Consider the following 43366-nt stretch of genomic DNA (forward strand, 5'->3'; position numbering starts at 1 on the left):
GGCAATGAAAGATATGCAGGTTGTCGCCGAATTTGTTGAAAATGCTGAAATCCAGATGTGCCTGGAGCAGATGAATATCGGGTGGTTACAGGGATACCATATTGGCAAGCCAAAACCTTTGCTCACGTTAGAGCAATCTAGCCTCCTGCGGAGGCTATGTAATATCAAAATCATTAGCTGACATATTATGAAGCATTATTTATACATCATGCACCTGAAGTTGATTCTCTAAACGCCGATCGCGCAGGGTTGCATAAATAAAAGTAATCACAAACAGCAGGGAAAATAATACGACGATGGTGGGAGCCGGTGCGCTGTCGATGAAAAATGACAGATACACCCCCATAAATGAGGTAATGACCGACATCACCACCGCCAGCCACAAGGCGTGAGAAAATTTTCGCGTCATTAAGATCGCGATGGCGCCGGGAGCAATCAGTAAAGAAATCGACAAAATAATCCCGACAGATTTTAGCGTGGCGACAATCGTCAGGGCGATCATGCACAACAGGCCGTAGTGCAGTAAGGGGGTGTTAAGCCCACTGGCCTTTGCCTGATGCGGATCGAACGCATGCAGTAGCAGATCTTTCCACTTAAGCCCAATAATAAGCGCGATCCCCAAAGCGATCGCCATTGTTTGCATGATATCGGTCAGTGATATACCGAGCATATCGCCGAACAGAATATGATCGAGATGCACTTCCGACTGAATGGAAACATACAGCACCAGTCCCGCACCGAACATCCCGGAGAAAACAATGCCCATGATGGTGTCGCGCTTAATGCGGCTGTTATCGTCGAGGTATCCGGTTGCTATCGCGCAGAACAATCCAGCGACAAATGCGCCAATTGCCAGCGGGATACCCGCAATCCACGCCAGTACAATTCCCGGGAAAACCGCGTGGCTCATGGCATCGCCCATCAGCGCCCAGCCTTTGAGAACTAAAAATACCGACAGCAGCGCGCAGGGCACGGCGACAATGGTGGAGATAACCAGCGCATTGACCATAAAGCTAAACTGAAAGGGTTCTAATAGCGTTGTTAAGATCATACTGACTCCTTGTTCACCAGTCGGGCGCGTCGGCGATTCGCCAGCAGACCATGTTTTGGTGCGAAGACAAATGCCAGCAGGAACAGCAATGTTTGCAGAACGACGATAATTCCGCCGGTTGCGCCGTCCAGCCAGTAGCTCAGCCAGGCGCCGAAAAAGCTGGTCAGGCTGCCGATAGCTACGGCGATGGTGAGCAGGCGTGGAAAACGATCGGTCAGCAGCCAGGCCGTCGCTCCGGGCGTAACCACCAGGCAAATCACCAGAAATGCACCGACGGTTTGCAGTGCGGCGACTGTGGAAACGGAGAGCAGCGTAAAAAACAGCAGTTTTAAACGCCCCGGATTCAAACCGATAGAGCGCGCGTGGTTTTCATCAAAAAAGACCACCATCAGATCTTTCCACTTCAAAAACAGGATAGTCAGCGAGATAACCCCGATGATGGCCAGTTGCAGAATATCTTCCGGCGCAATTGCCAGGATATTACCGAGAATAATGGTCTGGATGTTCACCGACATCGGATTGAGCGACACCATAAACAGCCCGATACCGAAGAAAGACGAAAAAATCAGCCCGATAATCGCATCTTCCTTCAGGCGTGAACGTTGATTGAGAAACAGCATACTGCCCGCAGCCAGGCCGCCGGAAAGGAATGCGCCAAGCGCGAAGGGAAGCCCTAACATATAAGCGCCTGCCACGCCCGGAACAATAGAGTGCGACAGCGCATCGCCGATCAGCGACCAGCCTTTGAGCATCAAATAGCAGGAGAGAAACGCGCACAGGCCGCCGACCATCGCCGAGACCCACATGGCGTTGAGCATATACTGGTAACCAAACGGCTCTGTCAGCCAGTTCATGATTATTCCCCCTCGCTTGCCGCACGCCGCGAAATAAACGGGCGTTCATCGTCGGTAATCACGTGTTGTTCGCCGCCGCTCAGCGCAACGTGACGCAATACGCCGCTGAATGCCAGCTCGAGATTCTCGGGGGTAAAGGTGGTATCGGTTGGTCCACTTGCCAGCACCGTGCCCTTAATCATCACCGTGTAATCACAAAACTCGGTGACGGATCCCAGATTATGGGTAGAGACCAGCATGGTTCGACCTTCATCACGCAGTTCACGCAGCAGGTCGATGATCCGGGCCTCGGTTTTTACATCCACGCCGGTGAAGGGTTCATCCAGTAAAATAACCTGTCCGTCCTGTGCGATTGCCCTTGCCAGAAAAACACGCTTTTTCTGCCCACCGGACAGTTCACCTATCTGACGATGGCGATAGTCCAGCATATCAACCCGCGCCAGCGCCGCATCCACGCAGGCGTGGTCGATCTGTTTTGGTCGACGCAGCCAGCCCATATGGCCAAAGCGTCCCATCATCACCACATCTTCCACCAGTACCGGAAACGACCAGTCCACCTCTTCTGACTGAGGGACATAGGCGATCAGATTCTGTTTGAGCGCCTTATTTACCGGCTGTTGCAGAATTGAGATTTCCCCTTGCGCCAGGCGGACAAAACCCATCAGCGCTTTAAAAAGCGTTGATTTTCCCGACCCGTTGACGCCGACCAGAGCGGCAATTGAGCCGCCCGGAACCTGAAAAGTGGCGTCCCGCAATGCGGTATGACCGTTGCGATACGTCACCGTAACCTGATTTACGGTAATCGCAGAGTGACTCATGGTTGGCTCTCCAGACCCTTGTTGATGCCGTTAACAATGGTTTGCGTGGTGACGCGCAGTAAATCCAGATAGGTCGGTACCGGACCATCGGCAGCGCTGAGCGAATCGACATACAGCACGCCGCCGTAATACGCACCAGACTCACGGGCAACCTGACGCGCTGGTTTGTCGGACACGGTGCTTTCGCTAAATACCGTTGGGATATGATGCTCTCTGATCGCATCGATTACCTTGCGTACCTGCTTCGGCGTACCTTGCTGATCGGCATTGATCGGCCACAGATACAGCTCTTTCAGGCCGTTATCACGTGCCATGTAGGAGAATGCGCCTTCACTGGTGACCAGCCAGCGTTTATCAGCAGGGAGCTTTGCCAGTTCTGTATGCAGTGGCGCCAGGGTCTGCTGGATTTTCGCTTTATAATTCTGTGCATTTTTCTGGTAGGTCGCGGCATTGTCCGGATCGTATTTCATCAGCGCATCGCGAATGTTATCCACGTAGATAAGTGCGTTCTCCGCTGACATCCAGGCATGCGGGTTTGGTTTACCGTTGTACGGTCCTTCGCTGATGCCCATTGGCTGGACGCCGTTTGAGACCATCACTTCTGGTACGCCGGACAAATTTTGGTAGAAGCGGGCAAACCATAGCTCGAGGTTAAGACCGTTGGAGAGAATAAGCTGTGCGCCTTGCGCTCGTTTAATATCACCTGGGGTTGGTTGATATTCGTGAATTTCTGCGCCAGGTTTGGTGATGGAACTAACGTCCGCCGCGTCACCTGCTACATTGCTTGCCATATCGGCAATCACCGTAAAGGTGGTTACCACTTTGAATTTTTCTTTTGCCCAGGCGGGTGACAGCGTCAGCGCTGTTAACGCGCTGGCAAGGAGAAATGACTTGAGATGGGGCAGATGCGGCATAGTATCCCTCACAACAAAGTGGTTAATTTATCATCGAATATAGCCTTTGCTATGTTATATAGCACATGGCATAAATAAATGAAAATAATTCTTATTTGCGTAGGGTGCTAAGGAATAGATGACCTCCAGCAATAGTCCTGTGCTTAGTTAAGGTGTATTATTTATGCAACTTAATTATGGAGGCATCATGTCCGGCAAACGTATTGCACGTGAAAAAATGACGATCCAGAGAATGATCTCACTCTACGAGCGCCAGTGTCCGCAGGCTTCAGACGAGCCGGGGCATTACGATGCGTTGTTTGCCTATGCGCAAAAGCGCCTCGATAAGTGCGTCTTTGGTGAGGAAAAACCGGCCTGTAAGCAGTGTCCGGTGCACTGCTATCAATCTGCCAAACGCGAAGAGATGAAGCAAATTATGCGTTGGGCTGGGCCAAGAATGCTCTGGCGTCATCCGATTCTGACCGTGCGTCATCTGATTGATGACAAACGCCCTGTCCCGGAATTGCCAGAGAAATACCAGCGGAAAAAATAGCGTCTTTGTGGCCGGATGGTGGCGATGCCTTATCCGGCCTACAAGGTAAACGGAACCGTTGTGTAAATCCGATAAGCGTAGCGCCATCGGGTAATCTGGCCATGCGGTGATGAATGGCGATTACGCTTTGGTGGCAATCAGAATGGCCGAGGCTTTGATCAGCGCGATGACCCGGCTTCCCTGACTCAGTTTCATCTCTTGCTGACTTTCGTTCGTCACGACCGCGACAATGTCAAAACCGGCATCAGTTTTGATGTGTACGGTGGCGTTAACGGCGCCTTCGGTTACCTGTGAAACGCTACCGGCAAATTGGTTACGGGCAGAGAATTTCAGGCCACAGTCTTCAGTCGCCAGCGTCACCCACGGCGCTTTGATCAGCGCAATGGCTTCTTTTCCTTTCGCCAGACCCAGTGCCTGCTGACTACTATGGGTCACAATCGCGACCAGTTTTGCGCCGCCAGCCAGCGTCAGTTCAACTTCATCATTCACTGCGCCTGTAGCGACTGCGCTCACTGTACCGGTTAATTGATTACGTGCTGATACCGCCATACTGCCTCCTTTCGTTGAGATATCACCCAGTATAGCCACACTGGCTAAACCAGTGCATCCTTATCAATACCCAATCGCTTCATGCGTGAGAGTAACGTTGTACGTTTCAGCCCCAGCCGTTGTGCCGCGCCTTTGGGACCGGCAACCACACCGTTGGTTTCTTTCAATACGCGCATAATCAACTGGTATTCATCTTCGCCGTCCTGTGCGACTTCGGTTGCCACCGGAGGCGTAGACGGCATCAAAGGGGCAATATCCGGAAGGGACAGCTGCAGCACGTTGCCTCGGGTAAGCAGAACCGCGCGCTCCACCACATTTTCCAGTTCGCGCACGTTGCCCGGCCACTCCATGCTGCTCAGCGTACGCAGCGCCTCGGCGGGAATGCTGTCGATATTGCGTCCCATCCGACGAGCAATTTTAAAGGTGAAAGCTTTCACCAGCAGCGGAATATCTTCCGGGCGCTCACGCAGCGGCGGCAGATGGATCGGGAAGACGTTCAGTCGATAGTAGAGATCGTTACGAAACTCGCGATCGGCTACCATCTTTTTCAGATCGCGGTTAGTGGCGGCGATCAAGCGCACGTCGGTCTGGATCAGTTTATTGCTGCCCAGACGTTCAAACTCCTGCTCCTGCAAAACGCGCAGCAGCTTAGGCTGTAGCTCCAGTGGCATGTCGCCCACTTCGTCGAGGAACAGCGAGCTTTTATCGGCCAGTTCGAAACGACCAATCCGCTGCGTGCTGGCACCGGTAAACGCGCCACGCTCATGACCAAACAGATCGCTTTCCAGTAATCCGGCAGGCATTGCCGCGCAGTTCATCTTCACCATCCGACGGGCGTTACGTCCGCTCAGGTTGTGAATGGCCCGTGCGATCAGCTCTTTACCCGTTCCGGTCTCACCCAGAATCAGGACGGTGCTGTCGCTTTGCGCCACCATTTCGACCTGCTTGAGTACGCTGTACATCGCTTCGCTGCGGCCAATGATTTCGCCGAACTCACTCTCTACATTGTTGAGTTGTTCAGTCAGCGCCAGGTTTTCATCTACCAGACGTTCTTTCAGGCGGTGAATCTCCTGATACGCAAGCGCGTTATCCACGGCAATTGCCACACGCTCGGCAATTTGGCGCAATAGCTTGAGGTTAGCGGTAGTGAAAACTTTCTCTTCGCACTGTGCCAGCTTGAGTACGCCGAGCATAGTATTGCCGGACATCAGCGGTAACAGACACAGGGTTTGTAGCTGGTTGCCCCAGGTTTCGAACAGCATCCGTTCGTAAGGAGCGAGCGTATCGCGTTCGCTCAGATTAATCAGCAGCATCTCTTTGCTTTTGAACACGCGTTCGGAAAGCGTACCTGCTTCATCCACTTCACTTTGTTCGTGCGCTGGATGATGTTCATCCAGATAGTGGGTGGAATAAATGCTGAGCTTGTTTTTACGATCGCTGCGTAACACGATGCTGATGGCATCAATGTCGAAGTAGTGATGGATCTCTTTGGCGACTTCGCTGACCAGTTCGTCAATGTCCAGGCGGGAGAGTACCGCATTGGTGATGGCGACCAGGATGCGAAAGTTATCACGCTCGCGGCACAACAGATCGTAATCGACGTTGTTGCTGACCCTGCTTTGAATTTGTTCAGCAACGACGCCGACTATTTGGGTGAAGGTCTGTAGACGGTTATATTCTTTTTCACTCCATGGACGATCTTCATTACGGATGAACTCGCAACCGCCAAAGATACGCCCATCCGCCGCCAGCGGCAGCAGGCAGTAGTGGCCAAATTCAGAATACAGTCCACCTGAAGCCAACTGTGGCCAGGTTTCCGTAAACTCGTGATAGTTGCAGTGCAGCGCATCGGGGCGAGACAAAATACGGCGTACCGGACCATGGGCCAGTACCGTTTCTTCATAATCGATGGGTTTACCATTTTCACGCGTCGCAAAATAACGCGCACGCTGCGTTTGTGCCTGCCATAAGACAATAGCCGCACAGTCGGCCAGCGCTGAACGCTTGACCAGCTGCGAAAGCGCCTCGCTGAGAGACGGGAGATCGGGCTGCTGTAATAATGTACGAGTAATATCGAACAGGCCTTGCTGTCCGAGGTCACTCATCGGTGTATACGACATATTGCTTTTCCAGGAAAAGCACCGCAGAACGGTGCGAAAACGGTAAATGAATTATAGGTATAAGTCGTAAATTGTTGCCGGATAGCGATTTCAGCTTATCCGGCCTACACGTTGCCGCTAATGGGCTGTTAGCATATACGAGGTAAGGGTTCGGCGTGTGGTAAATCAAGGGTTCGTTTCACGCCGTAAAGTCCGGCCAGACGCACACCTTTGCGTTCTACCACTTCGCCAATCATTGCGGCATCGCGTCCTAATGGATGCGCGCGCAGCGCGGCAAGCGCCGTTTCAGCGGCCTGACGCTCAACGGCAATCACCAGCTTACCTTCGTTAGCAAAGTTGAGCGCATCCAGTCCCAGCAGTTCGCAAACTCCACGCACCGCGGGCTTCACGGGCAGGGCTGCTTCAGACAGCTCAATACCAAACCCGCATGATGCGGCAAATTCATGCGTTACCGCATTCACGCCGCCACGGGTGGCGTCACGCAGCGCCTTGACGCCGGGAATATCACGTAGCGTCTGGATAAGCGGCGTCAATACCGCGCAGTCGCTGACCAGTTCGCCATCAAGACCCAACTGTTCGCGCAGGTTAAGGATAGTTGCGCCGTGATCGCCAAGCGTACCGCTGACCAGCAGCACATCGCCCACGCTCAGGGTCTGTGCGCCCCAGTGAATGTTGGCGGGGATCGCGCCCATTCCGGCGGTGTTGATAAAAAGCTTGTCCGCCGCGCCGCGCTGTACAACCTTGGTGTCGCCGGTGACGATGGCGATACCCGCTTCGCGTGCGGTTGCCGCCATGCTGTTAACGACGGTTTTCAGCGTCTCCATTGGTAAACCTTCTTCGAGGATAAAACCGCAGGAGAGATAGCGCGGGATCGCGCCGCTGACCGCCACGTCGTTAGCCGTACCACAGATAGCCAGCTTGCCGATATTACCGCCCGGGAAGAACAATGGATCGATAACATAGCTGTCGGTTGAAAACGCCAGACGATCGCCTTCAGCGACCAGTTGCGCCAGTTCCAGACGTGCCTGATCTTCTTGTTCCGCCAGCCACGGATTCGCGAATGCCTCCATAAACAGACTGTTGATCAACTGCTGCATAGCCTGACCGCCGCTACCGTGGGCGAGTTGTACGCTGCTCATGCTTCACACTCCTGCTGACGATACTGATACCAGGCGGCACATGCGCCTTCTGAGGAGACCATCAGGGCGCCAAACGCGGTCTCCGGGTTACACGTTTTGCCAAATAATGGGCACTGATGTGGTTTACATCTGCCCGTCAGCACTTCCCCACAACGCGCGCGCGGATCGTCATACACCTGCTGCGGCGCTGGCTGGAAATGGGCTTCGGCATCAAAGCGCTGATAGTCAGGCGTCAGGTGAACGCCAGAGGATTCGATAACGCCCAGACCGCGCCATTCGCTGTCGCCATTGACGCAGAACACCTCGGCGATGGCCTGTTGCGCTAACGCGTTACCGGCGTCCGGTACCACGCGACGGTACTGGTTTTCTACCTGGCTGTGCGCGGCAATTTTCTGCTCAATTAACATCACCACGCCTTGCAGGAGATCGAGCGGTTCAAAACCGGCGACCACTAACGGACGATGGAAGTCTGAAGCAATGAAATTATAGGCATCTGTGCCAATCACCATGCTGACGTGGCCTGGTGCTAAAAAGGCGTCAATACCGTTGTCCGGCTGTTCCAGCAGGCTGCGCAGCGTAGGGATAAGCGTGATGTGCTGGCAGAAAAAGTAAAAGTTCTGCACGTCACGCTGCTTTGCCTGTTGCAGAGTGATAGCGGTCGTTGGCATTGTGGTTTCAAAACCCAGACCAAAGAACACCACCTTACGCGTTGGGTTTTCCTGTGCCAGCTTCAGCGCATCCATCGGTGAATAGACGATACGGATATCTGCACCGCGCGCCTTGGCTTGCAGCAGGGAGCCTTGCTTACCCGGGACGCGCATCGCATCGCCAAAGGTGCAGAAAATCACTTCTGGATGGCTGGCGATTTCTACACAGCTGTCGATTCTACCCATCGGCAGAACGCAAACCGGGCAACCCGGACCATGAATAAACTCCACGTTTTCCGGTAGCAACTGGTCGAGGCCGAATTTGAAGATAGCGTGGGTATGACCACCACAAACTTCCATGATGCGCAGTGGGCGTTCAGCCGTGTAGGGGAGGTGGGCGGCACGTTCAGACAGGTGCTCTATCAGTTGCATCACCTGCTCTGGTGCGCGGTATTCGTCAACAAAACGCATTTATTTTTCCTCGCCGTACAGCAACGCGCCGACATCCGGCTCAACGTCAAACATGTTTTGCAGCGCGTCGAGCGTATCGCGCGCTTCAGCTTCATTAATGATGCTCATGGCAAAACCGACGTGGACCAGTACCCACTGGCCGAGGCGCGGTTGGCCATGTTCATCACAGCTACCGACCAGCGTCAGGTCGACGTCGCGCTGAATACCGCAAACGTCGACTTTGGCCTGGTTGCCATCAATGGTGCGGATTTGACCCGGAACACCTATGCACATCGCTGCGTCTCCAGCCAGGAGAGCCATTGATCCATCCCTTCACCACTGGTGGCGGAAATCAGGATAATCTCAATTCCCGGGTTCACTTCCCGGGCGCTGGCGATGCATTTTTCAACGTCAAAATTGAGGTACGGTAGCAGATCCACTTTGTTGAGCAGCATCAGCGATGCGGCGGCAAACATATGTGGATATTTCAGCGGTTTGTCTTCACCTTCGGTGACGGAAAGCACGGCCACTTTATGGCGCTCGCCGAGGTCGAAGCTGGCCGGGCAGACCAGGTTGCCGACGTTTTCAATGAACAGAATGCCGTTATCGTCAAGCGGCAAACGCGGCGCGGCGTCAGCGATCATTTGTGCGTCAAGGTGGCAACCTTTACCGGTGTTGACCTGAATGGCGGGCGTGCCTGTGGCGCGAATACGGGCAGCATCGTTCACCGTCTGCTGGTCACCTTCAATAACGGCGCACGGCACGCTATCTTTCAGCTTCATCAGCGTTTCGGTCAGCAGCGTGGTTTTACCGGAGCCCGGGCTTGAAACAAGGTTCAGCACCAGATGCTGACGGGCCGCAAAGCGGGCACGGTTGCGTTCGGCCAGGCGGTTGTTTTTGTCCAGTACGTCAATTTCCACTTCCAGCATACGGCGTTGGCTCATACCTGGTGCGTGGGTTCCTGCCTCACCGTGACCGTAGTGCAAATCGCCTTCTTCGGTCTGGCTCGGTGTGAAATTTGAGGTCTTCACACCGGTAATATTCAGCGCTGGACGAGCCGCTGGGGCAAATGGCGCGCTGCGAAACGCCGAGTGGGGATTATGCTCATCACCCTCTATATATAGGTTGCCTTCAGCGCAACCACATGTCGTACACATCGCTCACTCCTGATCTTTTTACTTGAGATACATCTGTTGCCGGATGACTGCGTTGCCTTATCCGGCCTACAAACGAGCTCTTTCTGTAGGCTGGATAAAACGCTTAAGCGTCGCCATCCGGCGCTGGAGTCTGATCTATTTCAATACGTCGAATCTGTAAGCCGTCATCGGCCACAATTCTCAGCATATCGCTGTTGCATTGCGGACATCGGCGCACGCGTTGCGTCAGTAATGTGACGTATTGTTGACAAGATTCGCACCAACATTCGGCTTCTTGTTCTTCGAGGTGGAGTTTACAACCTTCTGCAAGGGTCCCGCGGCATACCAGATCAAAACAAAAGGAGAGAGCGCTGGTTTCTACGCAAGAAAATGCGCCAATTTTGAGCCAGACCCCAGTTACTCGCTGAGCACCGTGTTGCGTGGCCTGTTGTTCAATCAATTCCAGTGCCCGTTGGCAGAGGGTTATTTCGTGCATACCGCCTCCTGTGAAGTTGCCGTATCAAAAGCAATAAGCATGCCAGGTTGATTTTTTTCATTCGTGACAATGACGACAATGACGAAATGACATGTCGTCACCCGCCTTTAATTTTTTATCTATATGAAAATTAATAAATTTAATTTTGGCATGAAATGTGCTTAAGGCTGTTCATCTCTGCTAAACGGGTAACCTGACATGACTATTTGGGAAATAAGCGAAAAAGCCGATTACATCGCTGAACGGCATCGTCGCCTACAGGACCAGTGGCGTATTTACTGTAACTCGCTGGTTCAGGGGATCACCCTGTCGAAAGCGCGTTTGCATCATGCAATGAGCTGTGCGCCGGACAAAGATCTCTGCTTTGTCCTTTTTGAACACTTCACTATCTACGTCACGCTGGCGGATGGCTTCAATAGCCACACCATCGAGTACTACGTCGAAACAAAAGATGGTGATGATAAGCAACTGATTGCACAGGCACAGTTGACCATCGACGGTCAAGTCGATGAGCGTTTCAGCAACCGCGATCGCGAACAGGTACTGGAGCACTATCTCGAGAAAATCGCCACCGTCTACGACAGCCTGTACACCGCGGTTGAGAACAATATGCCGGTGAATTTAAGCCAACTGGTTGAGGGACATAGCCCGGCTTAAGCCTCAGGTGCTGTCCACTTTGTCATGATGCGGTTTACATACTGCGTCACGATGTTTTAGGGAATGGGCATGTCGAAAAATGTCGAAATGACATTTTGCAGACATGTTTTCGTCAAAAATGACTATCACCTGAGGAATGCCTGGTGAATCGTTTTGTAATTGCTGACTCCACTCTTTGTATTGGCTGCCACACCTGTGAAGCCGCCTGCTCAGAGACACATCGCCAGCATGGCCTGCAGTCAATGCCGCGCCTGAAAGTGATGTTAAATGAAAAAGAATCCGCGCCGCAGCTTTGCCACCAGTGTGAAGATGCGCCTTGCGCCACCGTGTGTCCGGTTAATGCCATTAACCGCGTTGATGGCGCCGTACAGCTGAATGAAAGCCTGTGCGTAAGCTGCAAACTGTGCGGGATCGCTTGTCCGTTTGGCGCGATAGAGTTTTCTGGTAGCCGTCCGCTGCATATCCCGGCAAACGCCAATACGCCAAAAGCGCCTCCGGCTCCGCCAGCGCCTGCTCGCGTGAGTTCGCTGTTGGACTGGGTTCCAGGCGTTCGTGCCATCGCGGTGAAATGCGATCTGTGCAGTTTTGACGAGCTTGGTCCGGCCTGCGTGCGCATGTGTCCGACCAAAGCTCTGCACCTGGTGAGCAACATGGATATCGCCCGCGCCAGCAAACGTAAGCGTGAGCTGACTTTCAATACCGATTTCGGCGATCTCACCTTGTTTCAGCAGGCTCAGAGTGGGGATGCAAAATGAGCGCAATTTCACTGATTAACAGCGGCGTGGCCTGGTTTACAGCGGCTGCGGTTCTGGCATTTCTGTTTTCATTTCATAAATCGCTGAGCGGCTGGATTGCTGGAGTTGGCGGTGCGGTCGGCAGCTTGTGTACGGCAGCCGCTGGTTTTACCGTTCTGACTAATGCGCTGGCGGTGAGCGGCGTGATGCCGTTTATTGGGCACAGTCTGCAAATTACTCCGCTGAATGCTATCTGGCTGATTACGCTGGGACTGTGCGGCCTGTTTGTCAGCCTGTACAACATTGACTGGCATCGTCATCCGCAGGTGAAAGCTAACGGCCTGCTGGTGAATCTGCTGATGGCCGCGGCGGTATGTGCGGTGGTTGCCAGCAACCTCGGTACGCTGGTGGTGATGGCGGAAATCATGGCGCTGTGTGCCGTGTTCCTCACCGGATGCAGTAAAGAAGGCAAACTGTGGTTTGCGCTGGGGCGTATTGGTACGCTGCTGCTGGCGGTTGCCTGCTACCTTGTGTGGCAACGTTACGGCACTTTGGAGCTGCGTTTGCTAGACCTGCGCACCCAGGAGCTGCCGCTCGGGTCTGACATCTGGCTGCTGGGCGTGGCAGGTTTTGGCCTGCTGGCCGGGATTATTCCTCTGCATGGTTGGGTGCCACAGGCACACGCCAATGCCAGCGCGCCGGCTGCGGCGCTGTTCTCTACCGTGGTCATGAAGGTGGGGCTGCTGGGTATTCTGTCGCTGTCGCTGCTGGGCGGTAACGCGCCGCTGTGGTGGGGAATTACGCTGCTGGTGTTGGGCATGATCACCGCATTTGTTGGCGGTCTGTATGCGCTGATGGAACACAATATCCAGCGCCTGCTGGCGTACCACACGCTGGAAAACATCGGCATTATTCTGTTGGGGCTAGGCGCTGGCGTGACCGGGATTTCCCTGAATCAACCGGCGCTGATTGCGCTGGGTTTGACCGGCGGTCTGTACCACCTGGTAAACCACAGCCTGTTCAAAAGCGTTCTGTTCCTGGGCGCAGGCAGCATCTGGTTCCGTACCGGTCATCGTGATATCGAAAAACTGGGCGGTATCGGCAAACGCATGCCGGTTATCTCTCTGGCGATGTTGGTTGGCCTGATGGCGATGGCCGCGCTGCCGCCGCTGAACGGTTTTGCCGGTGAGTGGGTTATCTATCAATCCTTCTTCAAGCTGGGTAACAGCGGGGCGTTTGTCGGTCGTCTGTTAGGGCCGTTGCTGGCGGTTGGGCTGGCAATTACCGGCGCGCTGGCGGTGATGTGTATGGCGAAAGTCTATGGCGTAACGTTCCTTGGTGCACCGCGCACGAAGGAAGCTGAAAACGCCTGCTGCGCGCCAATCCTGATGGGTGTGAGCGTCGTTGCGCTGGCTATCTGTTGCGTGATCGGCGGCGTGGCTGCGCCGTGGCTGCTGCCGATGATCTCCTCTGCCGTTCCGCTGCCGCTGGAAACTGCGAACACCACCGTTTCTCAGCCAATGATCACGCTGCTGCTGATCGCATGTCCGCTGCTGCCGTTCATCATCATGGCAATTTTCAAAGGCAACCGTCTGCCGTCGCGTTCACGCGGTGCGGCATGGGTGTGTGGTTACGATCACGAGCAGTCAATGGTCATTACCGCGCACGGTTTTGCCATGCCGGTGAAAGAAGCCTTTGCCCCGGTACTCAAACTGCGTAAGTGGTTGAATCCGGTATCACTGGTTCCGGGCTGGCAGAATGCGGCTGCGCCGGTGCTGTTCCGTCGCCTGGCGCTGATTGAGCTGGCGGTGCTGGTGGTGATTGTGGTTTCACGAGGAGCCTGAAAATGAGTGTTTTATATCCGTTAATTCAGGCGCTGGTGCTGTTTGCCGTTGCGCCGCTGCTGTCCGGCGTTACCCGCGTGGCGCGCGCGCGTTTGCACAATCGCCGCGGTCCGGGCGTTTTGCAGGAATACCGCGACATTATCAAACTGCTGGGCCGTCAGAGCATTGCGCCTGCGGATTCCAGTTGGGTCTTCCGCCTGACGCCGTTTGTGATGGTGGGCGTGATGCTGACTATCGCCACTGCGCTACCGGTAGTGACCGTTGGCTCACCGCTGCCGCAACTGGGCGATCTGATCACCTTAATTTACCTGTTCGCCATTGCCCGTTTTTTCTTCTCTATCGCGGGACTGGATACCGGTAGCCCGTTTACCGCCATTGGTGCCAGCCGTGAAGCGATGCTCGGCGTGCTGGTTGAACCTATCCTGTTGCTGGGGCTGTGGGTAGCGGCACAGGTTGCGGGTTCAACCCATATCAGCAATATCGCCGATACCATTTACCACTGGCCTGCTGCGCGCAGCATCCCGCTGATTCTGGCACTGTGTGCCTGTGCTTTCGCCACCTTTATCGAAATGGGCAAACTGCCATTCGATCTGGCAGAAGCAGAGCAAGAGCTGCAGGAAGGTCCATTGACTGAATACAGCGGCAGCGGTTTTGCCGTGCTGAAATGGGGCATTAGCCTCAAGCAACTGGTCGTTCTGCAAATGTTCGTTGGTGTGTTCCTGCCGTGGGGACAGATGGAAACCTTCACCGCGGGTGGGCTGCTGCTGGCGCTGGTGATTGCCGTCGTCAAGCTGGTCCTCGGCGTGCTGGCCATCGCCCTGTTCGAAAACAGCATGGCGCGTTTGCGTTTTTGCGCCACTTCACGCGTGACCTGGGCCGGTTTTGGGTTTGCGTTTTTAGCGTTCGTCTCCTTGCTGGTGGCGTGATTTAAGAGAGTTTGAGCATGTCTGAAGAAAAATTAGGTCAACAATATCTCGCTGCGCTGCATCAGGCCTTTCCGGGCGTGGTACTGGATGAAGCCTGGCAGACCAAAGATCAGCTGACGATCACCGTCAAGGTGAACTACCTGCCGGAAGTGGTGGAGTTCCTGTACTACAAACAGGGCGGCTGGTTGTCCGTGTTGTTTGGTAACGACGAACGCCAGCTGTGCGGCCATTACGCTGTTTATTATGTGATGTCGATGGAGCAGGGCACCAAATGCTGGATAACCGTCCGCGTTGAAGTCGATGCCAATAAGCTGGAGTTCCCGTCCGTCACGCCGCGCGTTCCGGCTGCGGTCTGGGGCGAGCGCGAAGTGCGCGATATGTACGGTTTGATCCCGGTTGGCTTGCCGGATGAGCGTCGTCTGGTACTGCCCGATGACTGGCCGGACGAACTCTATCCGCTGCGTAAAGACAGCATGGATTATCGTCAGCGCCCGGCGCCGACTACCGATGCTGAAACCTACGAGTTCATCAACGAACTGGGCGACAAGAAAAATAACGTGGTGCCGATTGGCCCGTTGCACGTCACCTCCGATGAACCCGGTCACTTCCGCCTGTTCGTGGATGGCGAGAACATTATCGATGCCGACTACCGTCTGTTCTATGTCCACCGCGGCATGGAGAAACTGGCGGAAACCCGTATGGGTTACAACGAAGTGACGTTCCTGTCAGATCGCGTGTGTGGCATCTGCGGCTTTGCGCATAGCACCGCCTATACCACCTCCGTTGAGAATGCGATGGGTATCGTGGTGCCGGAACGTGCGCAGATGATCCGTGCCATTCTACTGGAAGTTGAGCGTCTGCACTCGCACCTGCTGAACCTCGGCCTGGCCTGTCACTTCACCGGTTTTGACTCCGGCTTTATGCAGTTCTTCCGCGTGCGTGAAACGTCGATGAAGATGGCGGAGATCCTCACCGGGGCACGTAAAACTTACGGTCTGAACCTGATCGGCGGTATCCGTCGTGATCTGCTGAAAGAAGATATGATCCAGACCCGTCAACTGGCGCAGCAGATGCGTCGTGACGTGCAGGAACTGGTCGATATGCTGCTCAGTACGCCGAATATGGAACAGCGTACCGTTGGTATTGGTCGTCTGGATCCGGAAATTGCCCGTGACTTCAGTAACGTCGGCCCGATGGTTCGCGCCAGCGGCCACGCGCGTGACACCCGCGCCGATCACCCGTTTGTCGGCTATGGTCTGCTGCCGATGGAAGTTCATAGCGAGCAAGGCTGCGATGTTATTTCTCGTCTGAAAGTTCGTATTAATGAAGTCTACACCGCACTGAATATGATCGACTTTGGTCTGGATAACCTGCCGGGCGGCCCGCTGATGGTGGAAGGCTTTACCTACATTCCTCACCGTTTCGCACTGGGCTTTGCTGAAGCGCCGCGCGGAGATGACATTCACTGGAGCATGACCGGCGACAACCAGAAACTGTATCGCTGGCGCTGCCGTGCGGCGACCTACGCCAACTGGCCGACGCTGCGCTACATGCTGCGTGGTAATACCGTTTCCGATGCGCCGCTGATTATCGGTAGCCTCGATCCTTGCTACTCCTGTACTGACCGTATGACCGTGGTTGATGTACGTAAGAAGAAGAGCAAAGTCGTGCCGTACAAAGAACTTGAGCGCTACAGCATCGAGCGTAAAAACTCGCCGCTGAAATAAGGAATCGCCATGTTTACCTTTATCAAAAAAGTCATCAAAACCGGGGCACCGACGTCGTCGTATCCGCTGGAGCCGATCGCGGTCGATAAAAACTTCCGTGGCAAACCGGAACATAATCCGCAACAGTGCATCGGCTGTGCGGCCTGTGTGAATGCGTGCCCGTCGAACGCGCTGACGGTCGAAACCGATCTGGCCACCGATGAGCTGGCGTGGCAGTTCAACCTCGGTCGCTGCATCTTCTGCGCCCGTTGCGAAGAAGTTTGCCCGACGGCGGCGATCAAGCTGTCGCAGGAGTATGAGCTGGCGGTGTGGAAGAAAGAGGATTTCCTGCAGCAGTCCCGCTTTGCGCTGTGTAATTGCCGCGTATGTAACCGTCCGTTTGCGGTACAAAAAGAGATTGATTACGCCATTGCGCTACTTAAGCACAACGGTGATAGCCGCGCGGAAAACCACCGTGAAAGCTTTGAGACCTGCCCGGACTGTAAGCGCCAGAAATGCCTGGTGCCGTCTGACCGTATTGAACTGACTCGCCATATGAAAGAGGCCAGCTGATGAGCAATTTATTAGGCCCACGTGACGCCAACGGTATTCCGGTACCGATGACGGTGGATGAATCCATTGCCAGCATGAAAGCGTCGCTGCTAAAAAGCATCAAGCGTTCAGCGTACGTTTACCGTGTGGACTGCGGCGGCTGCAACGGTTGCGAAATCGAAATCTTCGCCACGCTTTCTCCGCTGTTTGACGCCGAACGTTTTGGCATCAAAGTGGTACCGTCCCCGCGCCATGCGGATATCCTGCTGTTTACCGGCGCGGTAACCCGTGCCATGCGCTCTCCGGCGCTACGCGCCTGGCAGTCTGCGCCAGACCCGAAAATTTGTATCTCTTACGGTGCTTGCGGTAACAGCGGCGGTATTTTCCACGACTTATACTGCGTCTGGGGCGGCACGGACAAAATCGTACCGGTGGATGTGTATATCCCTGGCTGCCCGCCAACGCCTGCAGCCACGCTGTATGGTTTTGCCATGGCGTTGGGTCTGCTGGAACAAAAAATTCACGCGCGTGCGCCGGGTGAACTGGACGAACAGCCCGCCGAAATTCTGCATCCGGATATGGTTCAGCCGCTGCGAGTGAAGGTGGATCGCGAGGCTCGCCGTCTGGCGGGATACCGCTATGGCCGCCAGATTGCTGATGACTATATGACGCAGTTAGGGCAGGGCGAGCATCAGGTGGCGCGCTGGCTGGAGGCGGAAAACGATCCGCGTCTGACCGAGATCGTCACGCATCTTAACCATGTTGTCGAAGAGGCGCGTATCCGATGAGTGAAACGGTGGTGTTCAGTCAACTGAGCCGTAAGTTTATTGATGAGAACGATGCGACGCCCGCTGAGGCGCAGCAGGTTGTCTATTACAGCCTGGCGATTGGTCACCACCTTGGGATCATCGATTGCCTGGAAGCGGCGTTAACTTGTCCATGGGACGAATATCTGGCATGGATTGCTACCCTTGCTGAGGGAAGCGAAGCCCGCCGGAAAATGGAAGGTGTGCCGAAATACGGCGAGATCGTTATCGATTCCAACCATGTGCAAATGCTGGCACGCGCGTTCGATGATGCGCGTGCCGTACAGACCCCGCAGCAGCAGGAGTGGAGCAAGCTGATGCTTAGCATGCTGCACGACATACACCAGGAAAGCGCCATCTATCTGATGGTGAGGAGACACCGTGACTGACGTTTTATTATGTGTGGGTAACAGCATGATGGGCGATGACGGCGCGGGCCCGCTGCTGGCTGAAATGTGTGCTGCAAATCCTCAAGGCAACTGGGTTGTCATCGACGGTGGTAGTGCGCCAGAAAACGATATTGTCGCCATCCGTGAACTGCGTCCGCAACGTTTGTTGATTGTTGATGCTACCGATATGGGGCTGAACCCTGGTGAAATCCGCATTATCGATCCCGATGACATTGCCGAGATGTTCATGATGACCACTCATAACATGCCGCTGAATTACCTGGTCGATCAGTTGAAAGACGACGTTGGCGAGGTGATTTTCCTCGGCATTCAACCGGACATCGTCGGTTTTTACTACCCGATGACACAGCCGATCAAAGATGCTGTTGATACCGTCTATCAGCGATTAGCCGGTTGGGAAGGACACGGTGGATTCTCCGAGCTGGAAGCGCCAGAAGAGTAAACCGTATCAGTGCCGGATGTGAACGACATCCGGCCTGTTTTCCCAGTGTATCCTCGTCATTCAATTGCCTGCTCAATAATTAATTTCCCCTGCATCACTGATACATTCACTGCCGTACCGGTCGGAAATCCAGCTTGTTCCAGCCAGTCGCCGTTCAGCGTGAGCGAGGCGTGCCGACTGATTCGTCGCGTGTAACCCGTTTTTGGATCTTCATGGCGTTTTCTGACATAGCTGACTTTCAAGCGACGTACCGGTTTGGTGATTACCTCTGCTGATTTACCCTTTTTATCAAACATGCACGCTTCCTTGTGGTGAACGGCCAGGATTAAAAACTACTGAATAAAATGCCAGTAAAAAAGGATGAGGGCAAACCTGAAACTGGAAGGACGATTCCACATCTGGAATGTAATAAATGAAATGAAAATATGTAATTCTGCCGGAAGACTGTAACCCCCTCCGGCAGATCTGTTATGCCAGATCGGCGCCGTTGCTGGCGATTACTTTTTTGTACCACCAGAATGATTTCTTGCGGGTGCGCCCCAGCGTGCCGTTGCCCGCGTCATCGCGGTCCACATACACAAAACCGTAGCGTTTGCTCATCTCACCGGTTGAGGCAGAAACCAGATCGATACAGCCCCAGGTGGTGTAACCCATCAGGGGCACGCCATCTTCAATCGCGTCTGCCATGGCGCGAATATGTTCGCGTAAATAGCTAATGCGATAGTCGTCATTGATCTCACCATTGGCATCGATTTCATCCTTCGCTCCCAGCCCGTTCTCCACCAGAAATAGCGGTTTCTGGTAGCGGTCATACATCATATTCATGGTGATGCGCAGACCAAGCGGATCGATGCCCCAGCCCCATTCGCTGGCCGCAATATACGGATTACGCAGCGACTTCACCACGTTGGCGGCGCTGGTATTGCCGGTGTTCATTTCCGCCGAGGCGCAGCGCGATGCGTAATAGCTGAACGAGACGAAATCGACGGTGTTTTTCAGGATGTCGTCATCTTCTGGGGCTTTTTCTATGACCACGCCTTTTTCGCGAAACACGCGGGCAGAATAAGCCGGGTAGGCCCCGCGCGCCTGCACATCAATAAAGAACAGGTTTTCGCGGTCTTTTTCCAGCGCGGTCCACACATCTTCTGGTTTACAGGAATAAGGATAAAAATTACCGCCAGCCAGCATACAACCGACCTGGTTTTGCGGATTAATTTCATGGGCTATTTTAGTCGCCAGGGCGCTGGCTATCAGTTCGTGGTGAGCGGACTGATATTTCACCTGATCCTGATTTTCACCTTCTTCAAATACTAGCCCGGCGCCTGAAAAGGGGCTGTGCAGCATAATGTTGATTTCGTTGAACGTCAGCCAGTACTTCACCAGACCGTCAAAGGCCTCGAAGCAGGTACGGGCGTAGCGGGTAAAGAACTCAACCATTTTGCGGTTACGCCAGGAGCCGTACTCGGTGACCAGATGCATTGGCACATCGAAGTGACATAGCGTGACTAATGGCTCAATACCGTATTTTTTACACTCGGCAAACACGCTCTGGTAAAACGCGATGCCCTCTTTATTCGGCGTCAGCTCATCGCCGTTAGGGTAGAGACGGCTCCAGGCAATGGAAGTACGAAATACCGTAAAACCCATTTCTGCCATCAGCGCGATATCTTCTTTATAGCGATGATAAAAGTCGATCGCCTGATGGCTGGGATAAAATTCGTTATCCCGCAGCGCAAAGCGCTTTTCCTGACCCAGCTTGACGGGCATCCGATGTGTGCCGTGGGGGATCATATCGACGGTAGTCAGTCCTTTGCCGCCTTCCCGGTATGCCCCTTCAGACTGGTTGGCGGCCAGTGCGCCGCCCCATAAAAATCCTTGCGGAAAAACAGACATAATTAACCTCAGTTCATACCAGTCAAATGCTGGCTCCATTGATATTGCCCGGTTGTGCGGCCTGGTTTTTTCTGGCCTGCGCGGCTGCATCTTCGACAGGGATATCTTCAAAGCCGAGAATCAGCGTTAATACAAAGGAAAGCACTACCGCCAGCGCCATCACGCCAAATACCCAAACGATAGTCATCGGATTGGCCGGATCGAAAAACTGGACGCTGGTGAACAGGCCAGGAGCTGCCATGGAGTGGCTTGCAAGTCCGGCCATTCCGGCAACGGCACCGCAGATAAAACCGCTGATAAGACTCGCAATCAGTGGTCGTTTCAGGCGGATCGCTACGCCATACAGCGCAGGTTCGGAAATCCCCGCCATGATGGCGGAGGCGGCTGCCGCTAACGCCGTCTGACGCAGTTCCGGGTTTTTGGTTTTCCATGCTACTGCCAGCGATGAACCACCTAACGACAAGTTGGCGCCGATTTCTGACGGCATCACCATGCCTTCTTTTCCGGTTTCGGCAATGGTCTGAATAATGGTTGGCGTAAAGACACGGTGCATACCGGTCATTACCAGCAGCGGCCACAGTGCGCCCATAATGGCCACCGACAGCCAGCCGAGATAGCCGTGAATGGTATAGACCAGCGCTGAAATTGCGCTACCGATCCAGATACCGATCGGGCCAATGATGACGATGGCGAGCGGCGCGGCGATCAGCACGATTAGCATTGGTTTAAGGAAGTTTTTGGTTACCGCCGGAGTGATGCGATCGACCCAACGTTCGATGTATGACAGGCACCAGGTCATCACCAGCGCCGGGATCACCGTGTAGGTGTATTTCACTGCCGTCACCGGGATCAGGGCAAACTCAACGTGCTCACCCTGCGCAGCCTTCGCCATCAGATCGATGAAGCTGGGATGCACCAGTACGCCCGCGATGGCGATTGCCAGCGACATGTTGGTTTTGAATTTGATAGCGGCCGACGCGGCGACCATCAGCGGCAGGAAGAAAAATGCGCCGTCACCGATAACGGTCAGAATGGTGAGCGTGGACGATCCTTTCTCCAGCACGCCGGTCATTTCGAGGATCATTGCCAGCAGTTTGAGCATTGATCCGCCGATAATTGCCGGGATCAACGGCGACATGGTGCCGATCAGCGCGTCGAGGATCCCCGCGCCAATCCGCTTCAGCGTCAGTCGGGGTTTGGTTTGCGGCTCAGCTGGCTGCATATTGGCAGGTAACAGGCTGACCACTTCGCGATACGCCTGCGAAACGGTGTTGCCGATGATCACCTGGCACTGGTTATCGCTACGCACCACGCCAAGTACGCCAGAAAGCGTCTTCAGCGTCGCGCTGTCGACCTGCGAGTCATCTTTGATAACGAAACGCAAACGGGTCATACAGTGGGTCACTGCTGTGATGTTGTCGACGCCTCCCAGAGCCGTCACAACGGAGCGCGCCAGCGCTGCATAATTCTTGGACATCGGATTTAATCCTGTTTTATCAGTAGGGTACGTTATGTTTTATCCGTTTACGTTGGGTCGCTTTTCTGGGTTATGAAACGCAGATAGGAAACCGGTTCCACAAAATCATGTTTAAAATATGAGTAATGAGCAAGATTTAATTTTGATCATTTTTTGTAATTGTGACTCCGATCACCAGATGTCAGCGTCTGCGATTTAGCAGCAAGGACAGCGGCGAAACGGTGCAGTACACTGCGTCACATTGAGAGAATAGGGATGAGTAATATGACCACGATGCTGGAGGTGGCGAAGCGTGCCGGGGTGTCGAAAGCGACAGTTTCCCGGGTGCTTTCCGGGAACGGCTACGTCAGCCAGGAGACCAAAGACCGCGTGTTTCAGGCCATTGAAGAGAGTGGTTACCGCCCAAACTTGCTGGCGCGCAGTCTGGCGGCGAAAACCACGCAGACGCTGGGCCTGGTGGTAACAAATACCCTTTATCACGGCGTCTATTTCAGCGAGCTGCTGTTTCATACCGCGCGGATGGCGGAAGATAAAGGACGCCAGCTGTTACTGGCTGACGGTAAGCACAGCGCTGAGGAAGAGCGCCAGGCGATCCAGTACCTGCTCGACCTGCGCTGTGACGCGATTATGATTTATCCGCGTTTTCTCAGCGTGGATGAGATAGACGATATCATCGATGCCCACAGCCAGCCGATTATGGTGCTTAATCGACGCCTGCGGAAAAACAGTAGCCACAGCGTATGGTGTGATCAAAAGCAGACCAGCTTTAACGCCGTTACTCAGCTCATTGCCGCCGGGCATAAAGAGATTGGTTTTATTACCGGCTCGATGGATTCTCCAACAGGCTTGGAGCGACTTTCAGGTTATAAAGACGCGCTGGCACATCATGGTATCGCGCTAAATAATGATCTGATTGTTAAAGGGAAATGGACGCCAGCCTGCGGCGCAGCGGGTGTGGATACTTTGCTTTCGCGCAAGGTCAATTTTACCGCGCTGGTGGCCAGTAATGACGATATGGCGATCGGCGCGATGAAGCAGTTGCACGAGCAAGGCGTGAGCGTTCCCGCACAGGTGTCGGTGATTGGCTTTGATGATATCGCCCTCGCGCCATACACTATTCCGGCGCTTTCCAGCGTTAAAATTCCGGTAACAGAAATGATTCAGGAAACGATTGGGCGTCTGATCTTTATGTTGGGTGACGGGGCGTTTAGGCCGCCAAAGACCTTCACCGGTGAACTCATCCAGCGCGACTCAGTTGCGCCGCCCGCTTCGCGCTGACGGCTGTCATTTGTCATCGTCACTAGTGACGATGACACGCTCTTCTTGCGTTCTTCAAAATAAAATCCCTTTAATAACAGTAAATTAAATTCTGGCACGATTTGTGAATGCTTCGGCAGATATTCTGTCATTGCTGGAGAAATTGATGAACCGTTTCATCATTGCAGACGCCAATAAATGCATTGGTTGCCGTACCTGTGAAGTGGCCTGCGTGGTATCCCATCAGGATAACCAGGACTGCGCATCGCTGACCCCTGAAACTTTTTTACCCCGCATTCACGTCATCAAAGGCGTTAATGTCTCCACGGCGACGCTGTGCCGCCAGTGTGAAGACGCGCCGTGCGCTAACGTCTGCCCGAACGGTGCGATCAGCCGTGATAAAGGTTTTGTTCACGTAATGCAGGAACGCTGCATTGGCTGTAAAACTTGCGTTGTGGCTTGTCCTTACGGCGCAATGGAAGTAGTCGTGCGTCCGGTTGTGCGTAACAGCGGCGCGGGTCTGAACGTCCGTGCAGAAAAAGCTGAAGCCAATAAGTGCGACCTGTGCCACCATCGCGAGGCCGGTCCTGCCTGTATGGAAGTGTGCCCGACTCACGCGCTGATTTATGTCGATCGCAATAAGCTTGAGCAACTTAGTGCGGAAAAACGCCGTCGCGCGGCGCTGGATTCCACCGCATCTTTGCTGTTCTGATATCTGAAAATCCGCGTAAAATACGGTAGTACTTATGCCGGATGGCGGCTTCGCCTTATCCGGCCTACTGTTCGCATCCCCGTAGGCCTGATAAGCATCGCGCCATCAGGCTAACCGGGATTGATGACTGCGGGAATAATCTAATGACAATAAACACCCTCTCCGGCGTACAGTTGCGTATTCGCGGCAAAGTACAGGGCGTCGGATTTCGCCCCTACGTCTGGCAACTGGCGCAGCGGTTACAACTGCATGGCGATGTGTGTAACGACGGTGATGGTGTGGTTGTGCGTTTACAGGAAGATCCGGCGGAATTTATTGCGCAGTTACATCAACACTGCCCACCGCTGGCGCGCATTGACAGCGTTGAGAGCGAAGCAATCGCCTGGACGCAGCAGCCTGCCGATTTCTCGATTCGTCAAAGTGCTGGCGGTACGATGAATACGCAAATCGTTCCGGATGCCGCGACCTGTCCCGAATGCCTTGTTGAAATGAACACCCCCGGCGAACGTCGCTACCGATACCCCTTTATCAACTGCACCCACTGTGGTCCACGCTTTACGATTATCCGCGCCATGCCCTATGACCGCCCGTTCACCGTGATGGCGTCGTTCCCACTCTGTGCGCAATGCGACAAAGAGTATCGTGACCCGTATGATCGTCGCTTCCATGCCCAGCCCGTTGCCTGTCCGGTGTGCGGCCCTCATCTTGAGTGGTTCAGCACGGATGAGCGGGCGGAGAAAGAAGAGGCGCTGCAGGCGGCGGTATCGCGGCTGAAAGCAGGCGGTATTGTGGCGGTTAAAGGCATTGGTGGGTTTCATCTGGTGTGCGATGCGCGCAATAATGACGCCGTCGCGCTGCTCAGGCTGCGTAAACACCGTCCGGCGAAACCGCTGGCGGTAATGCTGCCAGGTGATGACGGACTGCCCGAACCTGCTCGTCGTTTGCTGACTACACCTGCTGCGCCGATCGTGCTGGTGCAGAAACGCTATGTCGCTGCATTGAGCGAGGGCATTGCGCCAGGGTTAACGGAAGTGGGCGTCATGCTGCCCGCGAATCCGTTGCAGCATTTGCTCTTACAAGAGATGAATTGTCCACTGGTGATGACCTCCGGCAACCTCAGCGGCAGGCCTCCGGCCATTACCAACGCCCAGGCGCTGGAAGATTTAAGTGCGATTGCTGATGGTTTCCTGCTGCATAACCGCGAAATTGTGCAGCGGATGGATGACTCCGTGGTGCGTGACAGTGGGGAAATGCTGCGTCGTTCCCGGGGTTACGTGCCGGATGCGGTCGCGCTGCCGCCAGGATTTCGCGACGTGCCGCCGATGCTGTGCTTAGGCGCGGATCTGAAAAATACCTTCTGCCTGGTGCGTGGCGAACAGGCGGTTATCAGCCAGCATTTAGGCGATCTCAGCGATGACGGCATTCAGCAGCAGTGGCGTGATGCGCTACGCCTGATCCAGAATATTTATGATTTTACGCCACTGCGTATCGTGCATGATGCCCACCCTGGCTATGTTTCCAGCCAGTGGGCCAGCGAAATGAATCTGCCAACCGAAACGGTACTGCATCACCATGCGCATGCCGCTGCATGTCTTGCCGAGCACGGCTGGCCGCTCGATGGCGGCGATGTGATTGCTCTGACGCTGGACGGCATTGGTATGGGGGAAAATGGCGAGCTGTGGGGCGGCGAATGTCTGCGGGTCAACTATCGTGAATGCGAACACCTTGGCGGCTTACCGGCGGTAGCGCTGGCGGGTGGCGATCTGGCGGCAAAACAGCCATGGCGCAATCTGCTCGCGCAGTGCCTGCGTTTTGTTCCTGACTGGCAGCGTTACCCGGAAACATCGGGGCTACAGCATCAAAACTGGAACGTACTGGCGCGCGCCATCGAGCGGGGAATCAATGCCCCGCTGGCATCGTCGTGCGGACGACTGTTTGATGCGGTTGCCGCCGCGTTGCATTGTGCGCCGGAATCGTTGAGTTATGAAGGTGAGGCGGCCTGTGCGCTGGAGGCGCTGGCATCGCAGTGTGCAGGTGTTGATCACCCTGTTACGGTGCCGCTTAATGGCAATCAACTGGACTTAGCAATTTTTTGGCAGCAATGGCTGACCTGGCAGACCGCCCCTGCAGAAAGAGCGTGGGCGTTTCACGACGCGCTGGCGTGTGGTTTTGCCACGCTGATGCGTGAGCAGGCCGAAGCGCGCGGAATTAAAACGTTAGTATTCAGCGGTGGCGTGATGCATAACCGCTTATTGTCGGCCCGTCTGGCGTTTTATCTGCGTGATTTTACCTTACTGTTCCCGCAGCGTTTACCGGCGGGCGACGGCGGGTTGTCATTGGGGCAGGGCGTGATTGCCGCGGCGCGGGTGTTGACGCAAAAATAAAAAAAGCCCCGGGACTGGCGGGGCAAGAAAAACATGTCGGGGCATACCGACAAGTGGCAACGCACATCCATGTGCGTGAGGTTAATAAATCAGTAGCAGCGTTGACGGGCAAAGTCGTAGGCCGGATAAGACGCGAAGCGGCGCCATCCGGCATCACAGACTTACACGGGCAACGTTTTCAGCAGCGCAAAGGCCTCTTTCATGCGGTCTTCACTGACGACAAATGCACACAGCTGGCCTTCGTCGTTCATCCCTCTTGCGACCATCCCCTGTGCTTCGGCGGCGATGCGCCAGTTCAGATCGCGGCGCTGGGTTTCCCCGGCCAAATGTAAAGGCAGTTCTGGCGTTTTGACTTTTACCAGCATGGCTGGCAGTTTCAATGGCGCATTGCCGCCGAGCAGGTTTTTCGCCAGATACATGGCGCTCAGCTGAATCGGCTGCAGGAACGGGAGCACCTGACCGTTAATCTCCGCACAGTCGCCGAGAGCATAAATGTCCGGGTGGCTGGTTTGCAGGTAGCTGTCGACGCAGACGCCACGATTGATGTTCAATCCGGCGCGACGCGCCAATGCGGTTTCCGGGCGCAGGCCGGTGGCGGCAATCACCGCATCGACTTCTACGTTGCGGCTACGATCGAGCGTGGCGCGAATACCGGTGCTGGTTTTCTCCAGACTCTGGAGCTGTGATTTCAGCAGCAGGTGTACGCCCATATCGGTCAGACGATGCTGTAAGCGACTGCTGACTTCCGGCGGCATCAGCGAAGCCAGAATGCTGGCGGCGTTGTCGATAAGCGTTACCGCTTTACCGGCACGACAAAAATCCATCGCCAGTTCACTACCAATCAAGCCGCCGCCGACAATCAGCGCCCGCTGGGCGTCACGCAGTTGCGTTTCACAAGCGCGATACTCTTGTTGGCTGTTTAACGTGAGCATTAACTCACGTCCGGTAACCGGCGGTACAAAGGCTGAAGCGCCCGTCGCCAGCACCAGCTTGTCATACTGCCACTGCTTGTCCTGACTTTTCACTACGTGGGCATCGGCGTCGATGTCGGTTACCCAGGTATGTGGAAACAGGCGCAAATTAAACTGTTCGGCAAACTCCCCCGCCGACTGGCGGGTGAGGTCGTCTGCACGCTGTGACTGACTGATAACATGGCTGAGATCGGGCTTGTTGTACTCATCCATGCTGTCCGCGGCAATCAAGGTCAGCGGAACATTCGCATCCTGCTTACGGATATTTTTGACTAACTGGCGGGCGGCGAAGCCCGAACCAATGATGACAATGCCGTGACTCATTTTGCCTCCGTTGCCAGTACGTCGAAGACGTCTTTACCTAGTGAGCATTCCGGGCACAGGAAGTTGTCCGGAACTTCGCTCCATGGCGTACCCGGTGCAACGTCCTGCAACGGTTCGCCTTTCGCCGGATCGTAAATCCACTGGCACACGCTGCACTGCATGCTTGGACCAAGATCGGCCGCAGCCGCAGCGGCACACGCACAGGCTTCTTCCTGGGCGATGGCTTTCACGGTTGTTTCCGGCAATGGAGCCAGCGCCCACTGACGCGCGATTTCACGGCCGTGCTGGCGGCACAGTTCCAGTGCATCCAGGTCCGGACGCCATTTCGCTTTCAGGCTCAGTGACATCTCGAAACCTGCATCCTGCAAACGCGTGGACAAACGGTCTACTGCACCGCCGCTCCAGCCGTGCGAGCCAAAGGCGCTGGCACGCTTGTTACGAAAACGCAGGCCGGTCATCTCTTCCACCAGACCGGCGATTTTCGGCATCATCACGTTGTTCATTGTGGAAGTCCCGACCAGCACGCCTTTAGAGCGGAAGACGTTGGTCAAAACTTCGTTTTTGTCGCTGCGGGCGACGTTAAAGATTTTTACCGCCACGTTCGGGTCGACTTCGTTGATGCCCTGGGCAATCGCGTCCGCCATCATGCGGGTGTTGTTGGACATGGTGTCGTAGAAAATGGTGATGCGGTCTTCCTGATAATCCGCCGCCCATTTCAGGTACAGCTCAACGATTTGCGTCGGGTTGTCGCGCCATACCACGCCATGGGAAGTAGCAATCATATCGACAGGCAGGTTGAAGCCGAGGATCTCAGTAATTTTCGGTGTAACCAGACGGCTGAATGGCGTCAGGATGTTGGCGTAGTAACGCTGGCACTGTTCGAACAGTTCAGTCTGGTCAACTTCGTCGTTAAACAGACGTTCGTCGCAGTAGTGCTGACCGAAGGCGTCGTTACTGAACAGCACCGCATCGCCGGTCATGTAGGTCATCATACTGTCCGGCCAGTGCAGCATCGGCGTTTCAACGAAGATCAGCTGCTTGCCGTTACCAATGTCCAGCGAATCACCGGTTTTCACTACGTTAAAGTTCCATTCCGGGTGATGGTGGTGCCCGTTGATAGAGTCAATGGCGTTGGCGGTGCAGTAAATCGGCGTGTCCGGGATGCAGGACATCAGCTCGGTCAGCGCCCCGGCATGGTCTTCTTCAGCGTGGTTAATGATGATGTAGTCGATATCCGCGAGGTCAATTTCACTGCGCAGGTTCTGCACGAATTCACGACTAAACTTGTGGTCTACTGTATCGATCAGGACATTTTTTTCTTCACGGATGAGATAGCTGTTGTAGCTGCTGCCGCGCAGCGTTTTGTATTCAGTTCCGTGGAAATCACGCACTTCCCAGTCACGTTGGCCAACCCAATGAATGTTATTTTTAACCAGAATAGACATAACAACCTCAATTAATTCAGCGTTTTTCAAAAAAGATGTTTTGCTAATTGCAGGTTGCGTGCCAACTTTTTATTTGTTTGATTTTAAAGGATTAGTTGTTTTACCACCTATAAGGTGGTAGTCAAAATGACTATATGTTTTATTGTCAATATGACAATATGAATTGTCAAAATGACAATGAGGTAGACATGAGCTTTTCCGTAGACGTGCTGGCGGGCATCGCCATTGAATTACAAAGCGGTATTGGGCATCAGGACCGTTTTCAACGACTGATAACCACCTTGCGTCAGGTGCTGGAGTGCGACGCGTCGGCACTGCTGCGCTACGAGTCGCGACAGTTTATTCCGCTGGCTATCGATGGGCTGGCGCAGGATGTTCTCGGCAGACGCTTTACTCTGGAAGGGCATCCGCGTCTGGAGGCGATTGCCCGCGCCGGAGACGTAGTTCGTTTCCCTGCCGACAGCGATTTGCCAGACCCGTATGATGGTCTGATTCCGGGGCAGGAGAGTCTGAAGGTGCATGCCTGTATTGGACTGCCATTGTTCGCCGGTCAAAATTTGATTGGTGCGTTAACCCTGGATGGCATGGAGCCCGATCAGTTCGATGTTTTCAGCGATGAGGAGCTTAGGCTGATTGCCGCGCTGGCGGCTGGCGCATTGAGCAATGCGTTGCTGATTGAACAGCTGGAAAGCCAGAATATGCTGCCAGGTTCGTCAACCAACTTTGAGCAGGTGACGGAAACCCAGATGATTGGCCTGTCGCCCAATATGATGCAGTTGAAAAAAGAGATTGAGATTGTGGCGGGGTCCGATCTCAACGTGCTGATTAGCGGCGAAACAGGGACCGGGAAGGAGCTGGTGGCTAAAGCTATCCATGAAGGTTCGCCGCGCGCGGTGAATCCACTGGTGTATCTGAACTGCGCGGCGTTGCCAGAAAGCGTTGCCGAAAGCGAACTGTTTGGTCACGTAAAAGGCGCGTTTACCGGGGCTATCAGCAATCGTAGCGGTAAGTTTGAAATGGCCGACAATGGGACGCTATTTCTCGACGAGATAGGCGAACTCTCGCTGGCGCTACAGGCTAAGCTGCTGCGCGTATTGCAGTACGGTGATATTCAGCGCGTAGGTGACGATCGCAGCTTGCGCGTGGATGTGCGAGTGCTGGCGGCGACAAACCGTGATTTACGCGAAGAGGTGTTGGCCGGGAATTTCCGTGCGGATTTGTTCCACCGGCTGAGCGTCTTTCCCCTTTCGGTACCGCCTCTGCGTGAGCGCGGTGAAGATGTGGTTTTGCTGGCGGGTTATTTTTGCGAACAGTGTCGGCTGCGGCTGGGACTTTCCCGCGTGGTGTTAAGTCCTGGCGCGCGTAGTCATCTGTTGAGCTACGCCTGGCCCGGGAATGTGCGCGAGCTGGAACATGCCATTCACCGCGCGGTGGTTCTGGCAAGGGCGACCAGGGCAGGGGATGAAGTGGTGCTGGAGGCGCAGCATTTTGCCCTGCAGGATGAAGCGCCAGTAACACCGGCGGCGGAAGTTGTTGCGGAGATCCCACAGCATCACAACCTGCGTGAAGCAACAGAGTCGTTCCAGCGGGAGATGATCCGCCGGGCGCTGGCACAAAATAACCATAGTTGGGCGGCAAGTGCGCGGGCGCTGGAAACAGACGTCGCCAACCTGCACCGGCTGGCGAAGCGTCTGGGGTTGAAGGATTAGATAATACCGGCCTGATAGAAATCCTGTAGGTTGATAGCACCGGTGAGTTTACCGTTTTCATCGACCACCGGGGCGGCAGTGATTTTGCGCTTCATCAGGATCTCTTTGGCGTCAATCGCGCGGCTCTGCGCCTGCAGCGTAATGCCATTCTGGGTCATTGCTTCGCTAACCTGAGTGGTGAGCGCTCCGCCGCCAACCAGCCAGCGGCGCAGGTCGCCGTCGGTAAAGACCCCTTTCACCAGTGACTGGTCGTCGCAGACCGCGACCAGGCCAAGACCCGTGCGGCTTAGCTCCAGCATCGCGTCCATGACGCTGGTGGTAAGTGTCACCTGCGGGATGGCATCGTCACGGCGCATCAGATGATGCACTTTATTTAACAGACGAGCGCCCAGCGCACCTGCCGGATGCGAGCGGGCAAAATCTTCCTCGTTAAAGCCGCGCGCCTGCATTACGGCGATTGCCAGCGCATCGCCCATCATCAACGTATTTACGGTACTGGACGTCGGTGCCAGGCGCATCGGACAGGCTTCGCGCTCAACGGAAATATCCAGCACGGCTTTGGCGGCCAGGCCTAACGGTGAGGTCGGTTTTCCGGTCATTGCCAGCAGGGCGACGGATTTGTCTTCCAGGCGCGGAATGATGAGATCCAGCTCTTTCGCACCGCCGGAGTAGGAGATAAACAGCATGACATCACGGCTTTCGATCATCCCTAAGTCACCGTGCAGCGCTTCCGCCGGATGCACAAAAAAGGCAGGCGTGCCGGTACTGGCGAGGGTCGCCGCAATTTTTTTGCCAATATGACCTGATTTACCAATACCGGAGACAATGACTTTGCCTTCACAGTGGATGATAGTATTGGCGGCGCGGACAAAATCATCGCCCAGTCGCTCAGGCAAACGGCTGGCTTCCTGTAGTTCCAGCATTAACGTCTGACGGCCCGCATTCAGTAGTGCATCACTCATTGGTTTCTCCGGTTATGATCACTTCAATCCCTTTTGCTTCCAGCGCCTGACGAAATGCAGGGTCGATACCCGCATCTGTAATCAGCTTGTCGACGCTTTCCAGACTGCATACAACATTAGGGCTTTTGCGCCCAAATTTTGACGAGTCAGCCATCAGAATCACTTCGCGAGCGGCATTACACATCGCTTTACTGACGCTAAACACCTCATTAAAAGTGGTCACGCCGGCATTGAGGTCAATGCCGTCGGTGCCCATGAAGAGTTTATCAAAGCTGAACTGCTCAAAGGCGTTTTCTGCCAGCTGACCGTGAAATGACGCAGATTTTTTGCGAAAGGTCCCGCCCGGCATCAGGATGGTTTGCTCGTTGTCCAGCTCCGAAAGGGCGTTAACAATGTGCAGACTGTTGGTCATGACGGTGATGTTGCTAAAGCGTGTGAGCATCGGCACCATCTGCAGTACGGTGCTACCCGCATCCAGAATAATAGAGTCGCCATCGTGTATAAAACGGACGGCAGCTTCGGCAATCTGCTCTTTTTTATGCGTATTAATTAGCGTTTTGTGATCGATTGGCGGATCTGATTCGTCTTTATTTAATACCACGCCGCCATAGGTACGAATGACGGTTCCGGCGTTCTCCAGAATGACCAGGTCTTTGCGAATGGTCGTGCCAGTCGTGTCAAAGTAGTGGGCCAGTTCTTCAACCGAGCATTTTCCCTGCTTTTGCAGGTGCTCCAATATGGCAGCCTGACGCTGACGAGGTTTCATAGGCGTGATTACCCTGACTTATGTATATACCCGTCATACTTAGGGTATAGGTTGCAAAATGATAATTTCGCAAGCTATTAGCATTCACAACGAAATTACCCATGTTTCAGTTTAAGCGCCAATGATAGTGCATTCTGCGCTAACGGATCATGGGGAAAGATCACATCAGGCTGTAAATCATCAATATGTTTGCCGGTTATCGTGGCAATTTTGCCGGGTCTGGCGAATACTGTAAGACCTTTCATAAATAACGTGTCGGTCACCCGCTGCTGCTCATTCAGCGCGATGGCCACTACCACGCGCGGTTTAAAACGCCCACCGGAGCGACCAACACCAACCCGACCCTGTTGGCAAAGCCTATCAAACGCCCGGTTAAAGCGGGATATTTGCCAGCCACCAAGCGCCAGTTGCAGGCACCAGGCGATAGCGGCGACGGTAATCAGTGCGGAAACCATTACGTACTCCTTTGATTTTGCCGGATAAGCGCAGACGCCATCCGGCAATTCAACATTAAAACATCACCTGACCGCCGGTGACGTTGATGGACTGCCCGGTACAGTAAGAGGCTTTCGGACTGGCGTAAAACAGCAGCATGTTTAGCACGTCCTGATAATCGCAGCCGCGCTTAAGCGGAACCTTATCAATGTAGTACTGCTCAACTTCATCTGGCTTAAGGCCAAGTTTGGTTGCATATTGCGGTAATAACGACTGGAACATCGGTGATTTCAACAGATTGCCGAGCATCAGTGAATGCACGGTAATGCCGTATTCCGCCAGATCCAGCGCCAGTGACTGGGTTAAGCCCACGCCGCCAAATTTTGCCGCGCTGTAGCCTGAATTGTGTTTGCTGCCCACTTTCCCTGATTTGGAGTTGATCTGGATAATGCGTCCCTGCACGCCATCGCGGATCATCAGGCGTGAGAATTCACGTGCACAGAGGAAGTAGCCAACCAGATTGACCTGCAGCGAGCGGTCGAAATCCCCAAGCTGAAAGTCGCTGATAAACGCGGCTTTAGCGATACCCGCGCTGTAAACCAGCAGATCAACACGACCGAATATTTCATCCACTCCGCGCGACAGTGCCAGCACGCTCTGTTCGCTGGTGGCATCTGCGCCAAAACCGTAGGCGGTGCCTTCGCCAAACTCGGCGTTAATTTCTTGCGCCACGTTGGCGGCTTTATCGCTTTGAATATCCACCACCGCGACGCGGTATCCTTCTGTCGCAAGCCCACGGCAAAGGAATGCCCCAAGGGTCTGGCCTCCACCAATGACAACGGCAACCTGATTCATCTTTATCTCCTTCAATCTTAAGCAACAAACTTCAAAATACAGCCCGGCGCGATACCGTCCGGTACGGGACCTGCAACGTGTACGGTACCGGGGAATTCCGCTTCACTCAGTCCGTCAAAGCGCAGAGTGATATGCCCGAGTTCACGTAAGTTTTGTTCCGCCACGCTGCCAACGGCGGTGACCGGGTAGTGATGCTGGCCTAGTTCAAACTGGATCCCAGCTTGCAACGAACCGTTCAGCTCGCCGTGGCAATGGATGAAGCAAAACTCCTCGATATCCGCGGGCGCGCCTTCACGAAAGGTAATCAGCATCTGGTCGCACAATGCATCCGGGGCGCTCTGGCCGATACGGGTGATGGTGGTTTGATAAATCACGGTCATTTTTGAGTGCCTCTTATTGGTAAATAAAGCCGGAAACAAACCAGGCGATGAGAACGGTTGGCGCGCCGGTCAGAAAGCGGCTCACCAGAACGGATGGCACGCCGACGCGGACCGTGTCCTGACGCGCTTCGGCCAGCGACAACCCGACAGGAATAAAGTCACATGCGGCCTGGGCGTTAATGGCGAACAGGGCAGGTAGCGCCAGATGTGGGGGAATATTCCCCAAACCAATCTGTACACCGATCAGCACTCCGATAACCTGGGCGATGACCGCACCGGGGCCGAGGAAAGGCGAAAGCAGTGGGAAAGAGCAGATCAGTGCCAGCGTGACCAGTCCCAGCGGATGGCTGGCCAGTGGTGCGAGTCCATGGGCGATCCAGTCTCCCAGACCCGAAGCCATAATGATGCCGATCAGTGCTGAGACGAACGCCATAAATGGCAAAATAGTTTTCAGGACGGTATCAATAGTGTCGCGCCCGGCCTGGAACAGAACCGCAACGGCTGAACCCATGCCCATTCCGACTTTTGCCAACAGACCATCACTTTGCTCGGTAATTTTCTTGCTGGTGTCGTAATCGCGTCCCATGCTGCTGCTTGCGGGCGTTGGCGTGGCGGACGCTTCGCCGACAACGGTAATGTTTTCTTCTTTTACGCCAGAGACATAGATATCTTCGACAATATACTGAGCCAGTGGGCCGGATTTACCCGTAGCGTGAATATTCACCGTCGGTATACGGCGTTTAGGGTAGATCCCACAGCGCAGCGTGCCGCCGCAGTCGATGATCGCCACACCAATTTCGCTCTCCGGCGGCTCGCCCTCTTTGAAGCCATCAACGGCCTGCCAGCCGGTCAGGTTTGCTATCCTGTCGACGATCGCGGGGCGAGTTCCTGCGGTGATATAGACAATTTTCTTGCCCGGAACGGCATCCAGTTCAAGCGGGCCACCCCAGCCGCCGGTGCCTTTTTCAATACGAATACGTGTCATGATGTTGCTCCCGCCAGATGTACCTTCTGCTCAAGTTGAATGCCCATTTTTTTCTCGAAGATAGTGGTGGTGAAATCGGTCACCCAGCCACGGAAGAAGTTGGTCACCAGACCGACCAGCAAATAGCTCACCGCCAGTGGGCCAAGCGGAAGCCCCAGCGTGGTCAGTCCGCTGGCGATCCCCAGATAGACAAACAGTTCGCCGGGGTTGATGTGCGGGAATAAGCCGTTCATGGAATGGCAACTGTAAGACGCGGCGGCGTAGTAACTGGGCTTGTATTTTTCTGGCATAAAGCGACCCAGACTCAGCGTCATTGGGTTACAAAATACAAATGTGCCGATGCACGGCAGTAGCAAATAGCGGGATAGCGGGTTTCCGGCGCAACGCTGGGCAAAACGTTCAATACGCTGCTGACCGATAAAGTTAATCAGCGCATTCATGATGACCAGCAGACTGATCAGCAGTGGCAGAATACCGGTCACCATGCCGGTAAACACTTCTCCGCCTTTCTGGAACAGCCCGATAAACCACTCAGCACCGAGTGTGATGGTGTCGATCATTATTCTCTCCTGTAGGGATTTTTAGTTATCTTGCCAAACGGTGGCTGATTTTAATCAGATTGAAAGATATAAAAGTGTTATTTTGATCTCAAAATAAAAGATAAATATTTTAATTTGAAAGTTTTTGCGTGAAAGCTCGCAAATGTGATGGTCAGAGATGAAAGGAGATGTAAATTCTGTGAAGGAGAGCGACTACCGCTTCCTTGTATGGCGGAGGATGCTTTACCATACTTCTCCCAGGCTGAATTTGTTTAATGGATGTCTCATGTTCAAGCGTCGTTATGTAGCGTTACTCCCCCTTTTCGTACTGCTCGCTGCCTGTAGCAGCAAACCTAAACCTTCAGAGACTCAAACGACTACGGGTGCGCCATCCGGCGGCTTCCTGCTTGAGCCACAGCACAACGTTATGCAAACGGGCGGCGATTTTGCCAATAATCCGAACGCGCAGCAGTTCATCGAGAAAATGGTGAACAAGCACGGCTTTGACCGCCAGCAGCTGCAGGAGATCCTGTCGCAGGCCAAGCGTCTGGACTCGGTATTGCGTTTGATGGACCGCCAGGCACCGACGACTCAACCGCCAGCCGGACCTAACGGCGCATGGCTGCGCTATCGCAAACAGTTCATCACACCTGACAACGTGCAAAACGGCGTGGCTTTCTGGAATCAATATGAAGATGCGCTGAACCGTGCGTGGCAGGTCTACGGAGTTCCGCCGGAAATTATTGTCGGTATTATTGGTGTAGAGACTCGCTGGGGCCGCGTGATGGGTAAAACGCGGATTCTGGATGCGCTGGCGACGTTGTCGTTTAACTATCCTCGTCGTGCGGAATACTTCTCTGGTGAACTGGAAACCTTCCTGCTGATGGCGCGAGATGAAAGCGACGATCCGCTCGATTTGAAAGGTTCTTTCGCGGGGGCAATGGGATACGGCCAGTTTATGCCGTCTTCCTATAAACAATATGCCGTTGATTTCAATGGCGATGGACACATTAACCTGTGGGATCCGGTTGATGCCATCGGTAGTGTGGCGAACTACTTCAAGGGCCACGGCTGGGTGAAAGGCGATACGGTCGCGGTTCCGGCAAATGGTCAGGCACCTGGGCTTGCGAACGGCTTTAAAACCCAGTACAGCATTTCTCAGCTTGCTGCCGCGGGCCTGACGCCGCAGCAGTCGTTGGGGAATCATCAGCAGGCCAGCCTGCTGCGCCTGGATATTGGCACGGGTTATCAGTACTGGTACGGACTGCCGAACTTCTACACGATTACCCGCTATAACCACAGCACGCATTACGCGATGGCAGTCTGGCAGTTAGGTCAGGCGGTGGCGCTGGCGCGCGTACAGTAATCGCTCCACCGGCCTACCGGAAGATATCTCTGGTAGGCCGGATAAGATGTCCTGGCATCGCCATCCGGCAGGTCTTATTTGTGCAACGGAGCAATTTTTGGAATCCCCCTCGTAAAACGTTCTCCCCATCCCCACATTGGTCATGAAAGTGCTATCTTGTCCGGCATATTTTTTTAACTGACAGAGGCTGAAATGACCGACAGTGAACTGATGCAGTTAAGCGAGCAGGTTGGCCTGGCGCTGAAAGCGCGCGGGGCAACCGTGACGACGGCGGAATCCTGCACCGGCGGCTGGGTAGCCAAAGCGATTACGGATATTGCCGGAAGCTCCGCCTGGTTTGAACGCGGGTTTGTGACCTACAGCAATGAAGCCAAAGCGCAGATGATTGGCGTGCGCGAAGAGACGCTGGCCCAACATGGCGCGGTGAGTGAGCCTGTGGTGGTGGAGATGGCGATAGGCGCGTTAAAAGCCGCCCGTGCGCATTTTGCTGTTTCGATAAGCGGTATTGCGGGGCCGGATGGCGGTAGCGAAGAAAAACCTGTGGGAACGGTATGGTTTGCCTTTGCCAGCGCGAGCGGCGAGGGGATTACCCGCCGGGAATGCTTTAGCGGCGATCGCGATGCGGTCCGTCGACAGGCGACCGCCTACGCGTTACAAACCCTGTGGCAACAATTTCTACAAAATACTTGATACTGTATGAGCATACAGTATAATTGCCTCAACAGAACATTATCTATCACGTTTCGCGGTTTAACCCGAAAGCGGCATGACAGGAGTAATTAATGGCTATCGACGAAAACAAACAGAAAGCGTTGGCGGCAGCGCTGGGTCAGATCGAAAAGCAATTCGGTAAAGGCTCCATCATGCGCCTGGGTGAAGACCGTTCCATGGATGTGGAAACTATCTCCACCGGTTCGCTTTCTCTGGATATCGCATTGGGCGCGGGCGGTTTGCCAATGGGCCGTATCGTCGAAATCTACGGGCCTGAATCCTCCGGTAAAACAACGCTGACCCTGCAGGTTATTGCCGCTGCGCAGCGTGAAGGTAAAACCTGTGCATTTATCGATGCAGAGCACGCACTGGACCCGGTCTATGCCCGTAAGCTTGGCGTTGATATCGATAACCTGCTGTGTTCTCAGCCGGATACCGGTGAACAAGCGCTGGAAATCTGTGATGCACTGGCGCGCTCCGGTGCGGTTGACGTTATCGTTGTCGACTCCGTTGCCGCATTGACGCCGAAGGCAGAAATCGAAGGCGAGATTGGCGACTCTCACATGGGCCTTGCGGCGCGTATGATGAGCCAGGCGATGCGTAAGCTGGCCGGTAACCTGAAGCAGTCCAACACGCTGCTGATTTTCATCAACCAGATCCGTATGAAGATTGGCGTTATGTTCGGTAACCCGGAAACCACCACCGGTGGTAACGCCCTGAAATTCTATGCGTCTGTTCGTTTGGATATCCGTCGTATTGGTGCGGTGAAAGAAGGTGACAACGTGGTTGGCAGCGAAACCCGCGTTAAGGTTGTGAAAAATAAAATTGCAGCGCCGTTCAAACAGGCTGAATTCCAGATCCTTTACGGTGAAGGCATCAACTTCTACGGCGAACTGGTTGACCTGGGCGTGAAAGAGAAGCTGATTGAAAAAGCTGGTGCATGGTACAGCTACAACGGTGAGAAAATCGGTCAGGGTAAAGCGAATGCGACCAACTGGCTGAAAGAAAACCCGGCAACTGCGAAAGAAATTGAGAAGAAATTACGTGAGCTACTGCTCAATAACCAGGATTCAACGCCTGATTTCTCCGTTGATGACAGCGGCGAAGACGTAAAAGAAACGAACGAAGATTTCTGATAATCTGTTTTGAATCGCATGTTTTGAATCGCATATAGTAAAGGGCTGCATATCATGCAGCCCTTTTTCATTTCTGAAGGCTTACTATGACAGAAGCAACTTCCCGCCGTTCCGCTTATTCCCGACTGCTTGACCGCGCCGTACGTATTCTGGCGATGCGCGATCACAGCGAGCAGGAACTGCGGCGCAAGCTGGCCGCTCCGGTGATGGGGAAAAATGGACCAGAAGAAATTGATGCCACGCCGGAGGATTACGACAAGGTCATCGCCTGGTGTATTGAAAGTCGTTATCTGGATGATGATCGCTTCGTGCAGCAGTTTATCGCCAGCCGTAGCCGCAAAGGTTATGGACCTGCCCGGGTGCGCCAGGAATTAAACCAAAAAGGGATCACGCGTGAAGCTATCGAGCGGGCCATGCGTGAGTGCGAAATTGACTGGGCAGTGCTTGCGCGTGAGCAGGCCATTCGGAAGTACGGTGAACCTTTACCTGTCGATTTTTCAGATAAGGTAAAGGTCCAGCGTTTTTTGCTCTATCGCGGCTATCTGATGGAAGATATTCAGGCAATATGGCGAAATTTTGACGATTGACCGCATACGGGATTTTACTTCCCAGTAAAGAAAACTTATCTTATTCCCACTTTTCGATTGCCAGAGGCGCAGTTTGCTTGCCGATGCTGGTAATGACATTTCGTTAGCTTGATTTTTTCAGGATAATTATGAGCAAGAGCACCGCTGAGATCCGTCAGGCGTTTCTCGATTTTTTCCATAGTAAAGGACACCAGGTAGTTGCCAGCAGCTCCCTGGTACCGAACAATGACCCTACTTTGTTGTTTACCAACGCCGGGATGAACCAGTTCAAGGATGTTTTCCTTGGCCTCGACAAGCGTAATTATTCCCGCGCAACCACCTCGCAGCGTTGTGTACGTGCGGGTGGTAAGCACAATGACCTGGAAAACGTCGGTTACACTGCACGTCACCACACTTTCTTCGAAATGCTGGGCAACTTCAGCTTCGGCGATTACTTCAAACACGATGCTATTCAATATGCATGGGAACTGCTGACCGGTGAAAACTGGTTTGCCCTGCCAAAAGAGCGTCTGTGGGTCACCGTCTATGAAACTGACGATGAAGCCTATGAAATCTGGGAAAAAGAAGTCGGTATTCCGCGCGAACGTATCATCCGCATCGGTGATAACAAAGGTGCGGCTTATGCTTCCGACAACTTCTGGCAGATGGGTGATACCGGTCCTTGCGGTCCATGCACCGAAATTTTCTACGACCACGGCGACCATATCTGGGGCGGGCCTCCGGGAAGCGCAGAAGAAGATGGCGATCGCTACATTGAGATTTGGAACATCGTCTTCATGCAGTTCAACCGTCAGGCTGACGGCACCATGGAACCGCTGCCGAAACCGTCCGTGGATACCGGTATGGGTCTGGAGCGTATTGCGGCCGTGCTGCAACACGTTAACTCCAACTATGAAATCGACCTGTTCCGTTCACTGATTGAGTCCGTGGCGAAAGTCACCGGCGCGACCGATCTGAGCAACAAGTCGCTGCGCGTTATCGCCGACCATATCCGTTCCTGTGCGTTCCTGATTGCTGATGGCGTTGTGCCGTCGAATGAAAACCGTGGCTATGTGTTGCGCCGTATCATTCGTCGCGCGGTACGTCATGGCAACATGCTGGGCGCGAAGGATACCTTCTTCTACAAGCTGGTTGGTCCGTTGGTGGACGTCATGGGCTCTGCAGGTGAAGAACTGAAGCGTCAGCAGGCTATGGTTGAGCAGGTTCTGAAAACCGAAGAAGAGCAGTTTGCACGTACTCTGGAGCGTGGTCTGGCGCTGCTGGATGAAGAACTGGCAAAACTGTCTGGCGATACGCTGGACGGCGAAACCGCATTCCGTCTGTATGACACTTACGGTTTCCCGGTTGACCTGACGGCAGACGTTTGCCGCGAGCGTAACATTAAGGTTGATGAAGCTGGCTTTGAAGCTGCAATGGAAGAACAGCGCCGTCGTGCGCGTGAAGCCAGCGGTTTTGGCGCAGACTACAATGCAATGATTCGTGTTGATGGTGCCTCTGAATTTAAAGGCTACGAGCACCTGGAACTGAACGGCAAAGTCACCGCGCTGTTTGTTGATGGTAAAGCGGTAGACGCAATTAACGCAGGTCAGGACGCTGTTGTCGTACTGGATCAGACGCCGTTCTATGCGGAATCTGGTGGTCAGGTTGGCGATAAAGGCGAACTGAAAGGCACAGGTTTTGCGTTTGCCGTTAGCGACACACAGAAATATGGCCAGGCCATTGGTCACATTGGCAAGCTGTCTGCGGGTTCTCTGAAAATTGGTGATGCAGTGCAGGCTGATGTGGATGAAGCGCGTCGTGCGCGTATTCGCCTGAACCACTCCGCAACGCATCTGATGCACGCGGCGCTGCGCCAGGTTCTGGGCACACATGTGGCACAGAAAGGCTCGCTGGTTAACGATAAACTGCTGCGCTTCGACTTCTCTCATACCGAAGCGATGAAGCCTGCTGAAATCCGTGCTGTTGAAGATCTGGTGAATGCGCAAATCCGTCGCAACTTGCCGATTGAAACGAACATCATGGATCTCGAAGCGGCAAAAGCCAAAGGCGCAATGGCGCTGTTTGGCGAGAAATATGACGACCATGTGCGCGTTCTGAGCATGGGTGATTTCTCTACCGAACTGTGTGGCGGTACTCACGCCAGCCGTACGGGTGATATCGGTCTGTTCCGCATAGTGTCCGAGTCAGGTACTGCGGCAGGCGTTCGTCGTATCGAAGCGGTAACCGGTGAAGGCGCTATCCAAACCGTGCATGCTGAGAGCGATCGCTTAAGCGATGTTGCGCAGCTGCTGAAAGGCGATAGCCAGAATATCGCTGACAAAGTTCGTTCCGTGCTGGAGCGTACACGTCAACTGGAAAAAGAATTGCAGCAATTGAAGGAACAGGCTGCGGCGCAGGAGAGTGCAAATCTTTCCAGCAAAGCGGTTGATATCAACGGTGTGAAGCTGCTGGTCAGTGAACTCGCGGACGTTGAGCCGAAAATGTTGCGTACCATGGTTGATGATCTGAAAAATCAACTGGGGTCTACCGTTATCGTTCTGGCAACGGTAGTGGAAGGTAAGGTTTCTCTGATTGCGGGTGTGTCTAAGGACGTGACAGATCGCGTGAAAGCAGGGGAACTGGTTGGAATGGTCGCTCAGCAGGTCGGCGGTAAGGGTGGCGGTCGTCCGGACATGGCGCAAGCCGGTGGTACGGATGCAGCGGCTCTGCCTGCAGCGTTAGCCAGTGTGAAAGGCTGGGTCAGCGCAAAACTGTAATAACTATAAGCGTCAGCGCATGCCGAAACCCTAAGTTACGGCATGCGAATCAACGCTATCGACAATGATAAAGTCAGGTTGAAGTTGTGTATATCGGCTAAACTTAGGTTTAACAGAATGTGATGCCGTGACTGCTTACACTTAGGTGTTTGTCATCGCTTACTTTTTGGCGTTATATGATGGATAATGCCGGGATACAGAGAGACCCGACTCTTTTAATCTTTCAAGGAGCAAAGAATGCTGATTCTGACTCGTCGAGTTGGTGAGACCCTCATGATAGGCGATGAGGTCACCGTGACAGTTTTAGGGGTGAAGGGCAACCAGGTGCGCATTGGCGTAAACGCCCCGAAAGAAGTTTCTGTCCATCGTGAAGAGATCTACCAGCGTATCCAGGCTGAAAAATCCCAGCAGTCCAGTTACTAAGGTTTTCGCGTCTCACCTTTCTGGTGAGGCGCAACCTGATTGAGTTACCCTTTTTCTTCTCTTTTCTTCTTCGTCCTCCCCATTTTTTCGATTCCACTGGGCGTAATGCCTTTCCCGACGAAGTTTCCGTTTGTTCACTGCTTCAGGAAATTGCCAATTTATCTGTTGATAAAACACTCTTTTTGCCGTTTTTGCAGACTAATTGCGCGTGAAATGTGCAAACGATAAAAGCTCTGGAAAAATTGTTTGACTTATAAGTCCCAGAAAGTAATATGTGCGCCACGCAGCGACGATGAGCAGAAACAAGTTCTTCGAAGCACTCGCAAGAGGCGTGTTGGTGAGGTGGCCGAGAGGCTGAAGGCGCTCCCCTGCTAAGGGAGTATGCGGTCAAAAGCTGCATCCGGGGTTCGAATCCCCGCCTCACCGCCATTTGCATCCGTAGCTCAGCTGGATAGAGTACTCGGCTACGAACCGAGCGGTCGGAGGTTCGAATCCTCCCGGATGCACCAT

Annotated in this window: 43 protein-coding genes, 2 tRNA genes and 1 pseudogene (1 of these 46 running past the window's edge); 23 read left to right on the forward strand and 23 right to left on the reverse strand. The window is 54.1% G+C overall.

The window, feature by feature from the left end; all coding sequences use genetic code 11:
* Positions 1–181: pseudogene (locus OGV57_RS11220) on the forward strand (EAL domain-containing protein) (its annotated part extends 176 nt beyond the left edge of the window); the annotation flags it as partial.
* A gap of 18 nt (positions 182–199) precedes the next feature.
* On the opposite strand, the gene sitD reads toward OGV57_RS11220, so the two are convergent.
* Genes sitD through OGV57_RS11240 form a run of 4 tightly spaced genes read right to left on the reverse strand, consistent with a single transcriptional unit; the run spans position 200 to position 3637 of the window.
* Entirely contained in the window at positions 200–1051 is an 852-nt protein-coding gene (gene sitD / locus OGV57_RS11225; RefSeq protein ID WP_054528730.1) for an iron/manganese ABC transporter permease subunit SitD, read from the reverse strand.
* Positions 1048–1905 (reverse strand): iron/manganese ABC transporter permease subunit SitC, encoded by an 858-nt coding sequence (gene sitC / locus OGV57_RS11230; protein WP_016150894.1) that lies wholly within the window; start codon positions 1903–1905, stop codon positions 1048–1050. Before sitC ends, sitD begins: the two co-directional genes overlap by 4 nt.
* Before the next feature lie 2 nt (positions 1906–1907).
* Complete coding sequence (sitB, locus tag OGV57_RS11235) at positions 1908–2723, reverse strand: iron/manganese ABC transporter ATP-binding protein SitB (protein ID WP_003840297.1); 816 nt, start codon at positions 2721–2723, stop codon at positions 1908–1910.
* Positions 2720–3637, reverse strand: a complete 918-nt coding sequence (locus OGV57_RS11240) for a metal ABC transporter substrate-binding protein (protein ID WP_054528729.1) — start codon at positions 3635–3637, stop codon at positions 2720–2722. Before OGV57_RS11240 ends, sitB begins: the two co-directional genes overlap by 4 nt.
* Before the next feature lie 187 nt (positions 3638–3824).
* Between OGV57_RS11240 and OGV57_RS11245 the strand changes: the two genes are divergently transcribed.
* Positions 3825–4169, forward strand: a complete 345-nt coding sequence (locus OGV57_RS11245; protein WP_003037424.1) for a nitrous oxide-stimulated promoter family protein — start codon at positions 3825–3827, stop codon at positions 4167–4169.
* A gap of 120 nt (positions 4170–4289) precedes the next feature.
* Here OGV57_RS11245 and OGV57_RS11250 read toward each other — a convergent pair whose 3' ends face one another.
* The 7 genes from OGV57_RS11250 to hypA form a co-directional block, all read right to left on the reverse strand.
* Positions 4290–4718, reverse strand: coding sequence for a TOBE domain-containing protein (locus tag OGV57_RS11250; RefSeq protein ID WP_003037421.1), 429 nt, complete (start codon positions 4716–4718; stop codon positions 4290–4292).
* A 44-nt stretch (positions 4719–4762) separates the two neighbouring features.
* Positions 4763–6838: a formate hydrogenlyase transcriptional activator FlhA gene (flhA, locus tag OGV57_RS11255; RefSeq protein ID WP_286531116.1), complete on the reverse strand. Its 2076-nt coding sequence runs from the start codon at positions 6836–6838 to the stop codon at positions 4763–4765.
* Positions 6839–6966: 128 nt separating this feature from the next.
* The gene (gene hypE / locus OGV57_RS11260; protein ID WP_003037416.1) at positions 6967–7977 is read right to left on the reverse strand and encodes a hydrogenase expression/formation protein HypE; all 1011 of its coding nucleotides are present in this window, start codon (positions 7975–7977) and stop codon (positions 6967–6969) included.
* Complete coding sequence (hypD, locus tag OGV57_RS11265) at positions 7974–9095, reverse strand: hydrogenase formation protein HypD (RefSeq protein WP_003037413.1); 1122 nt, start codon at positions 9093–9095, stop codon at positions 7974–7976. The genes hypE and hypD overlap by 4 nt, the downstream gene beginning before the upstream one ends.
* Entirely contained in the window at positions 9096–9368 is a 273-nt protein-coding gene (gene hypC / locus OGV57_RS11270) for a hydrogenase 3 maturation protein HypC (RefSeq protein WP_003037411.1), read from the reverse strand.
* Complete coding sequence (gene hypB, locus OGV57_RS11275) at positions 9359–10231, reverse strand: hydrogenase nickel incorporation protein HypB (protein ID WP_003037409.1); 873 nt, start codon at positions 10229–10231, stop codon at positions 9359–9361. Before hypB ends, hypC begins: the two co-directional genes overlap by 10 nt.
* Before the next feature lie 103 nt (positions 10232–10334).
* On the reverse strand, positions 10335–10706 hold the full coding sequence (hypA, locus tag OGV57_RS11280) for a hydrogenase maturation nickel metallochaperone HypA (RefSeq protein WP_003037406.1): 372 nt from the start codon (positions 10704–10706) through the stop codon (positions 10335–10337).
* A 198-nt stretch (positions 10707–10904) separates the two neighbouring features.
* Here hypA and hycA point away from each other — a divergent pair, with 198 nt between their 5' ends.
* The 9 genes from hycA to hycI all read left to right on the forward strand — a co-directional run bounded on the left by hycA (position 10905) and on the right by hycI (position 18783).
* Positions 10905–11363 carry a formate hydrogenlyase regulator HycA gene (hycA, locus tag OGV57_RS11285; protein ID WP_003840271.1) on the forward strand — a complete coding sequence of 153 codons (459 nt, stop codon included), beginning with the start codon at positions 10905–10907 and terminating at the stop codon, positions 11361–11363.
* 143 nt (positions 11364–11506) lie between these two features.
* Positions 11507–12118, forward strand: a complete 612-nt coding sequence (gene hycB, locus OGV57_RS11290) for a formate hydrogenlyase subunit HycB (RefSeq protein WP_003037401.1) — start codon at positions 11507–11509, stop codon at positions 12116–12118.
* A complete protein-coding gene (hycC, locus tag OGV57_RS11295; protein ID WP_003846592.1) occupies positions 12115–13941 on the forward strand; it encodes a formate hydrogenlyase subunit 3 in 1827 nt (608 codons plus the stop codon). Before hycB ends, hycC begins: the two co-directional genes overlap by 4 nt.
* A gap of 2 nt (positions 13942–13943) precedes the next feature.
* On the forward strand, positions 13944–14867 hold the full coding sequence (locus OGV57_RS11300) for a respiratory chain complex I subunit 1 family protein (protein ID WP_044699702.1): 924 nt from the start codon (positions 13944–13946) through the stop codon (positions 14865–14867).
* 17 nt (positions 14868–14884) lie between these two features.
* Entirely contained in the window at positions 14885–16594 is a 1710-nt protein-coding gene (hycE, locus tag OGV57_RS11305; RefSeq protein ID WP_003037393.1) for a formate hydrogenlyase subunit HycE, read from the forward strand.
* 9 nt (positions 16595–16603) lie between these two features.
* Positions 16604–17146 (forward strand): formate hydrogenlyase subunit HycF, encoded by a 543-nt coding sequence (hycF, locus tag OGV57_RS11310; protein ID WP_054528728.1) that lies wholly within the window; start codon positions 16604–16606, stop codon positions 17144–17146.
* The gene (gene hycG / locus OGV57_RS11315; protein WP_003037388.1) at positions 17146–17913 is read left to right on the forward strand and encodes a formate hydrogenlyase subunit HycG; all 768 of its coding nucleotides are present in this window, start codon (positions 17146–17148) and stop codon (positions 17911–17913) included. Before hycF ends, hycG begins: the two co-directional genes overlap by 1 nt.
* Complete coding sequence (locus OGV57_RS11320) at positions 17910–18320, forward strand: formate hydrogenlyase maturation HycH family protein (protein ID WP_016150885.1); 411 nt, start codon at positions 17910–17912, stop codon at positions 18318–18320. The genes hycG and OGV57_RS11320 overlap by 4 nt, the downstream gene beginning before the upstream one ends.
* A complete protein-coding gene (hycI, locus tag OGV57_RS11325; protein WP_003037382.1) occupies positions 18313–18783 on the forward strand; it encodes a hydrogenase maturation peptidase HycI in 471 nt (156 codons plus the stop codon). Before OGV57_RS11320 ends, hycI begins: the two co-directional genes overlap by 8 nt.
* 56 nt (positions 18784–18839) lie before the next feature.
* Here hycI and OGV57_RS11330 read toward each other — a convergent pair whose 3' ends face one another.
* From OGV57_RS11330 to ascF, 3 genes are all read right to left on the reverse strand, one after another.
* The gene (locus OGV57_RS11330) at positions 18840–19079 is read right to left on the reverse strand and encodes a SymE family type I addiction module toxin (RefSeq protein WP_003037379.1); all 240 of its coding nucleotides are present in this window, start codon (positions 19077–19079) and stop codon (positions 18840–18842) included.
* Positions 19080–19251: 172 nt separating this feature from the next.
* The gene (locus OGV57_RS11335) at positions 19252–20676 is read right to left on the reverse strand and encodes a 6-phospho-beta-glucosidase (RefSeq protein WP_054528923.1); all 1425 of its coding nucleotides are present in this window, start codon (positions 20674–20676) and stop codon (positions 19252–19254) included.
* Positions 20677–20698: 22 nt separating this feature from the next.
* Positions 20699–22153 carry a PTS cellobiose/arbutin/salicin transporter subunit IIBC gene (ascF, locus tag OGV57_RS11340; protein WP_003037374.1) on the reverse strand — a complete coding sequence of 485 codons (1455 nt, stop codon included), beginning with the start codon at positions 22151–22153 and terminating at the stop codon, positions 20699–20701.
* A 264-nt stretch (positions 22154–22417) separates the two neighbouring features.
* Here ascF and OGV57_RS11345 point away from each other — a divergent pair, with 264 nt between their 5' ends.
* From OGV57_RS11345 to hypF, 3 genes are all read left to right on the forward strand, one after another.
* Positions 22418–23431: a LacI family DNA-binding transcriptional regulator gene (locus tag OGV57_RS11345; protein WP_054528922.1), complete on the forward strand. Its 1014-nt coding sequence runs from the start codon at positions 22418–22420 to the stop codon at positions 23429–23431.
* 145 nt (positions 23432–23576) lie between these two features.
* Positions 23577–24122: an electron transport protein HydN gene (gene hydN / locus OGV57_RS11350; protein ID WP_003037366.1), complete on the forward strand. Its 546-nt coding sequence runs from the start codon at positions 23577–23579 to the stop codon at positions 24120–24122.
* A 143-nt stretch (positions 24123–24265) separates the two neighbouring features.
* The gene (hypF, locus tag OGV57_RS11355; protein ID WP_054528727.1) at positions 24266–26506 is read left to right on the forward strand and encodes a carbamoyltransferase HypF; all 2241 of its coding nucleotides are present in this window, start codon (positions 24266–24268) and stop codon (positions 26504–26506) included.
* 161 nt (positions 26507–26667) lie between these two features.
* On the opposite strand, the gene norW is transcribed toward hypF, so the two are convergent.
* Positions 26668–27801: an NADH:flavorubredoxin reductase NorW gene (gene norW / locus OGV57_RS11360; RefSeq protein ID WP_054528726.1), complete on the reverse strand. Its 1134-nt coding sequence runs from the start codon at positions 27799–27801 to the stop codon at positions 26668–26670.
* On the reverse strand, positions 27798–29246 hold the full coding sequence (norV, locus tag OGV57_RS11365) for an anaerobic nitric oxide reductase flavorubredoxin (protein ID WP_049002946.1): 1449 nt from the start codon (positions 29244–29246) through the stop codon (positions 27798–27800). The genes norW and norV overlap by 4 nt, the downstream gene beginning before the upstream one ends.
* A 188-nt stretch (positions 29247–29434) precedes the next feature.
* Between norV and norR the strand changes: the two genes are divergently transcribed.
* A complete protein-coding gene (gene norR, locus OGV57_RS11370; protein ID WP_044713357.1) occupies positions 29435–30955 on the forward strand; it encodes a nitric oxide reductase transcriptional regulator NorR in 1521 nt (506 codons plus the stop codon).
* On the opposite strand, the gene gutQ is transcribed toward norR, so the two are convergent.
* From gutQ to srlA, 7 genes are all read right to left on the reverse strand, one after another.
* Positions 30952–31917, reverse strand: coding sequence for an arabinose-5-phosphate isomerase GutQ (gene gutQ, locus OGV57_RS11375; RefSeq protein ID WP_003037353.1), 966 nt, complete (start codon positions 31915–31917; stop codon positions 30952–30954). The genes norR and gutQ overlap by 4 nt on opposite strands.
* A complete protein-coding gene (gene srlR / locus OGV57_RS11380) occupies positions 31910–32683 on the reverse strand; it encodes a glucitol operon DNA-binding transcriptional repressor SrlR (RefSeq protein WP_003037350.1) in 774 nt (257 codons plus the stop codon). The genes gutQ and srlR overlap by 8 nt, the downstream gene beginning before the upstream one ends.
* 95 nt (positions 32684–32778) lie before the next feature.
* On the reverse strand, positions 32779–33138 hold the full coding sequence (gene gutM, locus OGV57_RS11385; RefSeq protein WP_032949895.1) for a transcriptional regulator GutM: 360 nt from the start codon (positions 33136–33138) through the stop codon (positions 32779–32781).
* A 55-nt stretch (positions 33139–33193) separates the two neighbouring features.
* A complete protein-coding gene (srlD, locus tag OGV57_RS11390) occupies positions 33194–33973 on the reverse strand; it encodes a sorbitol-6-phosphate dehydrogenase (protein ID WP_003037345.1) in 780 nt (259 codons plus the stop codon).
* Between the two features lie 17 nt (positions 33974–33990).
* Positions 33991–34353 (reverse strand): PTS glucitol/sorbitol transporter subunit IIA, encoded by a 363-nt coding sequence (gene srlB, locus OGV57_RS11395; RefSeq protein ID WP_003846051.1) that lies wholly within the window; start codon positions 34351–34353, stop codon positions 33991–33993.
* Between the two features lie 13 nt (positions 34354–34366).
* Positions 34367–35338, reverse strand: coding sequence for a PTS glucitol/sorbitol transporter subunit IIB (srlE, locus tag OGV57_RS11400; RefSeq protein WP_048217212.1), 972 nt, complete (start codon positions 35336–35338; stop codon positions 34367–34369).
* Positions 35335–35898, reverse strand: coding sequence for a PTS glucitol/sorbitol transporter subunit IIC (gene srlA / locus OGV57_RS11405; protein ID WP_003037339.1), 564 nt, complete (start codon positions 35896–35898; stop codon positions 35335–35337). Before srlA ends, srlE begins: the two co-directional genes overlap by 4 nt.
* 265 nt (positions 35899–36163) lie before the next feature.
* Here srlA and mltB point away from each other — a divergent pair, with 265 nt between their 5' ends.
* From mltB to OGV57_RS11445, 8 genes are all read left to right on the forward strand, one after another.
* Positions 36164–37243, forward strand: coding sequence for a lytic murein transglycosylase B (mltB, locus tag OGV57_RS11410; RefSeq protein ID WP_003037336.1), 1080 nt, complete (start codon positions 36164–36166; stop codon positions 37241–37243).
* A 192-nt stretch (positions 37244–37435) separates the two neighbouring features.
* On the forward strand, positions 37436–37933 hold the full coding sequence (pncC, locus tag OGV57_RS11415) for a nicotinamide-nucleotide amidase (RefSeq protein ID WP_003037333.1): 498 nt from the start codon (positions 37436–37438) through the stop codon (positions 37931–37933).
* A gap of 92 nt (positions 37934–38025) precedes the next feature.
* On the forward strand, positions 38026–39090 hold the full coding sequence (recA, locus tag OGV57_RS11420; protein ID WP_003037330.1) for a recombinase RecA: 1065 nt from the start codon (positions 38026–38028) through the stop codon (positions 39088–39090).
* 86 nt (positions 39091–39176) lie between these two features.
* Complete coding sequence (gene recX / locus OGV57_RS11425) at positions 39177–39677, forward strand: recombination regulator RecX (RefSeq protein ID WP_003037326.1); 501 nt, start codon at positions 39177–39179, stop codon at positions 39675–39677.
* Positions 39678–39805: 128 nt separating this feature from the next.
* Positions 39806–42433, forward strand: a complete 2628-nt coding sequence (alaS, locus tag OGV57_RS11430; protein WP_054528725.1) for an alanine--tRNA ligase — start codon at positions 39806–39808, stop codon at positions 42431–42433.
* 237 nt (positions 42434–42670) lie between these two features.
* Positions 42671–42856 carry a carbon storage regulator CsrA gene (csrA, locus tag OGV57_RS11435; RefSeq protein WP_000906486.1) on the forward strand — a complete coding sequence of 62 codons (186 nt, stop codon included), beginning with the start codon at positions 42671–42673 and terminating at the stop codon, positions 42854–42856.
* Between the two features lie 336 nt (positions 42857–43192).
* A tRNA-Ser gene (locus OGV57_RS11440) sits at positions 43193–43285 on the forward strand.
* Positions 43286–43288: 3 nt separating this feature from the next.
* Positions 43289–43365, forward strand: a tRNA-Arg gene (locus tag OGV57_RS11445).
* The last annotated feature ends 1 nt before the right edge of the window (position 43366 follow it).

It is taken from the genome of Citrobacter sp. Cf087 (assembly GCF_030334285.1).
GTDB lineage: Bacteria > Pseudomonadota > Gammaproteobacteria > Enterobacterales > Enterobacteriaceae > Citrobacter > Citrobacter freundii.

Bases quoted from the DNA above. Each gene is read 5' to 3' on its own strand.
- sitD (WP_054528730.1), bottom strand. From the start codon at position 1,051: ATGATCTTAACAACGCTATTAGAACCCTTTCAGTTTAGCTTTATGGTC.
- sitC (WP_016150894.1), bottom strand. From the start codon at position 1,905: ATGAACTGGCTGACAGAGCCGTTTGGTTACCAGTATATGCTCAACGCC.
- sitB (WP_003840297.1), bottom strand. From the start codon at position 2,723: ATGAGTCACTCTGCGATTACCGTAAATCAGGTTACGGTGACGTATCGC.
- OGV57_RS11240 (WP_054528729.1), bottom strand. From the start codon at position 3,637: ATGCCGCATCTGCCCCATCTCAAGTCATTTCTCCTTGCCAGCGCGTTA.
- OGV57_RS11245 (WP_003037424.1), top strand. From the start codon at position 3,825: ATGTCCGGCAAACGTATTGCACGTGAAAAAATGACGATCCAGAGAATG.
- OGV57_RS11250 (WP_003037421.1), bottom strand. From the start codon at position 4,718: ATGGCGGTATCAGCACGTAATCAATTAACCGGTACAGTGAGCGCAGTC.
- flhA (WP_286531116.1), bottom strand. From the start codon at position 6,838: ATGTCGTATACACCGATGAGTGACCTCGGACAGCAAGGCCTGTTCGAT.
- hypE (WP_003037416.1), bottom strand. From the start codon at position 7,977: ATGAGCAGCGTACAACTCGCCCACGGTAGCGGCGGTCAGGCTATGCAG.
- hypD (WP_003037413.1), bottom strand. From the start codon at position 9,095: ATGCGTTTTGTTGACGAATACCGCGCACCAGAGCAGGTGATGCAACTG.
- hypC (WP_003037411.1), bottom strand. From the start codon at position 9,368: ATGTGCATAGGTGTTCCGGGTCAAATCCGCACCATTGATGGCAACCAG.
- hypB (WP_003037409.1), bottom strand. From the start codon at position 10,231: ATGTGTACGACATGTGGTTGCGCTGAAGGCAACCTATATATAGAGGGT.
- hypA (WP_003037406.1), bottom strand. From the start codon at position 10,706: ATGCACGAAATAACCCTCTGCCAACGGGCACTGGAATTGATTGAACAA.
- hycA (WP_003840271.1), top strand. From the start codon at position 10,905: ATGACTATTTGGGAAATAAGCGAAAAAGCCGATTACATCGCTGAACGG.
- hycC (WP_003846592.1), top strand. From the start codon at position 12,115: ATGAGCGCAATTTCACTGATTAACAGCGGCGTGGCCTGGTTTACAGCG.
- OGV57_RS11300 (WP_044699702.1), top strand. From the start codon at position 13,944: ATGAGTGTTTTATATCCGTTAATTCAGGCGCTGGTGCTGTTTGCCGTT.
- hycE (WP_003037393.1), top strand. From the start codon at position 14,885: ATGTCTGAAGAAAAATTAGGTCAACAATATCTCGCTGCGCTGCATCAG.
- hycF (WP_054528728.1), top strand. From the start codon at position 16,604: ATGTTTACCTTTATCAAAAAAGTCATCAAAACCGGGGCACCGACGTCG.
- hycG (WP_003037388.1), top strand. From the start codon at position 17,146: ATGAGCAATTTATTAGGCCCACGTGACGCCAACGGTATTCCGGTACCG.
- OGV57_RS11320 (WP_016150885.1), top strand. From the start codon at position 17,910: ATGAGTGAAACGGTGGTGTTCAGTCAACTGAGCCGTAAGTTTATTGAT.
- OGV57_RS11330 (WP_003037379.1), bottom strand. From the start codon at position 19,079: ATGTTTGATAAAAAGGGTAAATCAGCAGAGGTAATCACCAAACCGGTA.
- OGV57_RS11335 (WP_054528923.1), bottom strand. From the start codon at position 20,676: ATGTCTGTTTTTCCGCAAGGATTTTTATGGGGCGGCGCACTGGCCGCC.
- ascF (WP_003037374.1), bottom strand. From the start codon at position 22,153: ATGTCCAAGAATTATGCAGCGCTGGCGCGCTCCGTTGTGACGGCTCTG.
- OGV57_RS11345 (WP_054528922.1), top strand. From the start codon at position 22,418: ATGACCACGATGCTGGAGGTGGCGAAGCGTGCCGGGGTGTCGAAAGCG.
- hydN (WP_003037366.1), top strand. From the start codon at position 23,577: ATGAACCGTTTCATCATTGCAGACGCCAATAAATGCATTGGTTGCCGT.
- hypF (WP_054528727.1), top strand. From the start codon at position 24,266: ATGACAATAAACACCCTCTCCGGCGTACAGTTGCGTATTCGCGGCAAA.
- norW (WP_054528726.1), bottom strand. From the start codon at position 27,801: ATGAGTCACGGCATTGTCATCATTGGTTCGGGCTTCGCCGCCCGCCAG.
- norV (WP_049002946.1), bottom strand. From the start codon at position 29,246: ATGTCTATTCTGGTTAAAAATAACATTCATTGGGTTGGCCAACGTGAC.
- norR (WP_044713357.1), top strand. From the start codon at position 29,435: ATGAGCTTTTCCGTAGACGTGCTGGCGGGCATCGCCATTGAATTACAA.
- gutQ (WP_003037353.1), bottom strand. From the start codon at position 31,917: ATGAGTGATGCACTACTGAATGCGGGCCGTCAGACGTTAATGCTGGAA.
- srlR (WP_003037350.1), bottom strand. From the start codon at position 32,683: ATGAAACCTCGTCAGCGTCAGGCTGCCATATTGGAGCACCTGCAAAAG.
- gutM (WP_032949895.1), bottom strand. From the start codon at position 33,138: ATGGTTTCCGCACTGATTACCGTCGCCGCTATCGCCTGGTGCCTGCAA.
- srlD (WP_003037345.1), bottom strand. From the start codon at position 33,973: ATGAATCAGGTTGCCGTTGTCATTGGTGGAGGCCAGACCCTTGGGGCA.
- srlB (WP_003846051.1), bottom strand. From the start codon at position 34,353: ATGACCGTGATTTATCAAACCACCATCACCCGTATCGGCCAGAGCGCC.
- srlE (WP_048217212.1), bottom strand. From the start codon at position 35,338: ATGACACGTATTCGTATTGAAAAAGGCACCGGCGGCTGGGGTGGCCCG.
- srlA (WP_003037339.1), bottom strand. From the start codon at position 35,898: ATGATCGACACCATCACACTCGGTGCTGAGTGGTTTATCGGGCTGTTC.
- mltB (WP_003037336.1), top strand. From the start codon at position 36,164: ATGTTCAAGCGTCGTTATGTAGCGTTACTCCCCCTTTTCGTACTGCTC.
- pncC (WP_003037333.1), top strand. From the start codon at position 37,436: ATGACCGACAGTGAACTGATGCAGTTAAGCGAGCAGGTTGGCCTGGCG.
- recA (WP_003037330.1), top strand. From the start codon at position 38,026: ATGGCTATCGACGAAAACAAACAGAAAGCGTTGGCGGCAGCGCTGGGT.
- recX (WP_003037326.1), top strand. From the start codon at position 39,177: ATGACAGAAGCAACTTCCCGCCGTTCCGCTTATTCCCGACTGCTTGAC.
- alaS (WP_054528725.1), top strand. From the start codon at position 39,806: ATGAGCAAGAGCACCGCTGAGATCCGTCAGGCGTTTCTCGATTTTTTC.
- csrA (WP_000906486.1), top strand. From the start codon at position 42,671: ATGCTGATTCTGACTCGTCGAGTTGGTGAGACCCTCATGATAGGCGAT.